Annotated in this window: 38 protein-coding genes and 1 pseudogene (1 of these 39 cut by a window edge); 29 read left to right on the forward strand and 10 right to left on the reverse strand. The window is 71.6% G+C overall.

The features are described 5' to 3' along the window. Together U8525_RS20335 and U8525_RS20340 are read left to right on the forward strand one after the other, a co-directional pair. Nucleotides 1–2087: the 3' portion of a DEAD/DEAH box helicase gene (locus tag U8525_RS20335; RefSeq protein ID WP_374267937.1), read on the forward strand. Its footprint begins 334 nt before the window's first position; only the last 2087 of its 2421 coding nucleotides appear in the window; the start codon falls outside the window, past its left edge; its stop codon occupies nucleotides 2085–2087. Between the two features lie 16 nt (nucleotides 2088–2103). Further along, nucleotides 2104–3741: a ribonuclease H-like domain-containing protein gene (locus tag U8525_RS20340; protein WP_374267938.1), complete on the forward strand. Its 1638-nt coding sequence runs from the start codon at nucleotides 2104–2106 to the stop codon at nucleotides 3739–3741. Here the strand turns inward: U8525_RS20340 and U8525_RS20345 are convergent, their stop codons facing one another. From U8525_RS20345 to U8525_RS20355, 3 genes are all read right to left on the reverse strand, one after another. Beyond that, entirely contained in the window at nucleotides 3742–4146 is a 405-nt protein-coding gene (locus U8525_RS20345; RefSeq protein ID WP_374267939.1) for a hypothetical protein, read from the reverse strand. It lies immediately after the preceding gene. Next, nucleotides 4143–5135 carry a hypothetical protein gene (locus U8525_RS20350; protein ID WP_374267940.1) on the reverse strand — a complete coding sequence of 331 codons (993 nt, stop codon included), beginning with the start codon at nucleotides 5133–5135 and terminating at the stop codon, nucleotides 4143–4145. The genes U8525_RS20345 and U8525_RS20350 overlap by 4 nt, the downstream gene beginning before the upstream one ends. 109 nt (nucleotides 5136–5244) lie before the next feature. Next, entirely contained in the window at nucleotides 5245–5904 is a 660-nt protein-coding gene (locus U8525_RS20355; protein WP_374267974.1) for an acetyl-CoA carboxylase biotin carboxyl carrier protein subunit, read from the reverse strand. A gap of 270 nt (nucleotides 5905–6174) precedes the next feature. Between U8525_RS20355 and U8525_RS20360 the strand changes: the two genes are divergently transcribed. Continuing rightward, complete coding sequence (locus tag U8525_RS20360; RefSeq protein ID WP_374267941.1) at nucleotides 6175–7506, forward strand: OmpA family protein; 1332 nt, start codon at nucleotides 6175–6177, stop codon at nucleotides 7504–7506. A gap of 161 nt (nucleotides 7507–7667) precedes the next feature. Here U8525_RS20360 and U8525_RS20365 read toward each other — a convergent pair. The 5 genes and pseudogenes from U8525_RS20365 to U8525_RS20385 form a co-directional block, all read right to left on the reverse strand. Then, nucleotides 7668–8609 (reverse strand): annotated as a pseudogene (locus U8525_RS20365) (STM4012 family radical SAM protein); the annotation flags it as partial. A 359-nt stretch (nucleotides 8610–8968) separates the two neighbouring features. Continuing rightward, nucleotides 8969–10363: a hypothetical protein gene (locus tag U8525_RS20370; RefSeq protein ID WP_374267942.1), complete on the reverse strand. Its 1395-nt coding sequence runs from the start codon at nucleotides 10361–10363 to the stop codon at nucleotides 8969–8971. Nucleotides 10364–10586: 223 nt separating this feature from the next. After that, complete coding sequence (locus U8525_RS20375) at nucleotides 10587–12014, reverse strand: hypothetical protein (protein WP_374267943.1); 1428 nt, start codon at nucleotides 12012–12014, stop codon at nucleotides 10587–10589. A gap of 128 nt (nucleotides 12015–12142) precedes the next feature. Beyond that, complete coding sequence (locus U8525_RS20380; protein ID WP_374267944.1) at nucleotides 12143–13618, reverse strand: hypothetical protein; 1476 nt, start codon at nucleotides 13616–13618, stop codon at nucleotides 12143–12145. A gap of 123 nt (nucleotides 13619–13741) precedes the next feature. Continuing rightward, nucleotides 13742–14236, reverse strand: a complete 495-nt coding sequence (locus U8525_RS20385; RefSeq protein WP_374267945.1) for a peroxiredoxin — start codon at nucleotides 14234–14236, stop codon at nucleotides 13742–13744. Nucleotides 14237–14464: 228 nt separating this feature from the next. Here U8525_RS20385 and U8525_RS20390 point away from each other — a divergent pair, with 228 nt between their 5' ends. Further along, nucleotides 14465–16399 (forward strand): CocE/NonD family hydrolase, encoded by a 1935-nt coding sequence (locus U8525_RS20390; protein ID WP_374267946.1) that lies wholly within the window; start codon nucleotides 14465–14467, stop codon nucleotides 16397–16399. A gap of 102 nt (nucleotides 16400–16501) precedes the next feature. Then, entirely contained in the window at nucleotides 16502–17578 is a 1077-nt protein-coding gene (rtcA, locus tag U8525_RS20395) for an RNA 3'-terminal phosphate cyclase (protein WP_374267947.1), read from the forward strand. 9 nt (nucleotides 17579–17587) lie between these two features. Here rtcA and U8525_RS20400 read toward each other — a convergent pair whose 3' ends face one another. Continuing rightward, nucleotides 17588–17827, reverse strand: a complete 240-nt coding sequence (locus U8525_RS20400) for a hypothetical protein (protein ID WP_374267948.1) — start codon at nucleotides 17825–17827, stop codon at nucleotides 17588–17590. A gap of 194 nt (nucleotides 17828–18021) precedes the next feature. Here U8525_RS20400 and sppA point away from each other — a divergent pair, with 194 nt between their 5' ends. The 24 genes from sppA to U8525_RS20520 all read left to right on the forward strand — a co-directional run bounded on the left by sppA (nucleotide 18022) and on the right by U8525_RS20520 (nucleotide 40594). Continuing rightward, nucleotides 18022–19710 (forward strand): signal peptide peptidase SppA, encoded by a 1689-nt coding sequence (gene sppA / locus U8525_RS20405; RefSeq protein WP_374267949.1) that lies wholly within the window; start codon nucleotides 18022–18024, stop codon nucleotides 19708–19710. A 9-nt stretch (nucleotides 19711–19719) separates the two neighbouring features. Further along, nucleotides 19720–20466: a zf-TFIIB domain-containing protein gene (locus U8525_RS20410; protein ID WP_374267950.1), complete on the forward strand. Its 747-nt coding sequence runs from the start codon at nucleotides 19720–19722 to the stop codon at nucleotides 20464–20466. 94 nt (nucleotides 20467–20560) lie between these two features. Next, entirely contained in the window at nucleotides 20561–21157 is a 597-nt protein-coding gene (locus tag U8525_RS20415; RefSeq protein WP_374267975.1) for a hypothetical protein, read from the forward strand. Between the two features lie 154 nt (nucleotides 21158–21311). After that, complete coding sequence (gene apbC / locus U8525_RS20420) at nucleotides 21312–22397, forward strand: iron-sulfur cluster carrier protein ApbC (RefSeq protein ID WP_374267951.1); 1086 nt, start codon at nucleotides 21312–21314, stop codon at nucleotides 22395–22397. Nucleotides 22398–22421: 24 nt separating this feature from the next. Then, a complete protein-coding gene (locus U8525_RS20425; RefSeq protein WP_374267952.1) occupies nucleotides 22422–22931 on the forward strand; it encodes a hypothetical protein in 510 nt (169 codons plus the stop codon). A gap of 4 nt (nucleotides 22932–22935) precedes the next feature. Continuing rightward, nucleotides 22936–23379 carry a hypothetical protein gene (locus tag U8525_RS20430; RefSeq protein ID WP_374267953.1) on the forward strand — a complete coding sequence of 148 codons (444 nt, stop codon included), beginning with the start codon at nucleotides 22936–22938 and terminating at the stop codon, nucleotides 23377–23379. A gap of 49 nt (nucleotides 23380–23428) precedes the next feature. Continuing rightward, a complete protein-coding gene (locus U8525_RS20435) occupies nucleotides 23429–24277 on the forward strand; it encodes a 3-hydroxyacyl-CoA dehydrogenase family protein (RefSeq protein WP_374267954.1) in 849 nt (282 codons plus the stop codon). Between the two features lie 26 nt (nucleotides 24278–24303). Next, a complete protein-coding gene (locus tag U8525_RS20440; RefSeq protein WP_374267955.1) occupies nucleotides 24304–25080 on the forward strand; it encodes an enoyl-CoA hydratase-related protein in 777 nt (258 codons plus the stop codon). A gap of 1 nt (nucleotide 25081) precedes the next feature. Further along, complete coding sequence (locus U8525_RS20445; protein ID WP_374267956.1) at nucleotides 25082–25696, forward strand: hypothetical protein; 615 nt, start codon at nucleotides 25082–25084, stop codon at nucleotides 25694–25696. Nucleotides 25697–25731: 35 nt separating this feature from the next. Then, on the forward strand, nucleotides 25732–26874 hold the full coding sequence (locus U8525_RS20450) for an acyl-CoA dehydrogenase (RefSeq protein WP_374267957.1): 1143 nt from the start codon (nucleotides 25732–25734) through the stop codon (nucleotides 26872–26874). 10 nt (nucleotides 26875–26884) lie between these two features. After that, entirely contained in the window at nucleotides 26885–27358 is a 474-nt protein-coding gene (locus tag U8525_RS20455; protein ID WP_374267958.1) for an AgmX/PglI C-terminal domain-containing protein, read from the forward strand. Nucleotides 27359–27374: 16 nt separating this feature from the next. Beyond that, the gene (locus U8525_RS20460) at nucleotides 27375–28520 is read left to right on the forward strand and encodes an acyl-CoA dehydrogenase family protein (protein WP_374267959.1); all 1146 of its coding nucleotides are present in this window, start codon (nucleotides 27375–27377) and stop codon (nucleotides 28518–28520) included. Between the two features lie 284 nt (nucleotides 28521–28804). Further along, the gene (locus U8525_RS20465) at nucleotides 28805–30511 is read left to right on the forward strand and encodes a 30S ribosomal protein S1 (RefSeq protein ID WP_014397002.1); all 1707 of its coding nucleotides are present in this window, start codon (nucleotides 28805–28807) and stop codon (nucleotides 30509–30511) included. 148 nt (nucleotides 30512–30659) lie between these two features. Further along, nucleotides 30660–31841, forward strand: a complete 1182-nt coding sequence (locus U8525_RS20470) for an acetyl-CoA C-acyltransferase (protein WP_374267960.1) — start codon at nucleotides 30660–30662, stop codon at nucleotides 31839–31841. Nucleotides 31842–31855: 14 nt separating this feature from the next. After that, nucleotides 31856–32557, forward strand: coding sequence for a CoA transferase subunit A (locus U8525_RS20475; RefSeq protein ID WP_374267961.1), 702 nt, complete (start codon nucleotides 31856–31858; stop codon nucleotides 32555–32557). 3 nt (nucleotides 32558–32560) lie between these two features. After that, a complete protein-coding gene (locus U8525_RS20480; RefSeq protein ID WP_374267962.1) occupies nucleotides 32561–33223 on the forward strand; it encodes a CoA transferase subunit B in 663 nt (220 codons plus the stop codon). 85 nt (nucleotides 33224–33308) lie between these two features. Continuing rightward, nucleotides 33309–33701: a TIGR02266 family protein gene (locus U8525_RS20485; RefSeq protein WP_374267963.1), complete on the forward strand. Its 393-nt coding sequence runs from the start codon at nucleotides 33309–33311 to the stop codon at nucleotides 33699–33701. A 39-nt stretch (nucleotides 33702–33740) separates the two neighbouring features. Beyond that, the gene (locus U8525_RS20490; protein ID WP_374267964.1) at nucleotides 33741–35036 is read left to right on the forward strand and encodes a class I SAM-dependent RNA methyltransferase; all 1296 of its coding nucleotides are present in this window, start codon (nucleotides 33741–33743) and stop codon (nucleotides 35034–35036) included. 6 nt (nucleotides 35037–35042) lie between these two features. Further along, a complete protein-coding gene (locus U8525_RS20495) occupies nucleotides 35043–36440 on the forward strand; it encodes a VWA domain-containing protein (RefSeq protein ID WP_374267965.1) in 1398 nt (465 codons plus the stop codon). A gap of 30 nt (nucleotides 36441–36470) precedes the next feature. Further along, on the forward strand, nucleotides 36471–36986 hold the full coding sequence (locus U8525_RS20500) for a hypothetical protein (protein ID WP_374267966.1): 516 nt from the start codon (nucleotides 36471–36473) through the stop codon (nucleotides 36984–36986). A 73-nt stretch (nucleotides 36987–37059) separates the two neighbouring features. Beyond that, entirely contained in the window at nucleotides 37060–38445 is a 1386-nt protein-coding gene (gene miaB / locus U8525_RS20505) for a tRNA (N6-isopentenyl adenosine(37)-C2)-methylthiotransferase MiaB (protein ID WP_374267967.1), read from the forward strand. Nucleotides 38446–38480: 35 nt separating this feature from the next. Further along, on the forward strand, nucleotides 38481–38996 hold the full coding sequence (locus U8525_RS20510; protein WP_374267968.1) for a gamma carbonic anhydrase family protein: 516 nt from the start codon (nucleotides 38481–38483) through the stop codon (nucleotides 38994–38996). A gap of 33 nt (nucleotides 38997–39029) precedes the next feature. Beyond that, nucleotides 39030–39500: a cyclic nucleotide-binding domain-containing protein gene (locus U8525_RS20515; RefSeq protein ID WP_374267969.1), complete on the forward strand. Its 471-nt coding sequence runs from the start codon at nucleotides 39030–39032 to the stop codon at nucleotides 39498–39500. 296 nt (nucleotides 39501–39796) lie between these two features. Next, nucleotides 39797–40594 (forward strand): DedA family protein, encoded by a 798-nt coding sequence (locus U8525_RS20520; protein WP_374267970.1) that lies wholly within the window; start codon nucleotides 39797–39799, stop codon nucleotides 40592–40594. Between the two features lie 128 nt (nucleotides 40595–40722). Here the strand turns inward: U8525_RS20520 and U8525_RS20525 are convergent. Continuing rightward, on the reverse strand, nucleotides 40723–56450 hold a 15728-nt coding region (locus U8525_RS20525), incomplete at its 5' end, for a non-ribosomal peptide synthase/polyketide synthase (RefSeq protein ID WP_374267971.1).

Below are 56450 nucleotides of genomic sequence, written 5' to 3' on the forward strand. Positions count from 1 at the left end.
TGCTGGACCGCTTCGCGCGCGAGCCGGAGGCGCGGGCGCTCTACCTGTTCCCCACCAAGGCCCTGTCGCGCGACCAGGAGGAGTCCCTGCGCGCCTTCATGCGCGAGGCGGGCCTGGGCCACGGCGCCATCACCTTCGACGGCGACACGCCGGGGGACGCGCGCCGGGCGGCCCGGGAGCGCGCGGGCGTGGTGCTCACCAACCCGGACATGCTGCACACGGGCATCCTGCCGCACCACGCGAACTGGGCCCGGTTGTTCGCGAACCTTCGCTACGTGGTGATTGACGAGCTGCACACGTACCGGGGCGTCTTTGGTTCGCACCTGGCGAACGTGCTGCGGCGGTTGCAGCGGGTGGCCCGCTTCCATGGGGCGTCGCCCACGTTCATCCTGGCGTCGGCGACCATCGGCAATCCGAAGGCGCACGCGGAGCGGATGCTCGGGCGCGAGGTGGCGCTCGTGTCGGAGAGCGGGGCGCCGTCCGGCGAGCGCCGGGTGATGGTCTACAACCCGCCGGTGGTGAACGCGGAGCTGGGCATCCGCGCCAGCTACCTGAAGAGCGCGGTGCGGCTGACCGCGGACCTGGTGCGCGCGGGGGTGTCCACGCTGTTGTTCGGCCAGTCGCGCAACAACGTGGAGGTGATGCTCAAGTACCTGCGCGACCGGTTCATGGAGGAGAAGCTGGATCCGTCGCTCATCCAGGGCTACCGGGGCGGCTACCTGCCGGGCACCCGGCGCGCGACGGAGGCCGCGATGCGCGCGGGCGAGGTGCGCTGCGTGGTGGCCACCAACGCGCTGGAGCTGGGCATCGACATCGGCTCACTGGACGCGGTGGTGTGCGCCGGCTACCCGGGCTCTGTCGCGGCGCTGGCGCAGCGCTTCGGCCGCGCGGGCCGGCGGGGCATGGGGAGCCTGGCGCTGCTGGTGACGTCCAGCGCGCCGTTGGATCAGTACTTCGCGGCGGATCCGCGCGCCCTCACGGGGGCGCCGGTGGAGCACGCGCGGATTGATCCGGACAACGTGGAGATCCTCGTCCAGCACCTGAAGTGCGCGGCCTTCGAGCTGCCGTTCGAGGAAGGCGACGCGTTCGGCGACGTGCCGGCGGAGAGCACGGCCGAGGCGCTGGACTTCCTCACGCAGCACCAGGTGGTGCACCCGTCGCAGGCGCCGGAGGGCGGACGGCGGATGTTCCACTGGTCGTCGGACGCGTATCCGGCGCACCACGTGTCGCTACGCAGCGTGGGCTGGGACAACGTGGTGGTCATCGAGCGCGGCACGGACAAGACGCTGGCGGAGATGGACTTCCGGTCCGCGCACACGCAGCTGCACGAGCAGGCCATCTACCAGCACGACTCCGAGCAGTATCAGGTGGAGCTGCTGGACCTGGAGAACCACAAGGCGTTCGTGCGCAAGGTGGCGCCGGACTACTTCACGGACGCGATGACGAACGTGCGCGTGAGCGTCATCCAGGAGGACCAGGGCGCGCCGCTGGGGCCCGCGCTGCACGCGGGGCTGGGCGAGGTGTCCGTCATCGAGAAGGTGGTCGGCTACAAGAAGATCAAGTTCCACACGCACGAGAACGTGGGCTACGGCGACGTGCGCCTGCCGGAGATGCAGATGCACACGTCGGCGCTGTGGCTGACGGTGCCGGAGACGGTGGTGCGCTCGATGGAGGCTCCGAGGCCCGCGGTCATCGACGCGCTGCGCGGCCTGGGCTCCGCGCTGCGCACGGTGGCGTGCGTGGGGTTGATGAGCGACCCGCGCGACCTGGGCCGGACGCTGGGCAGCCGGGACGAGCCGGACGGCCCGCCGCGCAAGGACGGGGGCGTGGGCTTCGAGCCGACGCTGTTCCTCTACGACAACGTGCCCGGCGGCGTGGGGCTGGCGGCGCGGCTGTACGATCAGCGTGAGGAGCTGCTGCTGCGGGGGCGCAAGTTGCTGGAGTCGTGCCCGTGCGAGGATGGATGTCCGGCGTGCATCGGGCCCGCGGCGGGTGGTCCGCCGGGGAGCGCGCCGTCGGGATCGCATCCGCGCAAGCGGCTGGCGCTGGACCTGCTGGCGGCGCTCGGCGTCGCCGGGGTGCAGTGAGGAGCGCGGGCGCGGCATGGACCTGAAGCGCAAGCTGTCCCGACTCACCAGCGCGGGCCCCGGCAGCCAGGCTCGGGCGCCCGTGAGCACCGGGGGGGAGCCGCCGGCGGTGGCGGCGCGCACGCTGGTCCCGGAGGTGAACGGGGTCCCGCCGGTGGAGGAGGCGGGGACGACCACCCTCGCGGAGGTGCTGGTCCAGGCGCTGCGCAAGCGCCTGTCGATGGACGGCGAGGGTGCGCCCGAGCTCGACGCTCCCGAGGCCACGGCGGCGCGTGCGGGCGCTGCTCCAGCGGACAGCGAGGCCGGACGGCTCCGTGAGTCCTCGCGGGCGGACGGAGAGGCCGGGCAGAGCGGTGAGTCCCAGCGAGCGGACGGCCTCGTGGACCTGCGCGAGGAGGCGCGCCGCCGGTTCGCGGCGAAGCGCGGCGTCGTCGCGACGGGTGGCGCTTCGGATCCCCGGGTGGAGGCGCTGCGCCAGCTGCTGTCGTTCTGGGCGGAGCGTCAGGGAGCGGCGTCCGCTCGGAGGGCGGTGGCGCCGGTCCCGGAGCCCCGGGCGTTGCCGGTGGAGGCGCGTTCGACGCCGCATGGCACGGTGCACGTGGCCGAGCAGGTGTACTCGCCGGAACACCGTCACGGCACGGCGCCGGTGGCGGCGGCGCTCGACGTGGAGGCGCGGCTGGTGGCGGGGCTGGCGCTGCATCCGGCGCTGGAGGCGGTGGACTTCACGCGGATGCTGCTGCTGGACACGGAGACGACGGGGCTCGCGGGCGGCACGGGCACGGTGCCGTTCCTGGTGGGCCTGGGCTGGTTCGAGGAACGCTCGCTGCGCGTGCAGCAGCTCTTCCTGCGGCGCATGGGCGAAGAGGCGCCCATGCTGCGCCTGCTGGCCGAGCGCATGGCGTCGTCGTCCTGCCTGGTCACGTACAACGGCAAGAGCTTCGACTGGCCGCTGCTGCGCACGCGCTTCGTGCTGAACCGGGTGCCGGTGCCGAAGGAGCTGCCGCACCTGGACCTGCTGCACTGCGCCCGGCGCGTGTTCAAGCACCGGGGCGAGGGCGCGCGGCTGGTGCACCTGGAGTCGAAGGTGCTGGGGCATCACCGGGTCGACGACGTGGATGGGGCGCTGATCCCGGAGCTGTACTTCCGCTTCCTGCGAGGCGCGGACGGCTCGGAGCTGGTGCCGGTGCTGGAGCACAACCAGAAGGACCTGTTGCTCCTGGCGGCGCTGCTGGGTGACCTGGTGCGCCGCTTCCAGGCGGAGAGCCCGGAGCGGCAGGACCCGAGGGATCTGCTCGGCTTCGCGCAGGTGGCGGAGCGGGCAGGGGACGCGGAGCGGGCGCTGTCCTTCGCGAAGGCCGCCGCGGAGGGCGGGGGCCCGGTGGGAATCGAGGCGCTGATGCTGGCCTCACGCCTCTGCCGCCGCGCCGGTGACTGCGAGATGGCGGCGGTGCACCTCCAGCGGGCGCTCACGTTCGCGAAGCCCGGGCAGGGCGCGGCGCTGCACCTGTCCCTGACGAAGCTCTACGAGCACTCCCTCAAGGACCTGCCCCGGGCCCTGTACCACGCAAGGCTCGCGGCCCCCGTGGAGCTGCCCGAGGACCACAAGCTCCGCCTGGAGCGCCTGGAACGCAGGCTGTCGCGTCAGGGCGCCTGACTAGAACTGCCACTCCTGGTTCTTCTGCCCCAGGGCCGCGCGTGTCGCCGCCACGTCCTGCAGGGCCTTGAAGGGCGAAGCGTCGGCTAGCTTCACCACGGACTCCAGCACGGCCGAAGCCAGCTGCACGTTGTTGTCCTGGATGGCGCTGTCAAGCCGTTCAAAGAGCTGCCGGAAGTTCTCCTTGCGCTCGTCGAAGCTGCGGTCAAGGTAGTGCAGGAGCGTCTTGCGCATGGCGTGGATGTGCTCGACGTTCACCCGGGCATGCTCCCGCAGGCGCGTCTGCTCGGTCTGCTCCTTCGCGATGTCGCGAACGCACTCGGTGATGGTCAGGAGGCCCTGCATGACTTCGCCAATCCCCGCCGCGGACAACCCGCCCGTGGGGGTCAACTTCGCCGAGGTCATGCCGCCTCCGCTTGCAGAAGGCGACGGGTCTGCCCGATCAGCACCTCGAGCTGACCGTTGATGTCGCCGCCTTCGTTGAAGAGCGGGACGCGCATCAACTCACTCTCCGCCTTGACCAACTGCATGGCGATGGCGAAGCGAGCAAGATGCGAATCGTCCTCGGCACTGAAGTGGCCGGACAATGCCCAGAGGGACTCGAGTGCCACCTTCGCGCGCTGATCGAGCCGCTCGAGGACCGCGCTCAGCTCATCGACACGGACTCCCGCTCGCGCGAGCAGTCCGATGAGGGCTTCGATGTTCGCCACCTGCTTGTTCACTTCGCTCGCGTACGCCTCAGCCTTCGTCTTCGCCTTCTCGCCCTCACGAGCAAGGAGGAAACCGGCAACGGCCGCGGCGGGCGCCACCGCGATGCCTCCGAGGACCACCGCACCGCCCGCCATGCCAAAGCCTCCCGCCGCGAGGGAGCCTCCACCCAGCCAGGCCAGAAGCGCGCTGTTGGCCGCGGCCCCGGAGAGGCCCGACATGGCGACGCCGGTGCCCGCGGTGGCGAAGGTGGTGACGAGCCCCGTCGTCACGGCGCTCGCGCCGGCGCCCGTCATCGCAGCCGTGACGGCGCCAGAGATGGCGCCCCCTGCTTCGACATATTGCGCGGCGAACTGGCGCACCTCCTCACGGCTGACGCCAACCGTCCCCAGGCTCTCCAGTGCCGCGAGGCGCGCCCGCTGGTTCAGCTGTTCGAGGAAGTCGAAGAGGCTCCGGAACGTGGTGGTGACCACCCGGGTCTTCTGGGCCCCGAGTGCGTCGAGCTTCCCCTGCAATCCGCCGCGCGCTTCGTCGAGCTTCCCGGTCCACTGGCGATACCTGGCCTCCGCGGCCTCGCCAAGCGCATTGGCTTCGCGCATGGCATCAACACCGTCGTAGCCCTTCTTCGCTCCATATCCGAGGAGGCTTGCGAGTCCGAGCGCGACAGGAATGAGCGGCAGTGGCATGGGGAGCCTTTCCTTTCGGTTGGGTTCAACGCGGCCATGCTGCGGTTCCCGGGGCCACCTCCACAATCCCTCTGTGGGGGGAGGACAGGCCGACCCGGGCCATCAGTCTTTATGGCAGCGCATCCCGCAGCCCCGGGAACCACGAGACGAGCAGCCGCTGCGTCCCCAGCTTCACCGTGGCCCGGCCCGATTCGCCGTCCTGATACACGCGCTTCTTGCCGTCCCGCTCGTAGGTCCGGGATGGCACGTGCGCCCGGACCAGCACCGCTCCGTCCCGATAGGTGTCATCCCCGCGCCGCCGCGCCTTCGCGAACTGGAGCGATGCCTCCGGACCCTCCACCTGCTCGATGACCGTCTCGAGCGGGTGGGGCATGTTCGACGTCTGGAACGACAGGCTCATCCCCGGCGCCAGCTCCTGCCGGTAATCCTCCGGAAACAGCACGCTGAGCGACGGCAGCACGTTCCGGTTCAACACCGCCGCCACCGGCTGCCCCGCCTCCACCCGCGCTCCCTGCTTCACCGCCACCTGGCTCACGAGCGCCTCCAGGGGCGCCACCACCTCCGCGGGCCCCGTCGCCGTCTCCAGCCGCGCCACTACCTGCCCGGCCTTGACCGGCTGGCCCAGCCCCACGTTCACCGACATCACCTGCCCGGTGACCGGGGCTGGGAGGTCCACCCACTCGCCCTGCTGGAGCAGCACCGTCCCGCGTGCGACCCGGTCCACCCGCACCATCCCCGCCAGCACCCCCAGCGTCACCACCGCCCCCACCGCGCTCAAGGCCCACGCCCTCCGTGAGAAGCGGGACGTCGACGCGGGAGAGGCGGGGGCAGGCATCGGGGGAGACTCGGGCCGCGGATCCATGCGCCGCCGAGGATGATCCATCCCGGCCTCCCGACGCCAGGACTGGTTGGAACGCGGGATTCACAGGGAAGCCTTCAACCGGGCGCGGAAACTTGACGGGCACGCCTGCCTGCCCAGCCTACAGGGATGTATCCCTGCATCGTCCCGGGGCGCCTTGTGCCATGCTGTGTGCGCCTCGTGGATTCCTCCTTCCTCAAATCCGGGTCCCTGGTCCTCGCCGGACTCCTCGCGCCGGGCGCGTTCGCGGCCGAACCGACGCGCGAGGAGCTGGTGCGCGCGGAGCTGGAACGTCAGCTGCGCGACATGGTCCCCGAGTCCCCCGCGGAGGTGCAGGTGCTCTTCGCGGGCTTCAAACCCGAGGACGGCTACCGGCTCGTGGAGACCGACTTCCTCCTGGATGGCGAGCCGCTCGCCGTCCCGTCGCTGGAGGAGCTCAACGCGCCCGGCGTCCACCGGCTCGCGAACCTCAAGGTCGAACCCGGCGAGCACACCCTCGTCTCGCGCGTCACGTACACCAACGGCTCCTGGAGCCTGTTCAGCGAGACCAACGGCTTCCTCTGGAAGATCACCGCCTCGGTCGGCTTCCAGACCCAGCGCGGCCTGCGCGTCGTCGTGAAGGCGTCCCCCAGCGTCGTGCCCAACGCGCCGGATCCGCGCCTCAAGCTCAAGCTCTCCCACGCCGTCACCGCGGAGATGATCCAGCCGCTGAAGGACGAGCCCGCCGTCGTCGCCGCGCCGCCACCCGTGAGGCCGACCCCGGCCCCGGTGGATGCCGGCACCCCGGCGCACGTCGCCCAGCCCGCGGCGGTCCCGGACGCGGGCGTGAAGCCCTCGACGGTCATCGTCTCCGTGACGCCGCCGGTGGAGCGCCCGCCCGTGGCCCCCAGCCGCCTGCGCCTCCAGGTGACGTCCAAGAAGCCCACCTCCGCCATCGCCTTCGTGCGCGGCCCGGGCGAGCCGCTCAAGCTCACGGTCCCCACGGCCAAGAGCCGCAAGCCGCAGGATGTGGCGCTGGCCGCGGGCGCCTACACCGTGGACCTCATCGCCGAGGGCTTCCTCGCGCAGACGCGCCAGGTGGAGCTGTCCGCCGGCTCGGACGCGTCGCTGGCCTTCGCGCTGGTGCCCGCTCCCAAGGCCGCGAAGGCCGCCAAGGTGCAGGAGGGCCGCATCGAGCTGCCCGAGCCCCTGAGCTTCGAAGAGAAGAAGCCCGTGCCCGCGAAGTCCACGCTGTCCGGCCTGGACCTGGCGGTGGACCTGCTCGTGCGCGACCCGAAGGCCCGCCTGCGCGTCGAGGGCCACACCGACGCGCGCGAAGTCCCCGAGCCCGCTCGCCAGAGCCTCTCCGACGCGCGCGCCCGCGCCGTGGCCGACATGCTGATCCGCGCCGGCGTGGCCCCGTCCCGCGTGGAGGCCGTGGGCCTGGGCGACCGCAGCCCCAAGGCCCCCAACCTCATCCCCCGTGGCCGGGAGCTCAACCGCCGCGTGGAGCTGGTGCTGCTGCGTCCCTGAGCCTTGAGGTTGCCAGGGGGCTCCTCTAGCGTCGCGGGCGTTCTTCGCCGAAGGGACGCGCGATGCCTCGCTACGAGTTCACGGAAGGCAGCTCCAGCACAAGTTCTGGGAGATCACCCTGAAGGGCTCCACGGTGATCAAGCGCTGGGGCCGCATCGGCAGTGCACCGCGCCCGCGTACGAGCGCGCCCCCACGCCCAGGCCCACCATGCCGTCCTCCTGGCAGCGGTACACCGCGCCGCGAGCGGCCGGGGCGTGCGCCGCGCGGAACATCCGCATGGACACCTGCGTGTAGCCGCGCGCGAGGAGGAAGTCCCTGCCGGCCCGATAGAGCGACAGCCGCAGGTCGTCCCACGCACGCGACTTCTTCCCCAGGAAGGTGAGGGGCCGCACGTAGAGCGGGTAGAGGTACAGCTCCTCCGGCGCGTACCGGAGCGCCGCCTCCAGCGAGTGGAGGAACGTCTCCACCGTCTGCCCCTCGATGCCGTAGATGAGATCCAGGTTGAGGGTGGGGAAGCCCGCGCTCCGGAGCAGGTCCAGCGTGGCCTCCACCTGCGCCGTCTTCTGCGGCCGCTTCACGGCCGCGACCTCCGACTCCAGGAAGCTCTGCACGCCCATGCTCACCCGGTCCACGCCCCGGGCTTTCAGCACCGCGACCTTGGCCGCGTCCACCGTCTCCGGCGACACCTCCACGGACATGGGAACGTCGCCAGGGTCGACGCCCAGCTCCGCCGCCAGGTCGAACACCGTCTCCAGCCCCGCGACGTCCAGCAGGGTGGGGGTGCCCCCGCCCAACGCGGCCCGCGCGAACGTGGCCGACCCCAGCGCCTCCTTCACCCGGCGGGCCTCGCGCTTCAGCGCGGCGAGCCACGCCTGGACCACGTCCTCCTTCGGGCCCGCGGCGGTGAAGAGGTTGCAGAACCCGCAGCGCATCTCGCAGAAGGGCACGTGCAGGTAGAGGAACAGCGCGTCCCGCCGCTCCTTCGCCCAGACGTCCTCCAGCGGCAGCGCCGGCGTGAGCGGGCGGTAGGCCGTCTTGTGCGGGTAGCCGTTGTGATGGCCGCGCCCGGCCAGGCCCGTGACGAGGTCCGGCGCGTCCAGCACACAGGTGCTGGGGCCCGTCGTCTCGCTGCCCTCGAAGCGCAGGGCGAAGGGGCGCGGGTGGCAGCCCGGGGTGACAGGGGTGGGGAGGAAGCCCGCGAAGAAGGCCTGGTGCGCGGCGTAGGTGAAGCTCGCCGGGCTGTGCCGCTCCTCCCACCGGCCGCCGGGCAGCAGCGCGGCCAGGGTGGGGGTGCGGCCTGCTTCCAGCTCCTCCCGGGCCACGTCGTAGCGGAGCGTGTCCAACGTGAGGAGGAGCAGGTCGTGCGTGCCGACCAGGGCGTTCAGGTCATGCATGCGGACCGGCGGGGCGGGGAGGGGGCCTCATCGATGGGAGGTCCCATACCCCGCCCGGGACGGCGGGACTACGACATCGGCACGGTCTCGGCCGGGGGACGCGGCTGCGCGGGCGTCTGGGCCGGGGTCGGGGCGGCGGCCTCGGGCGGCAGGGACTCGAGCGGGCGGCGCGGGGCGTTGGGGCGCTGCGTGTCCACCGTCGAGTTGTAGAGCGTCGTGGCGAAGGTCTGCTGCCCGTTCGTGGACAGCGTGCGGAAGGCGCGGTCCAGCGCCTGCTGGCCGCCTTGCAGGCCCTGGCCCAGGGTGCGCTCCACCAGCGCGCGCGCCTGCTGCTCGTTGAGCCGCACCGTGTACGGAGCGCCGTTGGACGCCGCCGCGTCGTCGCTGGAGAACGCGCCGCGCGCCATGGCCGCCGCGTTCGGATCCGTGAAGGTCAGCTCGTAGCTGGTCTCCGCGGGCTGGCCGGGACGCGTGGTGGTGGTCGCCACCACGGAGTCGTTGATGGCCGTGCGCGCCCGGCCGTTGCCGTCCGCGCCCACCTGCATCTCCGTGGTCTGGGTGCTGCCCGCCACGTTGCGGTCCGTCTGGCGCACGGTCTGGTCGCCCGCGCCGTCCGCCGCGAGCCGCGTCTGGCGCTCGGTGGTGGCCACCTGTTGGCCCAGCACCCGGCCCTCGCGGTTCTGATCCAGCGTGTCCGTGCGCCGTACGTTGCTCACGCCCGGGCCGTTCTCGCGGGGAATCTGGCCGGTGCGCATGAACTCGTCGTAGGCCGCGCGGCCTTCCGGCGTGCGGATGTTGAAGTCCGCGGACTGGGTGTGCCCCAGGCGCTGATCCTGCCGGCCCTCCAGGCCGCGGATGTTGGTGGCGTCCCGCTGGCGGCCATCGCTGGTCACCGTGGCGCGCACCGTGTCCTCGGACGTGCGCTGCACCTCGTAGCGCTGCGTCTGGCTGCGGTCATAGGACGTGCTCAGCCCCAGCCGCTCGCCCAGCTTGCCCGGGCCCGCGCGCAGGCCCACGTTGAAGCCCGCCTGGCCCTGGACCTCCGCCCGGGCGCGGGTGCCCACCGGCCACGTCTCCGGGGCGCTCGGGTTGGGCAGCTGGCCGTTGCGGATGGCGTCCGTGGCGGCTTCGCGAGGCACCTCCACGCGCAGGCTGCCCTGCAGCCCGAACGAACCGCCCGCGTTCACCGTCCCCAGCCGCGTCGGCACGCCGCCCCGGGGCGTCGAGCCGCGATTGCCCACCTGGCCCTGGGCCTCCATGACGAAGTTGTCCCCCTCCATCCGCACCCGCGCGCGGCCCGAGGGGCGCAGCGCGGCGCCGGGCGTGAACGAGTCCCGGTTGCGCTCCGTCGCGGCCTGCTGAGCGGGCGCCTGCGTCTGCGGCGCGCTCGCCGGGCGAGTGGTGGGGACCGTCGACTGCGTCGGCTGGAACGAGGTGGGACGGTTCGGATTGATGGAAGTCATGTGTATTGAGTTTATCGGCCTCTCCGACCGAAGTGTTTCCACTCAGGGTGTAGGATTCGCGCTCCCGAATCCTGAGAGATTTCAGTGGCTTCCGCCCACTCAGGACCACCTGGGCCTACCTTGGGAGGACGCGCTCCCGGTCGCGGGCCCGGGCGAAGCTGCTGTCATCGAGCGCGGAGGTTGAAGCGCGGGCCCCAGGCGTCCGGAGCCCGCGCCGTCCTGGTCAGTTCTCGGGCTTCGCGGGGGCTTGCTGCCGCGCCACGGGCTTCGTGGCGCGCTGGAGGACGGGCAGGGACGGGCTCAGCGTGCCCAGGTAGAGGCGGCCGTGGAAGCCCGTCTCGCCCGGCGCGTCGAAGAGGGCCACCTTGCGCGGCGTCCCCGGCTCCTGGCGCGCTTCCGCCGCCGGGTTGATGCCGTGCACGTCGCAGTCCACCTGCTCCCAGACGTTGAAGCGGCAGGCGTAGTGCGCGCCGCGCGCGAAGCCCACGTCCAGCGCCCGCACCTGCGCGCCGGGCAGGGCGGTCGCGAGGCGGTGGCCCATGGGCTCGAACTTCGAATCCCAGGTCACGCCGCCCGTGCGCACGTGCACGTCGCCCGCGAGCACCAGCAGCCACGCGTCCGGGTGCTCCTTGCGGTAGGCCAGGAGGTTCTCCGCCATCTCGGCCTCTCGCGAGTTGCCCACCGCCTCCTTCGAGTCGAAGGCCACCACCGAGACGGCATGGCCCTGCGCCCGCAGGCGCCGCCCCGCCTCCAGCAGGTGGATGACGCCCGCGCTGCTGCGGCCGTCCTGGTCCACGCGGCGGAAGAAGCCGCTCAGCACCAGCAGCCGCTCCAGGTCCGCGTCGGTGCCGGAGCTCGTCAGGTATTCGTCCAGCGCGGTCTGATCCCCCGAGGGCACGGACACGGCCAGGGCCACCGGCAGCTTCTTCGCGGTGGCGTCGCAGAGCATCCGCGCGGCGGCGTCCGGCAGCTCGTGCGTTCCCAGGGGGTCCGCGACCAGCACGGTGCCCCCCTGCGTGAGCAGCGCGTCCACGCCTTCCACGGGCTCGCCGCAGCGGGGCTCCGCCTCCGGCACCTCCGGCGTCCAGCCCGCGACCTTCACATCACTCACCGGGATGGCGGCCTTGCCTCCCACCAGCTCCAGCGACGGCACCATCTCCAGCCTCGCCAGCAGCTTGCGCTCCAGGGGCAGGTCGCGGAAGCCGCGCCGCAGCTTGAAGCCCTCCATCTGCGGGACGGCCTCGAAGGTCTCGTGCGCGAACACCTCGCGGAAGTGGTTGTAGTAGTGGTCGTTGGCCCGCTGGCTGCCCGGCTCGGGCACCTGCTCCTCGACGGCGTCATCCGCCTCGCGGTACTGGAGCCGGTAGATGCGCACGAGGGACTGGCGCGGGCCCACCTCTTCGGGGCGCACCAGGTAGCGCTCGAAGGTGCGGTTGCCGCGCACGTTCACGCCGATCTCCCAGGACTGGGAGTACAGCTCATGCGTGGTGTTGTTCTCGAAGATGTCCAGGCGCTGCTCTTCCAGCAGGCGGCGCGCGACGAACATCGCCTCGTCCAGCGGCACCAGGTAGATGCGCTCCACGGTGGGGATGGGCTCCGTGTCCAGCGGATCCCCATCCAGCCCGCGCGACAGGCTCGCACACCCCGTCATGCACAGAAGTCCCAGCGTCCAGTGCCATCGCACGGTCCTGCCCCCTCTCGTGAAAAGGGGACGGCCAAGGCAGGCGCCATCCCCGGACGGCCGAGTCTAGCACTCCGGGTGCGAAGCTTTCGCCTCCCTCAGTGCTCGGTGTCCGCGGGCTTCTTGCCGGCCGGCTGCTGGTGGGCCACGGACGGCTCTGCCCGCTGGATGACCGGCGGAGAGGCGTTGAGCGTCCCCACCCAGAGCCGGCCGTGGAAGCCCTTCTCGCTGGGCCCGTCGAACAGCGCCACCTTGCGCGGCGTCCCCGGCTCCTGGCGCAGCTCCGGGGTCGGGCTGAGCGCGAAGACGTTGCAGTCCACCTGCTCCCAGACGTTGAAGCGGCAGGAGAACTGCGAGCCTCGCGCGAAGCCCACCTCCAGCGCCTTCACCGGCGAGGCGGGCAGGGCCTTCGTCAGGCGCGCGCCCAGCGGCTCGAAGTCCTTGTTCCAGCTCACCGGCTTCGTGCGCACGTGCACGTCGCCCGCGAGCGCCAGCAGCCACGTGTCCGGGTTCGCCTGGCGGTAGGCGATGAGGTTCTTCGCCATCTCCGCCTCGCGCGCGTTGCCGGAGACGCTGTTCGAGTCGAACGCCAGCACGGTCACCGCGTGGCCCTGCGCGCGCAGCCGGCGGGCCTGCTCGATGAGGCGGAGCAGGGCGCCGCTGCTGCGCCCGTCCTGGTACACGCGGCGCCAGAAGGAGCTCACCACCAGCAGCCGCTCCAGGTCCGGGCCGTGGCCCTCGCTGGCCAGGTAGTCGTCCAGCGCGCCCTGGTCCTCCGACGGCATGGACAGCGCGAGCGCCACCGACAGCTTCTTCTCCACCGCGTCGCACAGCATCCGCGTGGCCACCTCGGGCAGCTCGCGCGTGCCCAGCGGATCGCCGAGCAGCACCGTGTGCCCGGCGGTCAGGAGCGGCTCCACGCCCTGCACCGGCCCGCCGCACTGCGCCGGGGGTGTCTGGGCCGCGTCGTCATCCCAGCCCTCCACCTTGACGGCGCGCACGGGCGCGGTCGTCCTGCCGCCCACCAGCTCCAGCGACGGCACCATCTCCAGCCTCGCCAGCAGCTTGTGCTCCACCGGCAGGTCGCGCGTGCCGCGCACCATCTTGAAGCCCTCCATGTCCGGCACGCCGTCGAAGGTGAAGCGCTCGAACGTCTTGCGGGCGAGGTACTTCTCCTCGTCCGCGATGCGCTCGTTGAGCCACTTGGGCTTCACCTCGATGTTCGTGTCCTGCTCGCGGTAGCGCAGCCGGAAGACGCGGATGACGGACTGGCGCGGGCCCACCGCCGCGCCCTTCACGAAGTAGCGCTCGAAGGTGCGGTTGCCGGGGAGGTTCATCCCGGGCTCGTGCGCGGAGGTGTAGAGCTCGTGCTGCTCCGCGCGCTCGAAGACGTCGTAGCGCTGCTCCTCGAAGACGCGCCGCATGGTGAAGAGGGCCTCGTCGAGCGGCACGAGGTACACCGTCTCCTCGGTGGGCAGCTCCTCATCTTCCGGGCCCTCGTCATGGAGGTCCTTCGTCAGGCTCGCGCAGCCGCCGACGCACAGCGACAGTCCCAGCAACCAGTGAAACCGCATGACATGACCTCCGGCCCACCCGATGGGTCCCGATGTTGCTCGCGACAGGGGGACGACGTCTCGGCTCCCACGGCCCGGACGTCGGGAATCAGTCTACCGGGAAACGCGCGGCAACCGCGTCTGTCAGGCAGGACGGGTGGGAGCGGCTCCCTGCCCCGTGAGCGACCGGACGACGTCCAGCGCGACCTCGGCGTGCTTCTTCACCTGGAGCTGCGAGTCGAACGCGTAGCGGATGGTGCCGCCCGGGTCCGTGATGAACGTCACCCGCCCGGGCAACAGCCCCAGGAAGTTGGTGGGCACCCCGAACGCCTTGCGCGCCGCGCCATCCGGGTCGCTGAGCAGGCGGAAGGGGAGCCGGTGCTTGGCGATGAACTTCTCGTGGGACTCGGCGGAGTCGCTGCTGATGCCCACCACGTCCGCGCCCGCGTCCGTGAAGTCCTGGTACTGGTCCCGCAGGCTACAGGCCTGGACCGTGCATCCCGGCGAGTCGTCCCGCGGGTAGAAGTAGATGACCAGCGCCTTGTCGCCCAACAGGTCGCGCAGGCGCACCGGCGCGCCGCCCGGTCCCTGCAGTGTGACGTCCGGAACCGCGTCCCCTTCCTTCAGCATCTTGGCCATGAGCGTCCCTCGCCTCCGGGATGGCAGCATGGACCGCGCGTGGCCTGACCCGCAAATCAAACGGGGCATCCCGGGATTGCCCGTGCTCCTTCCGGCAGGTGAACACCTGCACGGGGGGGACGCCGCCCACGCGTCGGGCGATCCAGCTTCCTTGCCTGGGGCCCATCACCCAAGATGCATGTTCCCTTCGAAGGTCCCCCGCGGTTTTTCCGCAAGGAGGAGGGGCGCATGTCCTTCCACTCCCATGGCCTGCTGGCCGCGATCGCGCTGTTCTCCCTGTCCGGCTCCGCCCTCGCGCAGGTGCCCGCCGCGCCGCCCAGGACGCCCGCGAGCCCGGAGGACGCCCGCGCCGCCTTCATCCGGTCGCACTACACGAAGTACGAGGTGCGCATCCCCATGCGCGACGGCGTGAAGCTCTTCACGGCGTTCTACGTGCCCAACGACGCGGGCCCCCAGAAGCGCTACCCCGTGCTGCTCACGCGCACGCCGTACTCGGTGGGCCCCTATGGCGCGGGCCGCTATCCCCGCACCCTGGCCCTGCCTGACTTCGAGAAGGAGGGCTTCATCTTCGCCTACCAGGACGTGCGCGGCCGCTCCATGTCCGAGGGCGAGTTCGTCAACGTGCGCCCCCACCGCGACACCAAGCGCGGCAAGGAGGTGGACGAGAGCAGCGACACGTACGACACCATCGACTGGCTGGTGAAGCGCGCGCCCCACACCAACGGCAAGGTGGGCATGTGGGGCGTGTCCTATCCGGGCTTCTACACGTCCGCGGGCGCCATCGACTCCCACCCCGCGCTCAAGGCCGTGTCGCCGCAGGCCCCCATCGCGGACTGGTTCTGGGACGACATGCACCGGCATGGCGCCTTCAACCTCCAGCTGGCGTTCAGCTTCTTCTCCATCTTCGGCAAGCCGCGCCCCACGCTCACCGACGACACGGAGCGGAAGTCCTTCGACTTCGGCACGCCGGACGCCTACGGGTTCTTCCTGGACCTGGGCCCGGTCGCCAACGCGGACGCGAAGTACCTCCACGGCGACGTCGCGTTCTGGAAGGACATCGTCGCGCACCCCAACTACGACGCCTTCTGGCAGGCGCGGAACCTGCTGCCGCACCTGAGGAACATCAAGGCGGCGGTGCTGGTGGTGGGCGGCTGGTACGACACGGAGGACCTCTACGGGCCGCTGCGCACCTACGCCGCCATCGAGAAGCAGAACCCCGGCATCTCCAACACGCTGGTGATGGGCCCCTGGCCCCACGGCGGCTGGATGCGCGCGGAGGGCTCGTCGCTGGGGGACGCGGAGTTCGGCTTCCCCACCAGCGCCACGTACCAGGACCTGGTGCTCGCCTTCTTCAAGCAGCACCTGAAGGGCGGCCCGGACGCGGCCGTCCCGGAGGCGCTCGTCTTCGAGGGCGGCGCCAACCGCTGGCGCAAGCTGGACGCCTGGCCGCCCAAGGGCACGAAGGAGGCGCGCCTGTACTTCCAGCCCCAGGGCGCGCTGAGCTTCCAGGCGCCGAAGGCCGCGGCCCCGTCGTTCGACGAGTACGTGAGCGACCCGGCGAGGCCCGTGCCGTACACGCAGGACCTGGGCCCCGGCTGGTCCAAGACGTACATGACCGAGGATCAGCGCTTCGCCTCGCGCCGGCCGGACGTGCTCACGTACCAGACGGAGCCCCTGGAGAAGGACCTCACGCTCGCGGGCCCGCTGGAGGCGGAGCTGTGGGTCTCCACGACGGCCAGCGACGCGGACTGGGTGGTGAAGCTGGTGGACGTGAACCCGGACAAGCTGCCGGGCTGGACGAAGGAGCAGGAGCACTCCGGCGAGCGCAACCGGGGCGCGCAGCAGACGCTGGTGCGCGGCGAGCCGTTCCGCGGCCGCTTCCGCGACAGCTACTCGCAGCCCAAGCCCTTCACGCCCAACGAGGTGACGAAGGTGCGCTTCGTCATCAACGACGTGTTCCACACCTTCCAGCGCGGCCACCGGCTGATGGTGCAGGTGCAGTCCAGCTGGTTCCCCTTCATCGACCGGAACCCGCAGACCTACGTGCCCAACATCTACGAGGCGAAGCCCACGGACTTCGTGCGCGCGATGCACCGGCTGCACCACACGGCCGCGCAGCCCAGTGCGTTGAAGGTGAACGTCCTGCCCGCCCTGGACGGGTAGTTCACGGGTCCCAGGGCGCGCGGTCTGCTAGGCTGCGCGCCCGCCACCATGCGGGTGGCTCTTGCCGGGCCACGCGCCATGGCACGCCATGACGGGAGGGTCATGACCGGTCACGACCGGCCCGACGCCGGGCGGGTGCTGCTCGACGGTAGCCTGGGGGAGGGGGGCGGCCACGTCCTCCGCTCGGCGCTGTCGCTGTCGCTCATCACCGGCCGTCCCTTCCAGCTCCGCGGGCTGCGCGGGCACCGCGAGCCCCCGGGCCTGCGCCCGCATCACCTGGCCTACGTGCGCGCCGCGGAGGCGCTGGCGGGCGGCACCAGCGAGGGCGCCGTCGTGGGCTCCACCGAGCTGGGCTTCGCCCCCGGCCCGGTGCGCGCGGGGGACTACCTCCTGGAGGCCGGCGCGTCCGGCAGCACGCCCCGGCTCTTCCAGTGCCTGGTGTATCCGCTGGCGCTCGCGGGCGGCGGACGGCTCACCCTGCGCGGGGCCACGCACCCCCGGGGCGGGCCCAGCTTCCACGCGCTCGTGGGGGCCTGGCTGCCGGTGGCGCGCGCGTACGGGCTGCCGGTGCAGCTGTCGCTCACCCACGCCGGCTTCCCCCCGGAGGGCGCGGGCGAGTTCACCGCGGAGGTGGGCGCCCCGGCCGAGCCGCCCCTTCGCGTGGAGCTGCCCGCGCGGGGCGTGCTGCGCGAGGTGCGGGTGATGTCCTTCGTGGGCGGGCTGCCCTTCGCGGTGGCGGAGCGTCAGTCCCGCGCCGCGGTGGCCGCGCTGCGCGAGCGGGGCATCCTGGCGGAGGCCGACAACCGGCCGCTGGCGGTGACGCGCTCGCAGGGCTCCGCGACGTTCGTGCTGGCGCAGTTCGAGCACACCGTGGCGGGCTTCACCTCGCTGGGCGAGCGGGGCCTGGACGCCGAGGGGGTGGGGCGCGAGGCGGCGGAGGCGCTGACCCGCTTCATGGAGACGGGGGGCGCGCTCGACGAGCACCTGGCGGAGCAGCTGCTCCTGCCGGCGGCGCTCCTGGCTTCCGGGAGGCTGGGCGCGGCGACGCCGGGGACCACGCGGTTCACCGCCGCTCGCATCACCGAGGAGCTGACGGTCCAGGCGGAGGTGCTGCGGCGCTTCCTGCCGGTGCACCTCCGGGTGGAGCCGGGCGGCAGCGTGGAGGTCCGCCCGGCGTGAGGCGAGGCTTCAGGCCTCGTCCTCGGTGGCGCTGCCGCGGGCGCCGAAGGTGTTGCTGTCCGCCATCTCCTTCACGGTGCCCCGGTAGGCGCGGATCGCGAAGGGCGTGGCGACGAGGAACACGATGCCCACGAGGCCAATGGCCATCCAGGGCACGGGCGTCTCCTTGATCTGCACGTCCTTGCCGTAGCCATTGAGGTTGTTGCCCATGGCGCGCGCCTTGGCGGCGTCCTTCTCAGCCTGGGTCAACTCCTTGCGTTCCTTGAACTCCTGGGGCTGCCGACGTTGGGGCTGCGCCAGGACAGTGCCGCCCCACGCAAGGGCGAGGACGAGAACAAGCCGGGGGAGGGAGGGGGAGGACATGGGCCTTGAGCCTAACAGAGGCGCGAGGCGCGGGTGAACAGGGGGTTGCTTCGCCCCGCACGGGGCGTTACGCGCGCGTCATGCTCCGCCTTCCCTTCCTGCTCCTGGCGAACCTCCTCCTGGGGCTGAAGCTGCTCCTGGGCCTGCCCTTTCGTCTGATGGCGGCGCGCGGGAGACCCACCTGGATCCGCTTCCGGCTCGCGGGCCAGCTCCCGTACCGCCCGCGCCCCATGTCACGCTTCCGTTTCGGCGGCGGCCCGGCGGAGCCCGCCACGGTGACGTCGCTCGACGCGCTGAGCCGCGCACTCAAGGTGCTGGCCGCGGACCCGAAGGTGGAGGGCGTCCTCCTGGAGGTCGAGGGCCTGTCCATCCCGGACGCGAAGCGGGAGGCCCTGCGCGCGCTGCTGTCGGACTTCCAGGCCGCCGGGAAGCGGGTGGTGTCCTGGGCGGTGATGGTGGACACGGACGCCTACCCCGTGCTGGGCGCGGCGGACGAGGTGCTGCTCGCCCCCATGGGCCGCGTGGAGCTGGTGGGCTACGCCGCCGAGGCCACGGTGCTGGGCGAGGCCTTCGGCCGGGTGGGCATCCACGCGCACTTCGCCCGGCGCGGCGACTACAAGACGGCGCCGGAGCTCTTCACCGACGGAAGGGTGTCCGACATCCAGCGCCAGACGCTGGAGTCCTTCCTGGATGAGCGCTACGCCGCGCTCGTCGACGCCATCGCCCGAGACCGGGGCAAGACGCCGGAGGAGGCGCGGGCCCTCATCGACGCGGGGCCCTACAGCGCGAAGCGGGCGCTGGAGGCGGGGCTGGTGGACGGGCTGGTCCACGAGGCGGACCTGGGCGCGCACCTGGGCCTGGAGGCGAAGAAGGACGAGGAGCCCCCGGTGCCCACCTACGACGCGTACCTGGCGACGCTCGCGTTCCCGCCGGTGCGGTGGCGCCGGCTGCGCCGCAAGCCCCGGCTGGCGGTGGTGGACGTCGCGGGCATCATCATCCCGGGCAGCGGCGGCGCGGGCCGGTTCGCGGCGGCGGACGCGGTGGTGAAGGCGGTCCGGCAGGCGGGGCGGGACCCGCGCGCGAAGGCGGTGGTGCTGGCGGTGGCGAGCCCCGGCGGCTCCGCGTTCGCGTCCGAGCAGATCCTGGAGGCCGTGAAGCGCGTGGCGAAGCAGAAGCCGGTCATCGCGTACGTGGACTCGGTCTGCGCGAGCGGCGGCTACATGGCGGCCATCGGCGCGAAGGAGATCTGGTCCGCGCCCCACGCCGTCGTGGGCTCCATCGGCGTCTTCGTGGGCAAGTTCGAGTACGGGGACCTGCTGGAGAAGCTGGGCATCCACCGCACCACGCTGGCGCGGGGCGAGAACGCGGCCTTCTTCTCCTCCTCACGGGGCTTCACGCCGAACGAGCGCGCCGCCCTGGAGCGCGAGGTGGAGGAGAGCTACCAGTCCTTCCTGGAGCTGGTGGCCCAGGCGCGCGGCCGGACGAAGGAGGAGATCCACCAGCGCGCGGAGGGGCGCGTCTACTCCGGGCTGCGCGCGAAGGAGGCGGGGCTGGTGGACCGCATCGGCGGCTTCGAGGAGGTCTGCCGCCACGCGCTCGACGAGGCGCGCGTCCCGTCGGACGACTTCGAACTGGTGCGCTACGGCGGCGCCCGCGCGAAGCTGTCCCTGCTCAAGCTGCTGATGGGGGCGGCGCACCCGGCCACGTATGCGTTCTGCCCCACGGCGTGGAGCCTCCAGCGCCTCGGGGCTTCCCGGCATTTCGACTAGCATGGGGGCATGGCCCGCTCCTGCCCCGTCTGTCCCAGCCAGCCGATGAACGTCGTCCAGGCCTCCGACGTGGAGGTGGACGTCTGCCCGCGCTGTCAGGGGCTGTACTTCGACCGGGGGGAGCTGGAGCGCTTTCCGGACCGGCCGTCGCTCAAGCCGCTGCTGAACGCGGCGAGGCAGGCCGCGTCGCGCTGTCGCGAGGGTGGGCACCTCATCCCCCGGGCCATGGCCCTCTGCGCCACCTGTCGCGGCGAGCCCCTGGGCTGCCCCGGCTGCGGCGCGCGGCTGGCGCTGGTCCATGCGCGCGTGTGCAACGTGGACCTGTGCACGCACTGCGGCGGCACCTGGCTGGACGCGGGCAAGTTCGAGGCCCTGGAGAACGCCGTCGTGACGCCCCCCAGGGCCGCCCCCGTGGCCAGGGGCTGGGAGGTCGCGCCGGCGACGGACGGGGGGCTGGACCCCTGGAAGGGCCCGGGCGCCACGGCCCCGTTGCCGCCGTCGGACTCCCCCACGGGCGGCCTGGGCGTGCGCTCCCCCTTCGGCTGCGTCCAGTGCGGCATCCAGGTCTCCGTGCCGCAGGCCTACGCGTACAACGGCGACATCTACTGCCGGGAGCACCGCCCGAAGGGCGCCGTGTCGGGCGACAGCCTCCCCAAGAGCCGGGACCCGAGCACCTTTCCCTCGATGGACAGCGCCTCGGACGGCGTCGACCTGGCGGACATCGTCATCTCGCTGTTCCGGCTGTTGCGCCCCTGACCCTTCGCGCGCCGCCCGCTCGCTGGAGCACCGACGGGCGGGACGTCCGGGCATTGCCCGCCCCCGGGCCGGCGTCTACCCTGCCGCGCCCGTGATGACCCGTCTCGCGCCCCTGAGCCTCCTCTTGCTGGGCACCGCCTGTGCCACCACCTCCCGTGAACCCACCTCCGTGGCGGAGGCGTACGCGAAGGCGCTGGAGGAGAACCGGCTGTCGGACGCCTACCGCCTGACGACCGGCGGCCCGGAGGGGGAGGGGGCCTTCCTGGACGAGTACTCGGACGAGGCCGCCCGGAAGGAGCGCGCCGCCGCCGTCCGCGCCGGGGCGGGCGTGCTGGAGGCCCCGTCCGTCACGCTGGCCCGCCAGGGGGAGGACTGGCGCGTGGTGGAGTCGCGCCCCGCGGACGTGCCCCGGGCGGCGCTGAAGCGGTTCCTGGAGGAGGTGGAGTCCCGCGACTGGAAGGGCGCGTGGGGCCTGCTCGCCTCCCCGCTGAGGGCCCGCTACACGCCGGAGCGCCTGCGCGAGGACTTCGAGCGCGAGCCCCTCGCGAAGGAGCGCCTGCGCCGGGCCCGCCTGGCGCTCAACACCCACGTCCGCGTGGCGGCGGGCGAGGCCCTGTTCCCCCTGGGCGGCGAGCGCGCGGTGCGGCTGGTGCTGGAGGACGGCGAGTACCGCGTGGCGGCCATCGAATGAGGGCCAGAAGCCGGGCGCGATCCAGGGCGGGAGGAAGCCCGGGCGGCCTCCGGACAGGTGCGTTAAACGACGTTGACAGACCCCGGGGTGCTGGCAATCTCCGCCCCCCTTCGAGCGTGCAAACACCCGTTTTCAAAAGGTTTCAGGTGTTCCGATGAGCGTGTCCCAGGCCGATGTGATGGCGGCCATGTCGAAGGTGATCGACCCCGAGCTGCACGTCGACCTGGTGAAGGCCGGGATGGTGAAGGACGTGCGCGTCACCGGTGACACGGTGAAGCTGAAGATCGAGCTGACCACGCCCGCGTGTCCCATGAAGGGGAAGATCCAGGCGGACGCGGAGGCCGCGCTCAAGGCGGTCCCGGGCCTGAAGTCCTTCGACATCGAGTGGGGCGCCCAGGTGCGCGGCGTCGCTGGCGGCTCCGGCGGCGGGGCCCTGCTGCCGGGCGTGAAGAACATCCTGCTGGTGGGCGCCGGCAAGGGCGGCGTGGGCAAGAGCACGGTGGCGGTGAACCTGGCCACGGCGCTCGCGCAGCACGGCGCGAAGGTGGGCCTCCTGGACGCGGACTTCTACGGCCCCTCCGTGCCGCTGATGACGGGCACCGCGGACAAGCGCCCGGTGAGCCCCAACGGCAAGACGCTGGATCCGCTCGTCGCCCACGGCCTGAAGATCATGTCCATCGGCTTCCTGGTGGAGGCGGATCAGGCGCTCATCTGGCGCGGCCCCATGCTCCACGGCGCCCTGATGCAGCTGGTGCGCGACGTGAACTGGGGCGAGCTGGACTACCTGGTCCTGGACCTGCCCCCGGGCACGGGCGACGTGGCGCTGACGCTGTCCCAGTCCGTGCGGGCCGCGGGCGCGGTGCTGGTGACGACGCCGCAGGACGTGGCGCTGGCGGACGTGGTGCGCGCCAAGCAGATGTTCGACAAGGTCCACATCCCCGTGCTGGGCATCGTGGAGAACATGAGCCAGTTCGTCTGCCCGCACTGCTCCAAGAGCACGCCCATCTTCAACCACGGCGGCGGCCACAAGGCGGCGGAGATGTTCGGCATCCCATTCCTGGGGGAGATCCCGCTCGACCTCAAGGTGCGGGAGGCGGGAGACTCCGGCGTGCCGGTGGTGGTGGGGCACAAGGACAGCCCGGAGGCGAAGGCCTTCCAGGACGTGGCCCGGAACGTCGCGGGCCGCGTCTCCGCGCAGTCCATGAAGAGCGTGCCCCTGCCGGTGATGCAGGCCCGGTAGGGCCCAACCTGAAGAGGAGATCGCATGGCTCCGGCCGGCAACGACGAGCTTCCGCCTGATCCGCTGTTCGATGACGACTCGGAGCAGCAGCCCGGCCGCGAGAGCCGCTCGGGCGGCTTCGTGCCGGACTTCGTGCGGCGCATGGCGGTGGCCGGCATGGGCGCGGTCTTCATGGGCGAGGAGGGCCTCCGGGCCCTCGCCGGCCAGCTCAAGCTGCCCAAGGAGGCGCTGGGCTTCCTCCTCTCCCAGGCGGAGAAGACCAAGGACGACATCAGCCGCGTCGTCACGGAGGAGCTCCGCCGCTTCATGCAGTCGGAGAAGCTGCGCGACGAGTTCCTCAAGCTGCTCTCCGGCATGACGGTGGAGGTCAAGGCGCAGATCCGCCTGGTGCCGTCGGAGAAGTCCGAGCAGGCCGCGCCTCCCGAGCCCCACCCCAGGTCCAGCAGGAAGGCCGCGGAGCCGCCCGTCACGCGCGTCATCATCACGGACGTGAACGCGCGCCGGCCGGCCTCCAAGCGCTCGAAGCGGGAGTAGGGACGTGGCGGAAGAAGCCCCCTCGCCGGAGACCCCGGCCCCCGCCCCGGAGCCGCCGCGCCGCACCTGGCGCACGCACCCCTTGCCCAAGCGGCTGGCGATCATCGCCATCGTCGCGCTGGGCCTGTGGCTGTGGAAGGCGACGGACGTGCCGGAGCGCCAGCTCGTCTACCGGCTGGAGGGCGACGGCTGGGGCGACGTGCGCGCCATGGACCTCCAGGTGCTGGACACGGAGGACCACATCGTGAAGCGCGAGGAGCGCTTCTTCGCGGAAGGTCCTCCCCTGGAGGTGACCTTCAAGGTGGACCTGCCGGAGGGCACCTTCCGCACGCTCCTGTTCCTCCAGGTGGAGGGGCGCGACAAGCGGGACGTGCTCCGCGGCCGGCTGATGGTGGGCGAGGCCCGGGCCATCGTCGTCCCGTTGAGACTGCCCGGCGCCAGTCGTTGACCCTCCTGGGGCCGTGCGTTATGGCCGCCGGCACAGGAGAGAAGACGCCATGGCTACGGAACACATCGTCGTCGTCGGTGCAGGGCAGATGGGCGCGGGCATCGCGCAGGTGGCGCTCCAGGCGGGCCTGCGCGTGTCGCTGGTGGACGTCAACAAGGACGGCCTCGCCAAGGGCGCGGACCGCATCAGGGCGGGCCTGAAGAAGCTGGTGGAGAAGGGCAAGCTGGACGCGGCGAAGCAGCAGGCCGCCGAAGCGAACCTCGCCACCTTCACGAGCGCGCGCGAGGCCAGGGACGTGGACGTCGCCATCGAGGCCGTCACGGAGAACGAGGACCTCAAGCGCCGCATCTTCCTGGAGCTGGATGAGGTGGTGCGGCCCGGCGGCATCCTCGCCACCAACACGTCCTCCATCCCCATCACCCGCATCGCCGCGGCCACGAAGCGCCCCGAGTCCGTCATCGGCATGCACTTCATGAACCCGGTGCCGGTGATGCAGCTGGTGGAGCTGATCCGCGGCGCGGCCACCAGCGACGAGACGTACACCACCATCCGCGCCATGGCCGAGCGCATGGGCAAGACGACGGTGGTCTCCAAGGACTACCCGGGCTTCATCGTCAACCGCATCCTCATCCCCATGCTCAACGAGGCCTGCTTCGCGCTGATGGAGGGCCTGGGCACGGCGGAGGACATCGACACCGCGATGAAGCTGGGCACCAACCAGCCCATGGGCCCGCTCCAGCTGGCGGACTTCATCGGCCTGGACACGGTGCTCTACATCGCCGAGGTGCTGCACAAGGGCCTGGGTGACTCCAAGTACCGCCCGGCGCCGCTCCTGCGTCAGTACGTGGACGCCGGCTGGTACGGCAAGAAGTCCGGCCGCGGCTTCTACAAGTACTAGCCCCCACACCCGGAGCCCGCACGCACATGGACTACCAGAACATCAAGTTCGAGAAGGACGGCGCGCTCGCCATCCTCACCGTGGATCGCCCCAAGGCGCTCAACGCGCTCAACAGCGCCACGTTCCACGAGATGGAGCACGCGCTCGACTCGCTAAAGGAGGACACCCGCGCCCTCATCGTCACGGGCGGCGGGGACAAGGCCTTCGTGGCGGGCGCGGACATCGCGGAGATGGCCACCATCAGCGCCGCGCAGGCGCGCGAGTTCTCGGCCCTGGGCCACCGCGTCTTCGAGCACCTGGAGAACCTGCCCATCCCCACCATCGCGGCCGTGAACGGCTTCGCGCTGGGCGGCGGCCTGGAGCTGGCCCTCGGCTGCGACCTCATCTACGCGTCGGAGAAGGCCAGGCTGGGCGTGCCGGAAGTGACCCTGGGCGTCATCCCCGGCTTCGGCGGCACCCAGCGCCTGGCGCGCCTGCTGGGCCGCGCCCGCGCCAAGGAGCTGCTCTTCACCGCGGACCGCCTGGACGCCGCCAAGGCCAAGGAGATCGGCCTGGTGCTGGACGTGCTGCCCGCGGACAAGCTGATGGAGCACTGCAAGGCGGTGGCCGCGAAGATCCTGAAGAACGGCCCGCTCGCGGTGGCCCAGGCCAAGCGCGTGGTGGAGTACGGCGCGGATCAGGACCTGCGCGCCGCCAACGAGCTGGAGCGCCAGGGCTTCGCGGTCCTCTTCGGTTCGGAGGACCAGCGCGAGGGCATGGCCGCGTTCCTGGGCAAGCGCCCGGCCCACTTCCAGGGCAAGTGACGTGAAGCCCGCGGTCGCGGCCGGGAGCCTGCTGTGCTTCCTGGCCGCGCCGCCGGCCCGGGCGGAGGAGGGTCCCGCGCGGGAGCCCCGCGCCCCGGCCCTGGTGTCCTGGAAGCGCACGCTGTGTCTCTACACGCTGTGCTTCCTGGAGCCCGCCCTCCCGGACCTCCACCGCGAGTGGGGCGACGGCGCCCGCTGGGTGCTGTCCTGGCCCATCCACCCGTGGGCCAGCCCGCCGCTGGACATCCCCGGCCCCACGCTCATCCTGTCGCCCTTCGTGGAGCCCCAGCTCCGACTGCGGCCGTCCACCTTCCGCCTGCTCGCCGGGGGGCGCGTGTACGCCTTCCCGGACGCGTCCCGCCTCGGCGTCCTGGCCGAGGGAGCGGGCGTGTGGGGCGGGGACGGGAAGGGCGGGGTGGCCGGGGTGGGGCTCACCTACGACCTGATTGAGCGGCACCGGGACACCCAACCCTGGACGGTGTCGGTGGTGGTGCGCAGGGCCTGGACGGACGCGGGGGCTCGCACGGACGTGTCCTTCGACGTGGCGGTGCCGCTGGCGATGTTCTTGGGGACCCGGATTCCTGCTCCCGAGGGTGGAGGGGCGTCTTCGGAGTAGCCCCGGGGCGGACCCCGTACTATGGGAGGTCCACCATGAACTTCGAGCTGACCGACATCCAGCGCGAGATCCAGCGGCTGTGCCGCGAGTTCGCCGCCAAGGAACTCATCCCCAACGCCCGCAAGTGGGACGAACAGCACGCCTGGCCCACGGACGCGGTGAAGAAGCTGGCGGAGCTGTCGCTCCTGGGCATCGCGGTGCCGGAGGAGTGGGGCGGCGCGGGCCTGGACAACGTCTGCTACGCGCTCGCGATGGAGGAGATCTCCCGCGGCTGCGCGTCCACGGGCGTCATCATGAGCGTGAACAACTCGCTCTACTGCGACCCGGTGAACAAGTTCGGCACCCCCGAGCAGAAGGAGCAGTTCCTCAAGCCCTTCGCCAGCGGTCAGAAGATCGGCTGCTTCGGCCTGACGGAGCCCGAGGCCGGCAGCGACGCCGCCGCCCAGAAGACCATCGCCGTGAAGCGCGGCGACGAGTACATCATCAACGGCTCCAAGAACTGGATCACCAACGGCCCCAAGGCCGACGCCATCGTCCTCATCACGATGACGAACAAGGAAGCGGGCAACAAGGGCATCACCGCGTTCCTCGTGCCCACCGACACGCCGGGGTTCATCCGCGCGGAGCCGGACAAGAAGATGGGCATCAGCGCCGCCTGGTCCTGCTCCATGTTCTTCGAGGACATGCGCGTGCCGGAGAAGTACCGCCTGGGCAAGGAGGGCGAGGGCTTCAAGGTCGCCATGTCCACGCTCGACGGCGGCCGCATCGGCATCGCGTCCCAGGCGCTGGGCATCGCGCGCGCGGCCTTCGAGGAGGCGGTGCGCTACTCGGGCGAGCGCAAGACGTTCGGCAAGCCCATCCGCGACCACCAGGCCATCCAGTTCATGATCGCGGACATGGCCATGGAGATCGACGCGGCCCGCCTGCTCGTCTGGCGCGCGGCGCTGATGAAGGACAAGGGCGTGCGCCACTCCCAGGAGAGCGCCATGGCCAAGCTCTACGCCAGCGAGATGGCCAGCCGCGTGGCCAACAAGGCCCTGCAGATCCACGGCGGCATGGGCTACAGCAAGGAGATGGACGCCGAGCGCCACGTGCGCGACGCGCGCATCACCGAAATCTACGAGGGGACGAGCGAGATCCAGCGCATCGTCATCTCCGCCAACCTGCTGAAGGAGTAGTCACCCGGTCATGAAGCGCGCGCTCCTCCCCGTGCTGTTCCTGTCCCTGGGCCTGGCGGCTCCGCTGGCGCTCGCCCAGGGCACGTCGAAGAAGAAGGCCGCGACGACGCCCGCTCCGGCCACGGCCCCGGCGACGACGCCCGCCCCCGCGAAGCACGATGGGCTGGACGTCAGCAAGCTGCCCTTCACCCCGGACTCCATCCGCCAGGTGATGGCCTACCACATGCCTCGGATCCAGGAGTGCTACGAGGACCACATGGTGGAGAAGGACAAGAAGGTGGAGGGGCTGCTGAGGACCACCTTCACCATCACCGCCGAAGGCACCGTGCGCAGCGCGAAGATCGACAAGCACGGCAGCACGCTGAAGGACGCGGGCCTCAACGACTGCGTGGTGTCCGTCCTGTCGTCCATGGACTTCCCCAAGCCCCCGGACGGCCGCGACCACCCCATCGAGTACCCGTTCAACCTCAAGGCCATCGAGTAGCAGGACACCCGCGCCCGTGAACTTCGACCTCACCGAGACCCAGACGCTCATCCGCGACACCGCGCGCAAGTTCGCCCGCGAGCGCGTGGCCCCGCATGCCCGCGCGGCGGACCGCGAGGAGCGCTTCGACCCGGAAGTCTTCAAGGCCCTGGCCGAGGTGGGCCTCCTGGGCGTGAACCTGCCGGCCAGGTACGGCGGCGCCGAGGCCGGCGTCGTGTCCTACGCGCTGGCCATGATGGAGATGGCCGCCGCGGACGCCTCCGTGTCCGTGGCCATGGCCGTCACCAACATGTGCGGGGAGCTCATCCACGCGGCCGGCACCGACGCGCAGCGGGAGCGGTTCGTCACGAAGATCACCTCCGGTGAGGCCATCGTCGGCGCGTTCGCCCTGAGCGAGCCGCACGCGGGCTCCGACCCGGGCGCCATGCGCACCACCGCCGTGAAGCGCGGCGACGTGTACGTGCTCAACGGCAGCAAGCAGTGGATCACCTCCGGCGCCTACGCGGGCGTCATCGTCGTGTGGGCCCGCACGGGCCAGGCCGGCAACAAGGGCCTGTCCTGCTTCATCGTGGAGGGCGGCGCCAGGGGCCTCCACGTGGGCAGGCACGAGGACAAGATGGGCCTGCGCGCGTCCAACACCGTGGGGCTCACCTTCGAGGACTGCGAGGTGCCGGCGGAGAACCTCCTGGGCAAGGAGGGCGACGGGTTCCGCCTGGCCATGATGGCGCTGGACGGCGGGCGCATCGGCATCGCGGCGCAGGCGTGCGGCACCGGCCGCGCCGCGCTGGAGGCGGCCGTGGACTACACCAAGGACCGCAAGGCCTTTGGCCAGGCCGTGGCGGACCTCCAGGCCCCGCGCTTCATGATGGCGGACATGCGCACCCAACTGGACGCGGCCGAGCTGCTCACCCTGCGCGCCGCCGCCCTCAAGGAGTCCGGCCAGCCGTTCACCCGCGAGGCCTCCATGGCCAAGCTGTTCGCCAGCGAGATGAGCAACAAGGTGGCGGACAAGGCCGTGCAGCTGCACGGGGGCTACGGTTACATCGACGAGTTCCCGGTCGAGCGTTACTTCCGGGACGCCCGCGTCCAGACCATCTACGAGGGCACCAGCGAGGTGCAGCGGATGGTCATCGCCCGCGAGACGTTCCGGCGGGAGGGGTAGGAGTCGGGGGAGGAGTGCTCCGCCTGTCCTACATGGGGCGGGCGGGCAGGGGGGCCTGGCGGGGGGCGGCGTGCAGCCCCGGTCGGGCGTTCATAGAACACGGATCACCACATGGCGCGGTGCACCGCTTGACTCCTGGAAACTCCGGTGTCTAGGGTGCGCGGCTTCCAACCAGCCTTGCGTCCCCATTTGGGGGACACCCGCGGTTTCCCGTCGCTCCCCGCAGGCGGCCGCGCACCTATTCAAACAGGGGGCAGCTGTACCGTTCCAAGGACTTCCCATTCATGCAGCAGAACGTGAACCAGCAGATCGACGGCGGTGACGAAGACTTCGCGGCGATGTTCGAGGCCTCGCTCAAGGAGCGTGGCGGCGACGGAATCCTGAAGGAAGGCGAGATCGTCAAGGGCACGGTCGTGCAGGTGACGAAGGATTTCGCGATCGTGGACATCGGCTACAAGTCCGAGGGTCAGGTCCCGATCTCCGAGTTCACCAATCCCCGCGGGGAAGTCACCGTGAAGTCCGGTGACCCCGTCGAGGTCCTCCTGGAGAGCCGCGAGAACGACACCGGCATGGTCGTCCTCTCCAAGGAGAAGGCCGACAAGATGCGCATCTGGGACGAGATCTCCGCCGCCTGCGAGCGTGATGAGATCGTCAAGGGCACCATCGTCGGTCGCGTGAAGGGCGGCCTCTCCGTCGACATCGGCGTGAAGGCGTTCCTGCCCGGCAGCCAGGTGGACATCCGCCCGGTTCGCAACCTTGACCAGTACATCTCGAAGGAATTCGAGTTCAAGGTCATCAAGTTCAACAAGAAGCGCGGCAACATCGTCCTCTCTCGCCGCGTGCTGCTGGAGAAGCAGCGCGAGGAGATGAAGAAGGAGACCCTCAAGAACCTCAAGGAGGGTGCGGTCCTCAAGGGCGTGGTCAAGAACCTCACCGACTACGGCGCCTTCATCGACCTCGGTGGCATCGACGGCCTGCTCCACATCACCGACATGTCCTGGGGCCGCATCGGTCACCCCAGCGAGATGTTCAACGTCGGTGACGAGGTGCGCGTCGTCGTCCTCAAGTTCGACCCCGCGCAGGAGCGCGTCAGCCTGGGCCTCAAGCAGATCCAGGAGGACCCGTGGCACCGCGCCGACGAGAAGTACCCCGTCGGCACCCGCGTCGCCGGCAAGGTCGTGTCCATCACGGACTACGGCGCGTTCATCGAGATCGAGCAGGGCGTGGAGGGCCTGGTGCACGTGTCCGAGATGTCCTGGACCAAGCGCCTCAAGCACCCGTCCAAGATCCTGGAGGTCGGCCAGACGGTGGAGGCCGTCGTCCTCGACATCGATCCGAAGGCCAAGCGCATCGCGCTGGGCATGAAGCAGATCGAGCAGAACCCCTGGACGCTGCTCGAGGACAAGTACCCGATCGGCTCCGTCATCAAGGGCCAGATCCGCAACGTCACCGACTTCGGCGTCTTCGTCGGCGTCGAGGAGGGCGTGGACGGCCTGGTGCACGTGTCCGACATCTCCTGGACCCAGCGCATCAAGCACCCGGGCGAGATGTTCAAGAAGGGCGACGAGGTCGAGGCGGTGGTCCTCAACATCGACGTCGAGAACGAGCGCTTCAGCCTGGGCATCAAGCAGCTCCAGCCGGACCCCTGGGAGACGCTGTCCGAGCGCCTGCCGGTGGGCAGCCGCGTGAAGGGCAAGGTCACCAAGGTCACCGACTTCGGCGCGTTCGTGGAGATCGAGCCGGGCATCGAGGGCCTCGTCCACGTCTCCGAGCTGAAGGAGGAGCGCGTGGAGAACCCCCGCGACGTGGTGCAGGAGGGCCAGGAGGTCGAGGTCAAGCTCATCGACATCAACACCCCGGACCGCAAGGTGGCGCTGTCCATCAAGGCGCTCATCGGCGAGGGCGAGGACTACCGCGAGTACCTGCGCAAGCAGGCCGAGGGGTCCAAGGCCCGCCTGGGCGACGTCATGGCCTCCAAGCTGAAGAAGTAATCAGCCCAACGTCCTGACGTGAATAGCGGCCGGGTTCCCCGCGGGGAGCCCGGCCGTTTCCATTTGATTCGCCGGAAAGCGCCCGTGATAAGTCCCTCCCGGCGCTTTTTCCCTTCTCCAGACGGTTCCCTCTCCAGGAGGCAATTCCATGGCTCGTGAAGTCGTCATCGTGGGCGCGGCCCGTACCCCCATCGGCTCCTTCCAGGGAGCGCTGTCCAAGCTCACCGCGCCCCAGCTGGGCGCCATCGCCATCAAGGCGGCGCTGGAGCGCGCGGGCGTGAAGCCGGAGGCCGTGCAGGAGGTCATCATGGGCTGCGTCCTCCAGGCGGGCGTGGGCCAGGCCCCGGCGCGCCAGGCGGCCCTCTTCGCCGGCCTCCCGGACACCGTGCCGGCCGTCACCCTGAACAAGGTCTGTGGCTCCGGCCTGAAGACGGTGATCGCCGCGGCGCAGGCCATCGCGCTGGGCGACGCGGACGTCGTCGTCGCGGGCGGCATGGAGTCCATGTCCAACGCGCCCTACCTGAGCCACACCATGCGCGGCGGCGCCCGCATGGGGAACGTGGAGTTCAAGGACGCGATGATCAACGACGGCCTCTGGGACGTGTACGGCAACGTCCACATGGGCATCTGTGCCGAGGAGTGCGCCACCTCGCAGAACATCAGCCGCGCGCAGCAGGACGAGTTCGCGCTGGAGTCCACGCGCCGCGCCATCCAGTCCCAGAAGGAGGGCCTGTTCGCCGCGGAGATCGTCCCCGTGCAGATCCCCGGCAAGAAGCCGGATGAGTTCACCACCGTCTCCGAGGACGAGGGCCCCAAGAACGCCAAGCCGGACAAGATCCCGGGCCTGAAGCCGGTGTTCAAGAAGGACGGCACGGTGACGGCCGCCAATGCGTCCTCCATCAACGACGGCGCCGCGGCCGTGGTGCTGATGAGCGAGGAGCGGGCGAAGGCGGAGGGCCGCACCATCCTGGGCCGCATCAAGGGCTACGCGCAGGCCGCCCGCAAGCCGGTGGAGTTCACCATCGCGCCGGCGGACGCCATCAACGCGCTGCTCAAGAAGCAGAACGTGACGGTCAAGGACGTGGACCTCTGGGAGATCAACGAGGCCTTCTCCGTGGTGTCCATCGCCAACAACCGCCTGCTCGGCCTGGATCCCGCCAGGGTGAACGTGCGCGGCGGCGCGGTGGTGCTCGGCCACCCCATTGGCGCGTCCGGCACGCGCGTGCTCGTCACGCTGCTCCAGACGATGAAGGACCAGAACAAGAAGCGCGGCGTGGCGTCGCTCTGCATCGGCGGCGGCGAAGGCATCGCGCTGATGGTCGAGCGCTAAAGGACACCGCCCGCATGAACAAGGTCTACGCGAGCGCGGATGAGGCGGTCGCCGACATCCCGGACAACATCACCCTGATGAGTGGTGGGTTCGGGCTGTGCGGCAACCCCGAGAACCTCATCACGGCCCTGCACAAGAAGAACGTGAGGGGCCTCACCATCATCTCCAACAACTGCGGCACCACGGAGCTGGGGCTGGGCATCCTCCTGCAGAACAAGCAGGTGAAGAAGATGGTCGCCAGCTACGTGGGGGAGAACAAGGAGTTCGAGCGGCAGTTCCTCTCCGGCGAGCTGGAGGTGGAGCTGAACCCGCAGGGCACGCTCGCGGAGCGCATCCGCGCCGGGGGCTGCGGCATCGGCGGGTTCTTCACGCCGACGGGCGCGGGCACCCAGGTGGCGGAGGGCAAGGAGACGCGCGTCATCGACGGGCGGCTCCACGTGCTGGAGACGCCGCTCAAGGCCGACTTCGCCATCGTCCACGCGTGGAAGGCGGACACCTGGGGCAACCTGGTGTTCCACAAGACGGCGCGGAACTTCACGCCCATGATGTGCATGGCCGCGAAGGTCACCATCGTGGAGGCGGAGCACATCGTGCAGCCGGGGGAGATCGACCCGGATCAGGTGCACATCCCGAGCATCTTCGTGCACCGCATCGTGCAGGCGCAGAACCTCCAGAAGTGGATCGAGCGGCGGACCGTCCGCAAGAAGGCGTCCTGAGCCATGCCCCTGACCCGTGAACAGATCGCGCAGCGCATCGCCCAGGAGCTGAAGGACGGCTTCTACGTGAACCTGGGCATCGGCATCCCCACGCTGGTCCCCAACTACATCCCGCCCGGGGTGGAGGTGGTGCTCCAGTCGGAGAACGGCCTGCTCGGCATCGGGCCGTACCCGGAGGAGGGGAGCGAGGACCCGGACCTCATCAACGCCGGCAAGGAGACGGTGACGGTGGTGAAGGGCTCCGCCTTCTTCGACTCGGCGCTGTCCTTCGGGATGATCCGCGGCGGCCACATCGACCTGGCCGTGCTGGGCGCCATGGAGGTCAGCGAAGAGGGTGACCTGGCCAACTGGATGATCCCCGGCAAGATGGTGAAGGGCATGGGCGGCGCCATGGACCTGGCCGTCGGGGCCAAGCGCATCTACGTGGCCATGGAGCACGCCAACAAGGACGGGCAGCCCAAGATCCTGAAGAAGTGCTCGCTGCCGCTGACCGGCCTCAAGTGCGTGCACCACATCGTCACGGACCACGCGTTCCTCGACGTGACGCCGGAGGGCCTGGTCCTCCGGGAGCTGGCGCCCGGACTGACGGTGGAGCGGGTGCAGCAGCTCACCGAGCCCAGGCTGAAGGTCGCGCCCGACCTGCGCGAGATGAAATTCCCTGCCTGACGTAGGGTGCTAGGGTGTGCCTCCGTCTCTCGCCACTGTCTGGCGGCGGGACGGAGGCCCCCATCCCCGGGGCGCGGAGCACGTCATGGCCGACACTTCGGAGAAGCCCGTCCCCGCGCCTCGCGCGCACCGCATCGATCACGAGCTGCCCGTGGCGTACCGCACGGTGTCGGGCTTCGTGACGGACTGGGCGGTGAACCTGTCGCGCGGCGGCATCTACATCAACACCCCGCAGCCGCTGCCGGTGGGCACGGTGGTGCGCCTGCTGGTGTCGCTGCCGGGCGCCAGCTTCCCGGTGGACCTGTCCGGGAAGGTGACCCGCACCAACCCCCAGGGGACGCCGGGGCACGAGGTGCCGGGGATGGCGGTGGAGTTCCTGGACGTTGACGACGAGAAGCGGTCGCGCATCGAAGCGTTCGTGGAGCGCCTGCGGGAAGCCCTGCCGGCGGACGAGCGTGGCAGCGCGACCCGGAAGTAGGGCGGCCCCACCCAGGCGGCCCCCGCGAGTGCGCCTGCGATGACGACGCTGCCCGAAGCCCCCATTGAACTGACCATCGAGCGGCTGGGCCAGCTGGGCGAAGGCGTGGCCCAGTGGCAGGGGCGCACCGTCTTCGTGCCCGGCGCCTTCCCCGGCGACACCGTGCGCGTCCTCCTGGAGGCCCAGGGCAAGGTGCTGCGCGGCCACCTGGGCCAGGTGCTGACGGACGGGGCGGAGCGCGTGTCGTCGCGCTGCGTGCGCTCGGACGCGTGCGGCGGCTGTGACTGGCTGGAGCTGTCCGTCCCGGCGCAGCGGTCCGCGAAGCAGGAGATCGTCCTGTCCACGCTGGAGCACCTGGGCCACCTGAAGCGCTCGGACTTCGCCGTGCGGCCGTTGATGGTGGCGCCCCGGGACTGGGGCTACCGCCGCCGCGCGGTGCTGCACGGGGCGGGCAAGGGGGCGCTCGGCTACTTCGGCCGGCGCACGCACGAGCGCGTCCCCGTGGACGTCTGCCCCGCGCTCACGCCGGCGCTCACGGCGCTGCCCGGGAGGCTGGCCCCGCTGCTCAAGCCGCTGGCCAGGGACACGGAGGAGGTGCTGCTGCTGGCCGAGGGCGACAAGGCCGCGTTCGCGGTGAACCTCAGCGGCCCGGTGACCTCGCGACACCTGGAGGCGGCGGAGGCCGCGGTGCGGGCGCTGCGGCTGGAGGGCGCGGTGCTGGTGCCCAGGGAGGGCTCGGCGCGGCTCGTTGGCCGGCCGGTGCTGCGCTCGCTGTCCCCGCTGCGCCCGGAGGTGCCGGTGTACCTGCGGCCGGACGCGTTCGCCCAGGCGCACGCGGAGGCCAACGTGGGGCTCGTCACGGCGGCCCTGTACGAGCTGGGCGCGCGGGAGACGGACTCCGTGCTGGAGCTGTACTCCGGCAACGGCAACTTCACGTTCCCCCTGGCGGGGACGGCCGGGGCGGTGCTGGGGGTGGAGTCGTCTCCGGTGGGCGTGGAGCTGGCGCAGCGGAGCGCTCGCGAGGGTGGGGTGGCCAACGTGCGCTTCGTCCAGGGCGACGCGCGCAAGGTGTGCGACGGGCTGGTGGCGGAGGGGCGCTCGTTCGACCTGTGCCTCGCGGACCCGCCCCGGGCCGGGGCCCCGGGCCTGGCGAAGTGGCTGCGCGCGCTGAGCGTGCGCCGGGTCGTCTACGTGGCGTGCGACCCGGCCTCGCTGGCGCGCGACGCGGCGGGGCTGGTGGAGGCCGGTTACAAGCCGGTGGCGCTCCAGGTGGTGGACATGTTCCCGCAGACGCACCACGTGGAAGCGGTGATGTCCTTCGAACGGGGAGCCTGACGCGCCATGGACGCCCGCATCGTCGAGTTCGCTGAAGTCCTCCGCCAGAACGGCGTGCGCGTCAGCACGTCCGAGGTGCAGGACGCCCTGCGCGCCACCGCGGAGGTCGGCGTCCAGGACCGCGCGCTGTTCCGCTCCGTGCTGCGCACCACGCTGGTGAAGCGCGAGCTGGACGTGGACACGTTCCGCCGCGCGTTCGACTTCTTCTTCTCCGGCGCGGCCCGCACGTTCGAGGCCATCGACAAGTCGCTGGCGAAGCAACTGGAGGAGGAGGGCTACCTGGAAGGCGACCTGTTGAAGATGGTCATCTACCAGATGAACCTGCTGGCGCCGGAGATGTCCCCGCTCGCGCAGGCCCTCCTCGCGGGGGACCGCGCGCGGCTGGCGCAGCTCTTCCGCCAGGCGTCGCTCCAACTGGACCTGGGCCAGTTGGAGAGCCCGCTCCAGACGGGGTTCTTCACGCGGCGCATGCTGGCGGGCGCGGGCATGGAGCGGGCCCGGTCCGACCTCAAGTCGCTGGAGGACGAGCTCAAGGCGCGCGGGCTGCACGCGGAGGGCGTGGAGATCGTCTCGCGCCACGTGGCCGCGGCCATGCGCAAGATCGAGGAGGCCGCGCGCGCGGAGGTGAAGCGCCAGTCCGAGGCGCGCATCCGCCGCCGCACGGACTCCGTCACGGAGAAGGCGCTGCACCTGCTCACGCAGGCGGAGGTGGACCAGATGGAGGCCGCGGTCCGCACGCTGGCGGAGAAGCTCAAGAGCCGGATGATCCGCAAGCAGCGCTCGCACCGGCGCGGGTCGCTCCACGCGCAGCGCACGCTGCGCCGGAACATGCCCTGGGACGGCGTGCCCATGGTGCCCGTGTTCCGCACCCGCCGGCCGGAGCGCCCGGAGCTGGTGGTGCTCTGCGACGTGTCCGACTCCGTGCGCAACGCGTCTCGGATGATGCTGCTGTTCATGCACACGCTCCAGTCGCTGTTCGTGCGTGTGCGCTCGTTCGTCTTCGTGTCCGACGTGGGCGAGGTCACCCCGCTCTTCAAGGACCTGGACGTGAACGAGGCCATCGACGCGGCGACCGCCGGGCGGACCGTGTCCATGAGCTCCAACTCCAACTACGGCCGTGCGCTGGCGGACTTCACGCGCGACCACCTGGGCAGCATCACGCGCCGCACCACCGTGATGATCATCGGCGACGGCCGGAACAACTACAACGCGAGCAACGCCTGGGCCCTGAAGGACCTGAAGCGCAAGGCCAAGCGCGTGCTGTGGATCTGCCCCGAGGAGCGGGGCAACTGGGGCATCGGCGACAGCGAGATGCTCACCTACGAGAAGCACTGCACCCAGGCCGTGGTCGTCAACTCCGTCTCGGACCTGGCCCGCATCGCGGAGCAGCTCGTCCCCGCCTGAAACAACCCCTTCCCCCACACAGGAGCCCCCATGGCCCCGTCCTTCTTCGACGACTACCAGGACGTCCCCAACGTGGAGACCGGTCTGGACCTCGACGCCGCCGACGACCGCACGCTGCGCATGGCGTCACGGCCGGTGGACAGCGCGCTGCTCGACCAGCTGGTTCGCTACCAGGAGACCTTCCTGGCGCACGTGGAGGCGGACGCGGCCCCGGAGGCCATGGCCCGCGCGTCCAAGGCGGCGCTGGAGGCCAGCGGCCTGGACGTGAAGGCGGCCGAGTGGGGGAGCGCCATCCTCCGGGCCTTCGGCGGGCGGCGGTGGACCGTGCAGCGGCTGCGCTCGAAGCTGACGGAGCTGGCGTCCCGCTCCGGGCCGGAGGTGGACGCGGTGAGGAAGCGCGTCCAGGACGAGCTGGTGAACCAGGAGCAGGAGACGGACGCCCTGGGCCGGCGGTACGGCGCGGAGACGGTGGCCCTGCTCCGCGAGCGCGAGGCCCAGCTGCTGGGGCTGCACACCCGGCTCACGAAGGTGCTCATCCGGGGATGAGCCGGCGTGTCCGCCCGGTTGCATTCCGCGTCCGGGCGTTCCATAACGGCCCGTTTTCCTTCAAGGCCTACCCATGAAGCGCTACTTCATCCACACCTTCGGCTGCCAGATGAACGTCAACGACTCGCTCCGCATGAGCGAGGCGTTGTCGAAGATGTCCTACGTGCCCACGCCGGAGCCGGACAACGCGGACCTCATCATCCTCAACACCTGCTCCATCCGGGAGAAGGCCGAGGACAAGATGCTCTCCGCGCTGGGGCGCTACCGCGCCGTGAAGGCCAGCCGCGGCGCCATCCTGGGCGTGGGCGGCTGCGTGGCCCAGCAGGAGAAGGACAAGCTGCTGAAGAAGGTGCCCTACCTGGACTTCGTCTTCGGCCCGGACAACATCGCGAAGCTGCCGGAGGTGATCGCCCGCGTGCAGGACTCGCGCGAGCGCGTGGTGGAGACGGCCTTCGTGGACTCCGAGGAGTACGTCTTCCCGCGCGCGGACGCGGAGACGTCCCGCGGCAAGGTGACCGAGTTCGTCACCGTGATGAAGGGCTGCGACAACGTCTGCTCCTTCTGCATCGTCCCGCACACCCGTGGCCGCGAGGTGAGCCGCAACTTCCCGGACGTGCTCACCGAGGTCGCGGACCTGGCGGGCGTGGGCGTGCGCGAGGTCACGCTCATCGGCCAGAACGTCAACTCGTACCAGGGCGGCATCAGCTTCGCGCAGCTGCTGCTGCGCACCGCGGAGGTGCCGGGCATCGAGCGCGTGCGCTTCACCACCAGCCACCCGCATGACCTGTCGGACGAGCTGATCGAAGCCTTCCGCGTGCAGCCGAAGATCGCCCCGCACTTCCACCTGCCGGTGCAGTGCGGCAGCGACCGCATCCTGAAGATGATGCGCCGCGACTACACCGTCGAGCAGTACATGGAGCGGCTGGAGAAGCTGCGCGCCGCGCGGCCCGGCATCGCCATCACCACGGACATCATCGTGGGCTTCCCCGGTGAGACCGAGGAGGAGTTCGAGATGACGATGCAGCTCACCGAGCGGGTGAAGTACGACAACCAGTTCTCCTTCGTCTACAGCCCGCGCCCCAAGACGGGCGCCGCGCTGCGAGAGAAGGACTGGGGCCCCATCCCGCATGAGGTGAAGGTGGCCCGGCTGGAGCGCCTCCAGAAGCTCCAGCGGCGCATCAGCGGCGAGTACACCCAGGCGCAGGTGGGGCTGGACGTGGAGGTCCTCGTCGAGGGCCGCTCGCGCTACGACGCCGCCAAGCGCTTCGGCCGCACCCCGGAGAACCGCACCGTGAACTTCGACGGCGATGCTCCGGCGGGCTCCCTCGTGAAGGTGCACGTGGAGCGCGCGACGCCCAACCAGCTCGCGGGCAAGCAGGTGGCGGTGCTCCAGGCCCCCACCGTGGCGCCGCCGCCGGTGGAGCGGCCCTTGCCGTTGCATGTCCCGGCGGAGGCCTGACGCCTTCGCCGTCGTCTCGCCGTCGGAGGTGCACCATGGCGTTGAGGCCGTTTCGCGGGGTCTCCCCCCGCGTCCACCCCAGCTGCTTCGTCGAGGACTCCGCCCAGGTGGTGGGTGACGTGGAGCTGGGCGAGGACTCGTCCATCTGGTTCAACTCGGTGCTGCGCGGGGACGTGAACTCCATCCGCATCGGCAAGCGCACCAACATCCAGGACCTCACCATGGTGCACGTCACCAGCCAGGGGGACGCCACCACGGTGGGCGACGACTGCACGGTGGGCCACCGGGTCATCCTCCACGGGTGCCTCGTGGGCCACCGGGTGCTGGTGGGCATGGGCGCCATCCTGATGGACGGCGTGGAGGTGGGGGACGACTGCATCATCGGCGCCGGCACGCTGCTGACGCCCGGGACGAAGATTCCCCCGGGGATGCTGGTGGTGGGCTCGCCCGGCAAGGTGAAGCGCCCCCTCCACGACGGCGAGCGCGAGTTCCTGGTCCAGTCCGCCCTCCACTACGTGCACGTCGCCGCGGAGCACCGCTCCAGCCGCTGACGCGGCCGCATTGTGCGTGTTAGGAACACCCCCATGGCGCTCGCCCCCGAGACGACCCTGAAGGCCTGTCCGCTCTTCAAGGGCTTCACCGACACCGGCATCTCCATCTTCGCGGCGGCGGCCGTGTCACGGGCCTTCCCCAAGGGGACGGCGCTGTTCGCCGAGGGCAAACCCGGGGACTCGCTGCTGATCGTCGGCGAGGGCACCGTGCGGCTGAGCGCCCGGAGCCCCTCGGGCGAGGACGTGCCCCTGGGCGAGGTGACCGTCGGCGAACCCCTGGGCGAGCTGGCGCTCGTGCAGAAGGGAGAGCGGCTGTGCTCGGCCACCGCGCAGACGGACGTGATGGCGCTGGAGATCCGCGCGGCGGACTTCCAGAAGCTGCTCGCGCAGAAGCCGCAGGCCTGCATCAAGCTGCTGATGGGCATCGTGAGCCACTTCGGCGCGAAGGCCCGGGACAACCGGGACATGCTGCGCACGCTGGTGGCGCGGGCCCCGGGCACCTGAAGCTCTGTCGGACAGGTCGCGCGGTGCTCCTACCGGAGCGCGATGAGTCCTGCCTCCCGCACCCGAGGTGGTTACAGTGCCCGTCGGGAGTCCCCCGGGCGTCCGGGCTGTCACACACCGTGGGCATGGGTAGGCAGAAGGCCGAGCGCTTTCGTGATGGGGCGCGGCCACTTGAGGTGGGAAGCTGGGCGGCCGGAGTTTTCAAGTGCCGCACCCGGTTGATGGCTGGGTGATGGATGGGCCGGCCCGGGTGATTGCCGAGCGGTCCTTCGGGAAGTGATTGGACGGAACGACGCGTGGAAGAACTGCTCACCAACCTGCTCGGTAACTCCCAGGGCCTCTTCGCCTACCTGACCGTGTTCGCCGTCCTGGTGGCGTGCGGGCTAGGCGTGCCGCTACCGGAGGACATCTCGCTCATCCTCGGTGGATTCCTGGCGCACAAGGGCGCGGCACACCTGCCGGTGATGATGGCGGTGGGGTTCTTCGGCATCCTGGTGGGCGACAGCCTCATCTACATGGCGGGGCGCCGGCTGGGGACGAAGCTGGGGCGCGACCCGGGGGCGAAGGGCGGAGGGTTCTTCTCGAAGATCGTCACGCCGGAGAAGCGGGCGAAGGTGGAGTCGCTCTTCGTCACGCACGGCCAGAAGATCGTGATGATCGCCCGCTTCATGCCGGGCGTGCGCGCGGTGACGTACTTCACGGCGGGCTCCGTGCACATGCCGTTCTGGCGCTTCATCCTGTGGGACGGCCTGGCGGCGCTGCTGTCCGCGCCGGTGTTCGTGTGGCTCGGGTTCCACTTCGGTGGCGAGCTGGACATGGTCATCCGCAAGATGAAGGACGGCCAGGTCATGGTGATGGGGACGCTGGCGGTGGTGGCGGTGGCCTACTTCGTGTACCGCCACCGCAAGAACGCGCGGCTCAAGGCCGAGGCCGCCGCCCACGCGCAGCAGGTGACGCCGGTGGCCCTGCCGCCCGTGCCGGAGTCGCTGGAGAACAGCGTGTCGCAGACGCGCGCGCCCAGCCCCAGCGCCTTCTTCGACGTGCCCGCCGACAAGGCGCCCACGTCCGAGCCGGACCTGAACGCGCACAAGTAGCCTCGGCGCGACGGTGCCGCGGTTCACGGACCCCGCCCCCTCCATGGAGGGAGCGGGGTTCTTCGTTGCGGGGCGGGCTCCGGGCTGGCGCCTCCCTTCACGAGGGCGCCAGCCCGGCCGCGGTCACGTCACGCCTTGCCCGTGGGGTGGAGCGCCTTCGTCAGCAGCTCCGCCACGGACCGCACGGTGGGCTCGCGCAGCAGCGTGTGGTGGGTGCCCGGCAGCTCGTGCGCTTCGAGCTGCTCGCCCACCAGCGCCGCCCAGCCCCCGTCGATGGGGCGCGTTTCGTCCCGGTCCTCCGCCTGGATGCGCAGCACGCGCTGAGGCATCGCGGGCGGGTGGTAGCGACGGGCCGCTTCGAGGTGGGCCTCGAAGACGTTGAAGAGGGCCGTGGCGCTCGCGGCGTCCACGCCGGGCGGCAGCGCGCCGGCATGGGCCGCCGCGTCCAGCACCTTCGCGAGCGCCGCTTCGGGCTCCAGCGCCGCCAGGTCCACGTCCAGGTCCGTCAGCGACACGCCCATCAGGTCCTGTGCGAACAGGCCGATCGCCAGCAGGCGGTCCAGGTCCGGCTCCGAGTCCGGCACCGTCTCCGGCACGTACGAGTCGATCATCGCCACCAGCTCCACGGCTTCGCCCGCCTCGCGGAGCTGGTAGGCCATCTCGTAGGCGATGACGCCGCCGAGCGACCAGCCCCCCAGGTGGTACGGGCCGTGAGGCTGGACCCCGCGCACCGCTCGCACGTAGCTGGCGGCCAGGGCCTCCACCGTGTCCAGCGGTTGGCGCTCACCGTCCAGCCCCCGGGCCTGGAGGCCGTAGAAGGGCTGATCCGGGCCCAGCTTCCGCGCGAGCTCCGCGTAGGCCAGCACCGTGCCGCCCACCGGGTGCACGCAGAAGAACGGCGGCGCGCTGCCCGTGCCCTCCTTCTTGAAGGGCACCAACGGCGTGAAGGGCCTCGGCTCCTCCTCCACGCGCTCCCCCAGCAGCGTCGCGAACCCCTCCACGCTGGGGGCCTCGAAGAGGGCGGACAGCGGGAGCTTCCGGCCCGTCTCCCGGTCCACCGCCGCCAGCAGCCGCACGGCCAGCAGCGAGTGCCCGCCCAGCTCGAAGAAGCTGGCGCGCACGTCCACCGTGGGCACCCCCAGCGCCTGGGCCCAGAGGCGCTCGAGCACCGCTTCCCGTTCATCCCTGGGGCCGACCTTCGCTTCGGTGCTCGCGGCCTCGTCCGTTGGGGCGGGCAGCGCCGCGCGGTCCACCTTGCCGTTGGGCGTCAGCGGCAGGACGGGCAGGGCGACGTAGGCCGCCGGCACCATGTAGTCGGGCAGCGACCGCTGGAGGTGGCCTCGGAGCGGAGCGGTGTCCACCTCCGGCGCCACGTAGGCCACCAGCCGCTGCACGCCCGGCACGTCCTCGCGCACGAGCACCCGCGCGTCCCGGATGCCCGGGTGCGCGCGCAGCGCGACCTCAATCTCCGCCGGCTCGATGCGGTAGCCGCGCAGCTTCACCTGGAAGTCCACGCGCCCCATGAAGTCGAGCGTGCCGTCCTGGCTCCAGCGGACCCGGTCTCCCGTGCGGTACAGGCGGGCTCCGGGCTCCGTGCTGAACGGGTGGGGGATGAAGCGCTCCGCCGTGAGGTCCGGGCGGTTCCGGTAGCCTCGCGCCAGGCCCTCGCCCGCGATGAACAGCTCGCCGGGGACGCCCACGGACACGGGGTTCAGGTTCGCGTCCAGGACGTACACGCCGACGTTGAGCATCGGCCGGCCGATGACGGGCGTCGGGTGGGCCGTGCTCTGGATGCACTCGGTGGTGGAGGCCACGGTGCCCTCGGTGGGGCCGTAGGCGTTGTAGGCCCTCGTGCGGTGCGTGGCCGCGAGCGTGCGCCACGTCACCTCGTCCATCGCCTCACCGCCGATGAAGCAGATGGACGGCACGTGCGGCTGCTCCAGGAGGCCCGCCTCCAGCAGCAGCTTGAACAGCGACGGCGTGCAGTCCAGCGCGTCGATGCGCCGCTGGTCCACCCACGCGAGCAGCGCCTCCGGATCCTGCCGCACGCCCTCCGGTACGATGCACAGGCAGTGGCCGTCCGCCATCAACAGCAGCTGCGTCACGGACGCGTCGAAGTAGAGGGGCCCGTTGAGGCTCACCCGCATCACCTTGGACACCTGCGCGTAGCAGGCCTCCGTCAACGAACGATGCAGGTGCGCGAGCGAGCGGTGCTGGATCATCACGCCCTTGGGCGTGCCCGTGGAGCCCGACGTGTAGATGACGTACGCTAGGTGCTCCGGCCTCAGGGCCACGCGCGGGTTGCCCGGCGACGACGCGTCGATGCGCCGCGCCTCCTCGTCCAGCCGCACCACGTGCCGCACCGCCGGCTGCCACGCGTCCACGTGCGCCCGGGTCGTCAGCAGCACGGACGCGCCGCTGTTCTCCAGGATGAAGGCCCGGCGTGCCTCGGGCGCCGTGGGGTCGAGCGGCACGTAGGCGCCGCCCGCCTTGAGGATGCCCAGCAGGGCCACGATGGCCTCCGGCGAGCGGTCCAGGCAGAGGGCCACCGGCACGTCCGGGCCCACGCCCAGCGTGCGCAGGTAGTGCGCCAGTTGGTTCGCGCGCACGTTGAGCTGGTGGAACGACACCGTCGTGTCGCCCATCACCACGGCGGGGGCCTTGGGCGTGCGGGTCACCTGCTGCTCGAAGCGCGCGGGGAAGGACAGGTCGCTCTCGTAGGCGGCCGTCTCTCCGCTCCACTCCTCCAGCACCCACTGGCGCTCCTCCGCCGTCAGCAGGGGCAGGGCGTCCAGCGCGGTGTCCGGCTTCGCGACCGCGCCCTCCAGCAGCTGCACCAGGTGCTCCGACAGCCTCCGGGCCGTGGCGGGCTCGAAGAGGTCCGTGGCGTAGGAGAGGACGCCCTCGAAGCCTTGCGTCGACCGGCCCAGCGTCAGCTCCAGGTCGAACTTCGTCGTGGGCAGGTCCACCTCCACCGGGCGCAGCGTCAGGTCCGGCAGGCGGACCTCCGCGTCCGGCACGTTCTGGAGCGCGAACAACGCCTGGACGAGCGGCGTGCGCGACAGGTCGCGCGCGGGCTGCACCGCCTCCACCAGCCGCTCGAAGGGCAGGTCCTGATGCTCGAACGCGCCCAGCGTGGTGGCGCGCACCTGCGCGAGCAGCTCCCGGAACGACGGACGGCCGTCGAGCCGCGCGCGCAGCACCAGCGTGTTCACGAAGAACCCGATGAGGCCCTCCGTCTCCGCGTGGCGCCGGCCCGCGATGGACGTGCCCACCAGCAGGTCCTCCTGGCCGGAGTACCGGTAGAGCAGCGTCTGGAACGCCGCGAGCAGCACCATGAAGGGCGTGGCGCCCTCGGACTGGGCCAGGGCCTCCACGGCCTCGCTCAGGGCCGGGGACAGGCGCACCGGGAACGTCGCGCCGCTGGCGGACCGCTGGGGCGGACGGGGCTTGTCCGTGAGCAGCGCCAGCACCTGCGGGGCGCCGGCGAGCTGCTGCTTCCACCACTGGAGCTGCGCGTCCAGGACCTCGCCCTGGAACCAGCCGCGCTGCCAGACCGCGAAGTCCGCGTACTGCACCGGCAGCGGGGCCAGCGGTGAGGGCTGGCCCTGACGGAAGGCCTCGTACAGCGCGGTGACCTCGCGCACCAGGATGCCCATGGACCAGCCGTCTCCGATGGCGTGGTGCAGGCACAGGAGCAGGACGTGCTCGTGGGACCCCAGCGTGAGGAGCGTGAGGCGCGCCAGCGGACCGGCGGCGAGGTCGAAGGGCTTCAGCGCGTCCTCGCTCGCGATCCGCAGGGCCTCCGCCTCCCGCGCGTCGTGGGGGAGCCCCGTCAGGTCCACCACCGACAGGACTCCGGTGGGGGCGGGGTGCACGTGCTGGCGGGGTTCGCCGTCGTGGGACTCGAAGGTGGTGCGCAGCGCTTCATGGCGCTCCACCAGCGCGTCGAAGGCCCGCTGGAGCGCGGGCACGTCCACCGCGCCCGTGAGGCGCAGGGCGGTGGGCATGTTGTAGAGCGCGCTGCCCGGGGCGAGCTGGTCGATGAACCACAGCCGCTGCTGCGCGAACGACAGCGGATGCGGGCCAGGGCCTTCCGCCGGGCGCAGCGGCGGCAGGGAGTTCGCTTCCGGCGCGTCCGGCAGGCGCTGGGCGAGCGCCGCCACGGTGGGGGACTCGAACAGCGCGCGGACGCCCACGTCCACGCCGAACCGTTCGCGGATGCGGGACACCAGCTGCGTGGCCAGCAGCGAGTGGCCGCCCAGCTCGAAGAAGTGGTCGTTGCGGCCCACGACGGGGATGTTCAGCAGCTCCTCCCACAGCGAGGCCAGGACCACCTCCGCGGGCGTCGCCGGGGCCTCATACGTGTGCGCGGCGCGCAGCTGCACCTCCGGAGAGGGCAGCGCCTTGCGATCCAGCTTGCCGTTGGGCGTGAGGGGCAGGGCGGGCAGGGTGACGTAGGCCGCCGGCACCATGTACTCCGGCAGGTGCCGGCGCAGGTGTTCGCGCAGCACGTCCGTGTCGCCGTCCGCCACCACGTAGGCCACGAGCCGCGCGTTGCCCGGGGCGTCCTCGCGCACCAGCGCCACCGCGTCCCGGACGGCCGGGTGCGCGCGCAGCGTGGCTTCGATTTCACCCAGCTCGATGCGGTAGCCGCGCAGCTTCACCTGGAAGTCCAGGCGGCCCATGAACTCCAGCGTGCCGTCCGGCCGCCAGCGGCCCTTGTCGCCCGTGCGGTAGAGGCGCGCGCCGGGCTCCGCGCTGAAGGGATCCGGCATGAAGCGTTCGGCGGTCAGGTCCGGACGGCCCAGGTAGCCGCGCGTGACGCTCTCGCCGGCGAAGCACAGCTCGCCCGGCATGCCGATGGGCACCGGCCGCTGCCGCGCGTCGAGGACATACGCGGTCAGGTTCGCCACCGGCCGGCCGATGAACGGCTCCGTCCGGAGGGTTCCCTGGAGCGCCACGCCCGTCGTGCCGACCGTGCACTCCGTGGGGCCGTAGCCGTTGAAGGCCCGCGTGCGGTCCGTCGCGGCCAGCTTCCGCCACGACTCCGCGTCCAGCGCGTCACCGCCGGTGATGACGAGGGGCGGCACCCAGGCCCGCTCCAGCATCCCGGCCGCCAGCAGCGGCTTGAGCTGCGCGGGCGTGCAGTCGAGCGAGTCGATGCGGTGCTGCTCCAGCCACGTGAGCATCGCCTCCGGCTCCGTGCGCAGCGCGTCCGGGACGACGTAGAGGCAGTGCCCGTCGATGAGCTGCACCACGCGCTCCATCACCGCGTCGAAGTACAGCGGCGCGTTGACGGTGACGCGCTGGCCTGCGGGCTGCCCCGCGTAGAACACGCGGAGGAAGGCCCGGTGCATGTTGAGGATGGCGCGGTGGTGCACCATCACGCCCTTGGGCGCGCCCGTGGAGCCGGACGTATAGATCACGTAGGCCAGGTGCTCCGGTCCCGCCAGCGCGGGCAGGGGATCGTGGGAGAGGGCCGCCAGTCCGGGCTGCTCCACGTCCAGCCACACCTCCTGGGCGCCATAGGGGTTCCAGTCCCCGCACGCGGCTTCCGTCGTGACGAGCACGGCCGCGCCGCAGTCGCGCAGCACGAAGTCCCTGCGCGCCGCCGGGGCTCCGGGGTCCAGCGGCACGAAGGCGCCGCCGGCCTTGAGCACCGCCAGCAGCGCGACGATGGCCTCCACCGACCGCTCCAGGCACAGGGCCACCCGCACCTCCGGGCCCACCCCCATGGAGCGCAGCCGCCACGCGAGCTGGTTCGCCCGCGTGTCGAGCTGCCGGTACGTCAGCGTCGTCTCGCCGAACACGACGGCCGGGGCGTCCGGGGTGCGCGCCACCTGCCGCTCGATGAGGCCGTGCAGGGTGGCGTCGCGCTCGAAGTCCACCAACTCGCCGCCGCCCATGCGCACCAGCCGCGCCAGCTCCTCCGGCGAGACGAGCGACACGTCCGCCAACGGCAGGTCCGGCGCGTCGCACACGGCATCCAGCAGCCGGCGCAGGTGCGCGAAGAGCCGCTCGATGGTGCTCGCGTCGAAGAGGTCCGCCGCGTAGTGGAAGCGGCCCTCGTAGCCGTCGTGGGTCCGGTTCAGGTCCAGCGCCAGCTCGAACTGCGACGGGGTGTCGCCGTCGAGGTGCGCCGGGCCCACGGAGAGGCCGGGCACCGACAGCTCCGGCACCGGGGCGTTCTGGAGCGCGAACATCGCCTGGAACAGCGGCGTGCGGCCCAGGTCGCGCTCCGGCTGGAGCGCTTCCACCAGGTGCTCGAAGGGCGTGTCCTGGTGCTCGTAGGCACCCAGCGTGGTGGCGCGCACCTGCGCGAGCAGCTCCCGGAACGTCGTCCTCGCGCCGAAGCGGCCTCGCAGCACCAGCATGTTCACGAAGAAGCCGATGAGGCCCTCCGTCTCCGCGTGACGGCGGTTCGCGATGGGCGAGCCCACCAGCACGTCATCCTGTCCGGACACGCGCGCCAGCACGGCCTGGAACGCCGCCAGCAGCGCCATGAACGGCGTGGCGCCCTCCTGCTGGGCCAGCGCGTCCACGCGCTCGCTCAGGGCCATGGGCAGGGTCACCCGCACCAGGCCGCCGCGCTGGGAGGCGGTCGCGGTCCTCGGCCGATCCGTGGGCACGTCCAGCACGAAGGGGGCTCCGGCAAGCTGGTGCTTCCACCACTCCACCTGCGCTTGGAGCACGCCGCCCTGGAGCCAGCCACGCTGCCAGACCGCGAAGTCCGCGTACTGCACGGGCAGCTCCGGCAGCTCGGCGGGGCGCCCGCGCTGGTGGGCCTCGTAGAGGGCGGTGAGCTCGCGCACGAGGATGCCCAGCGACCAGCCGTCGGAGACGATGTGGTGCAGGTGCAGCACCAGCACGTGCTCGCGGGCGTCCAGCTTCAGGAGCAGCGCGCGGATCACCGGCCCGTGCGTCAGGTCGAACGGGCGCAGCGTCTCGGCGTGGCCCAGGCGCTGGGCCTCGGCCTGCCTCTCGGCGCGGGCGCCGACGCCCGTCAGGTCCACGGTCTCCAGCGGGACGTGGCCCTCCGCGTGGATGTCCTGCACGGGGCGGCCGCTCTCCATCCGGAACGTCGTCCGCAGGGCTTCATGCCGCGCCATCAGCGCGTCCAGGCCCGCTCTCAGCGCGTCCACGTCCAGATTGCCGGTGAGGCTCAGGGCCAGCGGCATGTTGTAGAGCGGGCTGCCTCGCTCCAACTGGTCGATGAACCACAGCCGCTGCTGCGCGAAGGACAGCGGGGGCGCGGACGTCCTCGGGACAGGGACCAGCGGCGGTGCCTGGGTGCGGCGCGCGTCCACCAGCCGCTCGGCCAGCGACGCCACCGTGGGGGCCCGGAACAGCTCGCCCAGGGGCAGCTCCACGCCCAGCGACGCGCGGATGCGCGACACCACCTGGGTGGCCAGCAGGGAGTGGCCGCCCAGCTCGAAGAAGTCGCCGTGGATGTCCACGGCGTCCAGGTGCAGCACCTCCGCCCAGATGTCCGCGAGCGCCTTCTCCACCGCGCTTCGCGGCACAGCGGACGTGGCGGGGTCGTCGACACGGGCCTGCGGCGCGGGCAGGGCCTTGCGGTCCACCTTCCCGTTGGCGCCCAGGGGCAGCTTCGCCAGCACCACGATGGCCGACGGCACCATGTAGTCCGGGAGCTGCTTCTGCACGGCGGCGCGTAGCGCGCCCGCGTCGAGGCCTTCGCCTTCACCGCTCGCGACGTAGGCCACCAGGCGCTTGTCGCCAGGCACGTCCTCGCGGACCACGACCACCGCCTCCTGCACGTCCGATGACTGGCGGAGGACGGCTTCGAGCTCCCCCGGCTCCACGCGGTAGCCGCGCAGCTTCACCTGGAAGTCGGTGCGGCCCAGGAACTCCAAGGTCCCGTCGCTCCGCCAGCGCGCGCGGTCACCCGTGTCGTAGAGGCGCGCGCCGGGCTCCTTGGCGAAGGGGTGGGGGATGAAGCGTTCGGCGGTCAGGTCCGGGCGCTGGAGGTAGCCCCAGGCCAGACCGTCTCCGCCGACGTAGAGGGTGCCCGGCACGCCCGGCGGCACGGGCTGGAGCGCCGCGTCCAGCACCCACGCCGTGGAGTTCCCCACCGGCCGGCCGATGGGCACCGAGCGGCCCACCGCGTCTCCGGCGCGCAGGGTGTGCGTGGCGGAGAAGGTGGTGTTCTCCGTGGGGCCGTAGCCGTTGACCAGCACGGCGCCCGGCGGCAGTCGCTTCAGGTGTTCGCGCACGCGCTCCACGGGCAGCACGTCGCCGCCCGCGAGCACCTGCCTCACCCGGGCCAGCGCGTCGCCCTGGTGCAGCACCATCTGGTCGAAGAGGGCCGCCGTGAGCCACAGCGTGGTGATGCCCTCGCGCCGCAGCAGCGCGCCGGTCTCCTCCAGCGACAGCGCCTGGGGAGGCGCCAGCACCAGCGTCGCTCCGTTCAGGAGCGCGCCCCAGATCTCCAGCGTGGACGCATCGAACGCGATGGGGGCCAGGTGGAGGAAGACCTCCTCGGGGCCGAAGTGGATGAAGTCCGCGCCTCGCACCAGGCGGGTGATGGCCCGGTGGGGGACGCTGACGCCCTTGGGACGGCCGGTGCTTCCCGACGTGAACATCACGTAGGCCAGCGCCTCGGCGCTGGCCGTCAGGTCCAGCGCCGTCTCCGGCTGCCTCGCGAGCTGGGCCTCGTCCGCGTCCAGCAGGACCTGGAGGTCCGTCACCTGGGGCAGCTCGTCCGCCAGCGCCTCCTGGGTGACGAGCACGCTGACGCTCGCCGCCTGGAGCATCCAGGTGATGCGCTCCGCGGGCGTCTTCGCGTCCACCGGCACATACGCCGCGCCCGCCTTGAGGATGCCCAGCAGGCCCGTGATGAGGTCGAACGAGCGCTCCAGGCACACGCCCACGCGGTGCCCGGGCCGCACGCCCTGGCGCCGCAGATGGTGCGCGAGCCGGTTCGACGCGCGGTCCAGCGCCGCGTAGGTGAGCGTCTCCGCGCCCGCCTTCAGCGCGATGGCGTCCGGGGTGCTCGCGGCCTGCTCCGCGAAGAGCGCGGCCACGGACGCATCACGCGGAGAGGCGCGCGCGGTGTCGTTCCACCCGACGAGCAGCCGCTGCCGCTCCGCCTCCGTCAGCCACGGCAGCTGGGACAGCCGCGTGTCCGGCGCGCGGAGGGCGGCCTCCAGCAGCACGCGCAGGTGCTCCGCCATTCCGGCCACCGTGGCCGGGTCGAACAGGTCCTGGTTGAAGAGGAGGGCTCCGTCGAAGCCGTCCTGCGTCCGCGCCATCAGGCACTGGAGGTCGAAGAGGAGGGTCTCCGGAACGGTCTCCCGCGTGCGCAGCGTCAGGCCCGGCAGGGACAGCTCCGGCATGGGCGCGTTCTGGAGCGTGAACGTCACCTGGAACAGCGGCGTGCGCCCCAGGTCGCGCTCCGGGTGCAGGACCTCCACCAGCTTCTCGAACGGCAGGTCCTGGTGCTCGTAGGCGCCCAGCGTGGTGGCGCGGACCTCGTCCAGCAGCTCGCGGAAGCGGAGCGTGTCGCGGACCCGCGTGCGCAGCACCACCGTGTTCGCGAAGTAGCCGATGAGGTCCTCGGCCTCCGCGTGGCGGCGGCCCGCGATGGGCGACCCCACGAGCACGTCCTCCTGGCCCGCGTACCGGTGCAGCAACAGTTGGAAGGCCGCGAGCAGCACCATGAAGGGCGTGGTGGACGTCTGGCGCGCGAAAGCCTCCACCGCCTCGCTCAGCTCGCGCGACAGGGGCAGGGGCTGCATGCCGGCCCGGAAGGACGGACGCGCCGGACGCGGATGGTCCGTGGGCAGCTCCAGGTAGGGCGCGGCCCCCTCCAGTTGACCGCGCCAGTACGCCAGCTGCGACTCCAGCACGTCCCCCTGGAGCCAGCCGCGCTGCCAGAGGGCGTGGTCGGCGGCCTGCACCACCAGCTCCGGCAGCGGCGAGGGCTGCTCCGCGGCGAACGCGGTGTAGAGCGTGCCCATCTCGCGCACCAGGACGCCCGTGGACCAGCCGTCGGAGATGATGTGGTGCGTGTTGAGCAGCAGCTGGTGCTCGGTGGGGCCCAGCTTCATCAGGAGCCCCCGGAAGAGCGGGCCGTGCTCCAGGTCGAACGGCGTGCGGAGCTCCTCCAGCGCCAGCCGCGACGCCTCCGCCTCTCGGGCCTCCGCGGTCGGCAGCGCGGAGAGGTCCACGTTCCGCAGGGGCATGGGGAAGGGCGGGTGGATGACCTGCGACGGCGTGCCTTCGTGTGAACGGAAGGTCGTGCGCAGCGCTTCGTGCCGGCGCACCAGCTCATCGAACGCCGCGAGCATCACGATGATGTCCAGCGTGCCGTCCAGCGTGAGCAGGCTCGGGAGGCTGTAGGCGTTGCCCGCCGTGCCGAGCTGCTCGATGAACCACAGCCGCTGCTGCGCGAACGACAGTGGCAGCACGTCCGGTCGCTCCACGCGGACCAGCGCGGGGAGCGCCTTGGCCCCCGCCAGGGGCGCTCGGAGCGCGTCGATGCGCTCGGCCAGCGCCGCGACCGTGGGGCCTTCCATCAGGGCGCGCAGGGGCAGCTCCACGCCGAAGTGCGCGCGCACGCGTGACACCAGCTGCGTGGCCAGCAGGGAGTGGCCGCCCAGCTCGAAGAAGCCGTCGTGACGTCCCACCGCGGGGACGCGCAGGACTTCGGCCCACAGCGGGACCAGCGCCGCCTCGGTGGGCGTCGCGGGCGGTTCGATGACGCGCTCGGGGACCGGGGCGGCCTCCGGCGCGGGCAGGGCCTTGCGGTCCACCTTGCCGTTGGGCGTCAGGGGCAGGGCGTCCAGCGCGAGGAACGCCGCGGGCACCATGTACTCGGGCAGGTGCTGGCGCAGGTGTTCGCGCAGGGGCGACGTGTCCACCTGGGGCGCGACATACGCGATGAGCCGCTCGTCGTGGACCTGCACCACCGCGTCCCGGATGCCCGGGTGCGCGCGCAGCGAGGCTTCGATCTCTCCCAGCTCGATGCGGTTGCCGCGCAGCTTCACCTGGAAGTCCAGGCGGCCCATGAAGTCGAGCGTGCCGTCCTCGCGCCAGCGGGCCCTGTCGCCCGTGCGGTAGAGGCGCGCGCCGGGCTCCGTGCTGAACGGATCCGGCAGGAAGCGCTCGGCCGTGAGCGCGGGCTGGCGCAGGTAGCCTCGCGCGAGGCCCTCACCCGCGAGGCACAGCTCCCCCGGCGTCCCGATGGGCGCCAGCCGCTGGTGCGCGTCGAGCACGTAGGCGCGCACGTTGGCGATCGGCCGACCGATGACGGGCAGCGGCTGGGGCGCGCCCTGGACGACGCTGACCGTCGCGTCCACGGTGACCTCCGTGGGGCCATAGCCGTTGTAGGCGCGCCCGCGCTTCGTCGCGGCGAGCTGCCGCCACGTCACCTCGTCCATCGCCTCGCCGCCGATGGAGAAGTGCTTGGGGACGTGCGCGCGCTCCAGCAGACCCGCGGACAGCAGGAGCTTGAGCTGCGACGGCGTGCTGTCGAACACGTCGATGCGCTGATGCTCCAGCCACCCGAGCAGGGCCTCCGGCTCCAGGCGCACGTCGTCCGGGACGACGACCAGGCAGTGGCCGCTCAACAACTGGATCACCTGTTCGACGGACGCGTCGAAGTACAGCGGCGCGTTCAAGGTGACGCGCTGGGCGCTCGGCAGGTTCTCGTAGATGCTCCGCGTCATCGCCTGGTGCAGGTGGAGCACCGAGCGGTGCTGCACCATCACGCCCTTGGGCATGCCGGTGGAGCCCGACGTGTAGATGACGTAGGCGAGGTTCCTCGCGCCCACCACCGGCGGCGGGTTCTCCGAGAACCTGTCCGACGGTCCGACAGGTTCCGCGTCCAGCCGCACCCGGTGGGGCACCTCCGGGCGCCACGCGTCCCACAGCGCTTGCGTCGTCACCAGCACGGACGCACCGCTGTCCTGGAGGACGAACGACTTGCGCGCGGCCGGCGCCCTGGGGTCCAGCGGCACGAAGGCGCCGCCGGCCTTGAGCACGGCCAGGAGCGCGACGATGGCCTCCGCCGAGCGCTCCAGGCACAGGCCCACCGTCACCTCCGGGCCCACGCCCAGCGACCGCAGGTGCCACGCGAGCCGGTTGGCGCGCGCGTTGAGCTGCTGGAAGGACAACGTCGTGTCCCCGAAGACCACGGCGTCCGCGTCCGGCGTCTCCGCGGCCTGCCGTTCGAAGCGCGCGTGCACCGTGGAGTCGCGCTCGAAGTCCAGGGTCTCTCCCAGGCCGGCGCGCAGCAGCCATGCGCGGTCCTCGGACGACACGAGGGACACGTCCGCCAGCCGCGCGCCGGGCCGGGCCAGCTCCTCCAACGCCTGCCGCCACTGCCCCAGGAGCCGCGTGACCGTCCCGGCGGTGAAGCGGTGGGAGTCATGCGTCAGGTGAAGCTGGAGCTTCGTGCCCGGCATCACCGTGGCCAGCAGCGGGTAGTTCGTCGACTCGCCGATGCGCAGGTCCCGCACGTCGAGCGCCGTGGAGCGCCGCAGCAGGGCTTCGTCCAGGGGGTAGTTCTCGAAGACGAGCAGCGACTGGAAGAGCGGCGTGCCTCGCGGCAGCTCGCTCCAGCCCTGGGTGCTGACGAGCGGGGTGTGCTGGTGCTGGAGGATGCCGAGCTGCTGGGCCTGGAGCGCCTGGAGCCAGGGCAGCACGGGCGCGGAGTCATCGGGCAGCGCGATGCGGACGGGCAGCGTCGTGATGAGCATGCCCAGCATGGCCTCCGCCCCCGGAAGCTCCGGAGGGCGCCCCGCCAGGGTGGTGCCGAAGAGCACGTCGCGCGTGTCCGCGTGGCGCGCGAGCACCAACGCCCAGGCCGCCTGCGCCAGCGTGTTGAGCGTCAGCTGGTGCTGGCGCGCGAACGCCTGAAGGTCCGCGGTGCGCTCCTCCGGAAGCTCCAGCCGCGTCTCCACCGGGTGGCCCGTGCCGGACGGCCTCGCCCCCGGAGGAAGCTCCCCGGGCAACGGCGTGGGGACGGACAGGCCCGCGAGCTGTCCTCGCCAGAAGGCCTCATCTCCCTCCGGGTCCGTCTTGCGCAGCCACGCGATGTAGTCGCGGAACGACGCGCGCGACGCGGGTGGCGGCGCGGTGCGGGTGCGGAGCGCGTCGTAGATCGCGAAGACCTCCTGGAAGAACAGGCCGGTGCTCCAGCCGTCCAGCAGCAGGTGGTGGTGGCTCCAGAGGAAGCGCCAGACCTGCTCCGCCAGCCGCACCGCGGTCACGCGCATCAGCGGCGCCCGCGAGAGGTCCAAGCCGCGCGCACGATCCTCCGTCTCCAGGCGCTCCAGCGCGGCCTGCTGCTCCTGGGCGGACAGGTGACGCCAGTCGTGCTGTTCGAAGGGCAGCTCCACCTTCGCGTGGACGACCTGGAGCGGCGCGTCCAGTCCCTCCCAGACGAACGCGGTGCGCAGGACGGCGTTGCGGTCCACCACCGCCTGCCACGTCTCGCGGAACAGCCCGAGGTCCATGGGCGAGTGGATCGACCAGGCGCTCTGCGTGAAGTAGACGCCGCCGGCCGGGGCGTACAGGGCGTGGAAGAGCATGCCCTGCTGCACCGGGGAGAGGGGGTAGACGTCCTCGACCGTGGGGCCCTGCGCGGCGAGCAGCGCGTCCAACGCGGCCTGGGAGAGCCGGGCCAGCGGGAAGTCGCCGGGCGTCCTGCGGCGCGCGTCGTCGGAGTGACGCTGGGTGATGAGGGTCCGCAGCGCGCGCGTGAAGGCGTGGGCCAGGGACTCGATGGTGGCGGTGTGGTGCCACTCGTCGCTGAAGCCGAAGTCCATCCGCAGCTGGCCGTCCGCCACGAAGCCGTCCACGGCCAGCAGGTGCGCGCGGAGGGCCTGGGGCGCCACCGTGTTGCCGGTGGACTCGGTGCCCAATGAGAAGAGGGTGCTGGCGCCGGTGGAGCCGTCGAGCTGGCCCAGGTAGTTGAAGACCACCTGCGCGGAGGGCAGATCCGCGAGCTGATCGCGGACCTCCGCGGGCCCCATGAAGCGCAGCAGGCCGAAGCCGATGCCCCGGTCGGGCCACCCGCTCATCGAGTCGCGCACCGCTCGCAGGCAGTCGCCGGGGGAGCCGCCCTCCGGCAGTTGGAGCAGGGCGGGCGCGAGCGACGTGAACCACCCGACGGTGCGAGACACGTCCGCGTCCGCGAAGAGCTCCTCTCGCCCGTGTCCCTCCAGGTCGATGAGCAGGCGCGACCGGCCCGTCCACTCACGCAGCGCCAGGGCGAGGGCGGTCAACAGCACGTCGTTGATCCGCGCGCGCCAGGCGCCCGGCGTCTCCTGGAGCAACAGCCGGGTCTCCTCCGCGTCCAGCCGGACGGTCACGGTGCGGTGCGAACCCGCGATGCCGGGCCCCGAGCCATCCGTGGGCAGCGGGGCCACGTCCCGCCGGGCCTCGTCGAGCCACAGGGGCGTCTGCGCACGCACCGCGTCGGAGAGGGCGTGGGCCTCCATCCTGCGGGCCCAGTCCAGGAACGAGGTCGTCTTGGCCGGAAGTGCGGGCGGCTGGCCCGCGCGCAGGCGCAGGTACGTGGTCTCCAGGTCCTCGACGAGCACCCGCCAGGACACGGCGTCCACCACCAGGTGGTGGAGGATCAGCAGCAGGCGCTGCTCCTGTCCGGCGCCGAAGTGGAAGAGCGCGGCGCGCAGCAACGGCGGCCGGGCCAGCTCGAACGAGGCCTGGAGGCGCTGGGCCTCCTCTTCCAGCCGCGCGGCGCGCACGTCGGCGGGCAGCGCGGACAGGTCCACCTGGAGCAGGGAGACGGGAGCCTCCTCCGGCGCGGCGTCCTGCTGACGCCAGGCGCCGCTGTCATCGCGCACGAAGCGCATGCGCAGGGCGTCGTGGTGGAGCACCAGCGCCTGGAGCGCCTGCTCGACCTGCGCCGCCATCAACGGCTGACGCACCTGGAGCAGCAACGCCTGGTTGAAGTGGTGCGCGTGCGCGGGGTCGCGCTCCAGCAGGTTGCGCTGGATGGGCGTGAGCGGCAGCTCGCCCACCACCGGCCCCTGCTCCGCGGCGCGGGTATCGCTCATGCGGGCGACGGCGGCCAGGGCTCCCAGCGTCGGGTGCTGGAACAGGTCGCGGACCGACAGCGTCACGCCGGCCTGCCGTGCCCTCGCGACAGCCTGGAGGCTGATGATGGAGTCGCCGCCCAGCTCGAAGAAGTTGTCGTCGAGTCCCACGCGTTCGACGCGCAGCACCTGGGCCAGGACCGCCGCGAGCGTCCGCTCCAGCTCCGTGCGGGGCGCCACGTACTCCCGCTTCGAGGCGCGCGGTCCGTCCAGCGCGGGCAGGGCCTTGCGGTCCACCTTGCCGCTGGAGGTGAGCGGCAGGGCCGGCAGCGGGATGAAGGCGGAGGGCACCATGTACTCCGGCAGCCGCCGCAGCAGGTGGGCCCGCAACGCAGCCGGATCCAGCTCCGCGCCCGAGACGACGTAGGCGACCAGGCGCCGCGCGCCGGGCGCGTCCTCGCGCACCACGGCCACGGCGTCCCGCACGTCCGGATGGGAGAGCAGCGTGGCTTCGACTTCGCCCAGCTCGATGCGGAAGCCCCGGAGCTTCACCTGGAAGTCCGCGCGGCCCAGGTACTCCAGCGTGCCGTCGGTGTGCCACCGGGCGAGGTCGCCGGTGCGGTACAGGCGCGCGCCGGGCGTGTCGCTGAAGCCGTCCGGGAGGAAGCGCTCGGCCGTGAGCCCCGGGCGGCGCCAGTAGCCCCGGCCCACCTGCACGCCGCCGATGAACAGCTCGCCCGGGATTCCCACGGGCACCGGCTGGCCGTGGGCATCCAGGACGTACATCGCCGTGTTCGCCACGGGGCGCCCGATGGGGACGGCTCGCA

The organism is Corallococcus sp. RDP092CA (genome assembly GCF_041903675.1).
Lineage (GTDB): Bacteria > Myxococcota > Myxococcia > Myxococcales > Myxococcaceae > Corallococcus.

Excerpts from the sequence above, each read along its gene's own strand:
- U8525_RS20340 (WP_374267938.1), top strand. The coding sequence starts at position 2,104 with ATGGACCTGAAGCGCAAGCTGTCCCGACTCACCAGCGCGGGCCCCGGC.
- U8525_RS20345 (WP_374267939.1), bottom strand. The coding sequence starts at position 4,146 with ATGACCTCGGCGAAGTTGACCCCCACGGGCGGGTTGTCCGCGGCGGGG.
- U8525_RS20350 (WP_374267940.1), bottom strand. The coding sequence starts at position 5,135 with ATGCCACTGCCGCTCATTCCTGTCGCGCTCGGACTCGCAAGCCTCCTC.
- U8525_RS20370 (WP_374267942.1), bottom strand. The coding sequence starts at position 10,363 with ATGACTTCCATCAATCCGAACCGTCCCACCTCGTTCCAGCCGACGCAG.
- U8525_RS20375 (WP_374267943.1), bottom strand. The coding sequence starts at position 12,014 with ATGACGGGGTGTGCGAGCCTGTCGCGCGGGCTGGATGGGGATCCGCTG.
- U8525_RS20380 (WP_374267944.1), bottom strand. The coding sequence starts at position 13,618 with ATGCGGTTTCACTGGTTGCTGGGACTGTCGCTGTGCGTCGGCGGCTGC.
- U8525_RS20385 (WP_374267945.1), bottom strand. The coding sequence starts at position 14,236 with ATGGCCAAGATGCTGAAGGAAGGGGACGCGGTTCCGGACGTCACACTG.
- U8525_RS20390 (WP_374267946.1), top strand. The coding sequence starts at position 14,465 with ATGTCCTTCCACTCCCATGGCCTGCTGGCCGCGATCGCGCTGTTCTCC.
- rtcA (WP_374267947.1), top strand. The coding sequence starts at position 16,502 with ATGACCGGTCACGACCGGCCCGACGCCGGGCGGGTGCTGCTCGACGGT.
- sppA (WP_374267949.1), top strand. The coding sequence starts at position 18,022 with ATGCTCCGCCTTCCCTTCCTGCTCCTGGCGAACCTCCTCCTGGGGCTG.
- U8525_RS20410 (WP_374267950.1), top strand. The coding sequence starts at position 19,720 with ATGGCCCGCTCCTGCCCCGTCTGTCCCAGCCAGCCGATGAACGTCGTC.
- U8525_RS20415 (WP_374267975.1), top strand. The coding sequence starts at position 20,561 with ATGACCCGTCTCGCGCCCCTGAGCCTCCTCTTGCTGGGCACCGCCTGT.
- apbC (WP_374267951.1), top strand. The coding sequence starts at position 21,312 with ATGAGCGTGTCCCAGGCCGATGTGATGGCGGCCATGTCGAAGGTGATC.
- U8525_RS20425 (WP_374267952.1), top strand. The coding sequence starts at position 22,422 with ATGGCTCCGGCCGGCAACGACGAGCTTCCGCCTGATCCGCTGTTCGAT.
- U8525_RS20435 (WP_374267954.1), top strand. The coding sequence starts at position 23,429 with ATGGCTACGGAACACATCGTCGTCGTCGGTGCAGGGCAGATGGGCGCG.
- U8525_RS20440 (WP_374267955.1), top strand. The coding sequence starts at position 24,304 with ATGGACTACCAGAACATCAAGTTCGAGAAGGACGGCGCGCTCGCCATC.
- U8525_RS20450 (WP_374267957.1), top strand. The coding sequence starts at position 25,732 with ATGAACTTCGAGCTGACCGACATCCAGCGCGAGATCCAGCGGCTGTGC.
- U8525_RS20455 (WP_374267958.1), top strand. The coding sequence starts at position 26,885 with ATGAAGCGCGCGCTCCTCCCCGTGCTGTTCCTGTCCCTGGGCCTGGCG.
- U8525_RS20465 (WP_014397002.1), top strand. The coding sequence starts at position 28,805 with ATGCAGCAGAACGTGAACCAGCAGATCGACGGCGGTGACGAAGACTTC.
- U8525_RS20470 (WP_374267960.1), top strand. The coding sequence starts at position 30,660 with ATGGCTCGTGAAGTCGTCATCGTGGGCGCGGCCCGTACCCCCATCGGC.
- U8525_RS20475 (WP_374267961.1), top strand. The coding sequence starts at position 31,856 with ATGAACAAGGTCTACGCGAGCGCGGATGAGGCGGTCGCCGACATCCCG.
- U8525_RS20480 (WP_374267962.1), top strand. The coding sequence starts at position 32,561 with ATGCCCCTGACCCGTGAACAGATCGCGCAGCGCATCGCCCAGGAGCTG.
- U8525_RS20485 (WP_374267963.1), top strand. The coding sequence starts at position 33,309 with ATGGCCGACACTTCGGAGAAGCCCGTCCCCGCGCCTCGCGCGCACCGC.
- U8525_RS20490 (WP_374267964.1), top strand. The coding sequence starts at position 33,741 with ATGACGACGCTGCCCGAAGCCCCCATTGAACTGACCATCGAGCGGCTG.
- U8525_RS20495 (WP_374267965.1), top strand. The coding sequence starts at position 35,043 with ATGGACGCCCGCATCGTCGAGTTCGCTGAAGTCCTCCGCCAGAACGGC.
- U8525_RS20500 (WP_374267966.1), top strand. The coding sequence starts at position 36,471 with ATGGCCCCGTCCTTCTTCGACGACTACCAGGACGTCCCCAACGTGGAG.
- miaB (WP_374267967.1), top strand. The coding sequence starts at position 37,060 with ATGAAGCGCTACTTCATCCACACCTTCGGCTGCCAGATGAACGTCAAC.
- U8525_RS20510 (WP_374267968.1), top strand. The coding sequence starts at position 38,481 with ATGGCGTTGAGGCCGTTTCGCGGGGTCTCCCCCCGCGTCCACCCCAGC.
- U8525_RS20515 (WP_374267969.1), top strand. The coding sequence starts at position 39,030 with ATGGCGCTCGCCCCCGAGACGACCCTGAAGGCCTGTCCGCTCTTCAAG.